The sequence below is a fragment of the Cellulomonas edaphi genome, assembly GCF_030362815.1.
GTDB lineage: Bacteria > Actinomycetota > Actinomycetes > Actinomycetales > Cellulomonadaceae > Cellulomonas > Cellulomonas edaphi.
In genome coordinates, this window is the sequence record NZ_JAUCGR010000002.1 from 681554 (window position 1) to 739224 (window position 57671).

The window sequence follows — 57671 nt, forward strand, 5'->3', positions numbered from 1 at the left end:
GCGGTTCCGCGGTACGTGCGCAGGAACGCCTCGTGCGCGCCGCACGAGCGCAGCAGGGTGGTCCAGCCCGGGCCGGCCGAGCCCGCAAGCGCGCGGGTGGCGAGCAGCCGGGCGGTCATGTCCGCACGCTCGATCGAGCGGCCGAGCATCATGAACGAGTAGGTGTCGTCGCGCGACGTCGCCGAGTCCATGATCCCCGCCACGATGGCCGCACGCTCCCGCACCCACGTGAAGTAGTCGTGCGGTCGGGCGGGTCGCATGTGCGAGGGCAGCTGGTTCCAGGTCGTGTTCAGGCACTCCCACAGCTCGGTCGAGATGATCTCGCGGGCGCGGCGCGCGTTCTCGCGGGCGGAGACGAGCGAGCCCGCGATCGACGAGGGCGCGAACCGGTCGTACGCGAGCATGTCGAGCACGTGCTCGCGGCCCACGGGGAGCCGCTCGGGCGGCGCGGCTCGGTCCATGACCGACAGCAGCGAGCGGCAGGCGAGGTCCTCCTCCGCCCACGGGTCCTCCAGCAGGATCTGCACGTGCACGTCGAGCAGGCGCGCGGTGTCGTCGGCCCGCTCGACGTAGCGGCCGATCCAGAACAGGGACTCGGCGATGCGGCTGAGCACTAGGCCTCCCTCTGCTGCTGCTGCTGCTGCATGACCTGGGCGCGCAGGTCGTTCGGGTTGCCCTCGATGGGCACCGCGCTGTCCACCGGCACGGACTGCGGGCGGTCCACCGAGCGCGCTGCTCCGCGCCACGCGGGGTCGCCGCCGAGCACCCACGTGTCCTTGGAGCCACCACCCTGGGAGGAGTTCACGACGAGCTGGCCCTCGGGGAGCGCGACGCGCGTCAACCCGCCCGGGAGCACCCACACGTCGTCGCCGTCGTTGACGGCGAACGGCCGCCGGTCGGTGTGTCGCGGCCGCAGGCGGTCGTCGATCAGCGTGGGGATGGTCGAGAGCTGGATGACGGGCTGCGCGATCCAGCCGCGCGGGTCGTCCTGCAGCCTGCGGCGCAGCGCGTCCAGCTCCGGCTTCGTCGCGCGGGGGCCGACGACGAGGCCCTTGCCGCCCGAGCCGTCGACGGGCTTGACCACGAGCTCGTGGAGCCGGTCGAGCACCTCCTCGAGCGCGCCCTCGTCCTCCAGGCGCCACGTGTCGACGTTCGCGAGGATCGGCTCCTCGCCGAGGTAGTACCGGATCATGTCCGGCACGTAGGTGTAGACGAGCTTGTCGTCGGCGACGCCGTTGCCCACCGCGTTGGCGATGGTCACCGAGCCGTTGCGTGCGCACGTCATCAGGCCGGGGCTGCCCAGGAGCGAGTCCGACCGGAACGCCACCGGGTCCAGGTACTCGTCGTCGACGCGCCGGTAGATGACGTCGACCCGGCGCCGGCCCTGCGTGGTGCGCATCCAGACGCGGCCGCCCGCGCAGAACAGGTCGCGGCCTTCGACGAGCTCCACGCCCATGGTGCGCGCGAGCAGGGAGTGCTCGAAGTAGGCGGAGTTGAACACCCCGGGCGTCAGCACCACGACCGTCGGGTCGTCCACCCCGGCCGGGGCGGCGGCGGTCAGCGCCGCGAGCAGCCGCCGGGGGTAGTCCGAGACGGGCCGGATGCGCAGCGCGGCGAACAGCTCGGGGAAGGTCTGGGTCATGGCGCGGCGGTTGGACAGCACGTAGGAGACGCCGCTCGGCACGCGCACGTTGTCCTCGAGCACGCGCCAGCCACCCAGCGAGTCGCGCACCAGGTCGATTCCCGACACGTGCACGCGCACGCCGTTGGGGGGCTGGATGCCCCGCGCGGCCCGGTGGAAGTGCGTCGACGAGACGATCACCGACCGCGGGATCACGCCGTCCGCGACCGCCCGCTGCTGGCCGTAGACGTCGGCCAGGAACGCCTCCAGCGCCTTCACGCGCTGGGCCACGCCGGGCGCGACGCGGTCCCAGTCGTCGCTGCCGATTACGCGCGGCACCACGTCGAGCGGGAACGGGCGCTCCTCGCCCGCGAAGTCGAACGTGACGCCCTGCGTCAGGTACGAGCGGGCCAGGGTGTCCGCGCGAGCCTGCAGCTCACCGGCGGTGAGATCGGCCAGCGCGGCGTGCACCCTGCGGTAGGCCGAGCGCGGGCCCGTGCGCGGATCGAGCATCTCGTCCCATGCCTGCCCGGCCGGATAGTCGTCGAACAGGTCTGCCATGCACCGGACCCTAATCCCGCCGTGTTGCGGGCACGTGTCGAGCGCTCGCGCCCTGGCGGTGCCGGCACGCGGGAGCCGTCGGCGGCCCTCCGGGGTACCGTCGCTGCGTGGCGACGACCGGACCGCGCGGGTTCCTGCACCGACTGCTCGCGCGGCTCTCCCGGCGTCCGCCGGCACCGCGCGGCCTCGCGGACTACCACGGCACGGTCCGCATCGAGTACGACCCGCATCCCGACGGCCTCGCCGACCCGGGCGAGATCGTGTGGACCTGGGTGCCGTACGAAGAGGATCCGGCCCAGGGCAAGGACCGGCCCGTGCTCGTCGTCGGGCGCGACGGCGCGGCGCTGCTGGCCCTGATGCTCACGAGCAAGGACCACTCGCGCGATCACGCGCGCGAGCAGCGCCGCGGCCGGTACTGGCTCGACATCGGGACGGGACCGTGGGACGCCAAGCGTCGACCGTCGGAGGTGCGTCTGGACCGCGTGCTGCGCATCGACCCGCGGGCCGTGCGGCGCGAGGGCTGCCGTGTGGAGCGCCCGCTGTTCGACAGCGTGGCGAAGGCGATGGCTGTGATCCCCACCTCGGTGAGCTCCGGACACCGTAGGTCCTGGTAATATCGACCCTCGCGTGTCCGCCCAGGTCGGCGGGCACTCGCCCAGCTCCTCTCCGAGGGTGTCCCCACGCCCCAGTCCCGGAGCTGAGCGCGCCCTCTACGACCTGTCAGATCGCTTCGGCGAACGCACAAGAGAGTCCACACGTGGCAAACATCAAGTCCCAGATCAAGCGCATCACCACCAACGAGAAGGCGCGCCTGCGCAACAAGGCCGTCAAGTCGGAGCTCAAGACGCACATCCGTCGCGTCCGTGAGGCCGTCGCCGGTGGCGACAAGGACGGCGCCCAGGCCGCGCTCGTCCTCGCGTCGAAGAAGCTCGACAAGGCTGCCTCGAAGGGCGTCATCCACGCCAACCAGGCCGCCAACAAGAAGTCCGCGCTCGCCAAGTCGGTCGCCGCTCTCTGAGCCGACCGCCTTCGGGCAGCCACGCAAGGCGCCATCCCTTCGGGGGTGGCGCCTTCGTCGTTCCCGGGCGGCGCGGGTGAAGTTCCCCGGTCGAGAGAGCGTTCTCCCACGCCACGAGGCCGCGCGCCCGAAATGGTCGATTGTCCTGATGGTTGTCCGGGCCTCTTATGTGGTCTCATGGGTCCCATGACGCCGGACGATGGTGACGAGCGCTACGCGCGCCTCGCGGCCGCGGTCGAGGACGCGATCCCCGCGGCACTCCGTCGCGAGTGGGAGCAGCGGTCGCTCGCTGCTCCTGTGCTCGTCGCCCGCCAGGGGATCTTCTCCCCCACCGGCTCGCCGGTCGCCTACCAGCTCTCCTACCGGTCCGCCGTCGAGCAGACGGCGTCGGCCACCACGTGGTCCGAGAGCCAGCACGACCACGCCACCGCGCACGTCCTCGACGCCACGTTCGGACGTGCCGACCTCGAGAGCGTCGCGCACGGACGGCTCCTGTTCGTGCGGTGCACGCGGCCGTACCTGGTCGGTCGCCGCGCCGTCCCCGCTCGGCCGGACCGGCTCGTGATCGAGGTCCCGCACTGGGTCGACGTCGACCGTGACGTCGTGGCGGGCGTGCGACGGCTGCGCGACGCGGGCTTCCGCATCGCCGTCCCCTCGTTCGTCAGCACCGTGCACCAGCGGATGCTGCTGCCGCACGCCGACTTCGTGAAGATCGACGTCCGCGACCTCGACGTCGAGGGGCACCCGGTGGTCAGCCTCGCCCGTTCCTACGGTGCGACGCTCGTGGCCGAGTACGTCGAGACCCCGGAGCTTCACCAGCACGCGCAGGAGCTCGGATTCCGCCTGTTCCAGGGAAACCTGCTCGAGCGCGCGGGCATCCTTGACCGCGCCGGCGCCCGACCAGTGACGGGCTGACGCGAAGACCGCGTCGCGATCCGTCGTCCCGTGAGCATCCCCGCCACGCCACCACGACTGTCGCCGTCACCCCGGGTGGCGCGACAGCCCATCTGGACGCGCGACGGCGACCTCTACGCGCACGAACTCCTCTACCGCGCCCCCGACGGCCGTGCGATGGGCGTCGACCTCTGGCACGTGGACGCGCAAGACCTCGCCACCGCGGCCGTCCTCGACGCGCTGCGTGAGGGTGCGGCCTACCTGCGCGAGGGCCGCGCGTTCGTCAACGTGACGCGCTCGTTCCTGGTCGACGACCTGCAGCTTCCGGAGCCCCACGAGAACCTGGTGCTCGAGGTCGTCGAGACGGTCCCCGCCGATCCGGAGGTGATGGAGGGCCTCATCCGGCTGCGCGAGCTGGGCCACGCGATCGCGCTCGACGACTTCGCCGCCGACGCCAACCAGGTCGCGATGCTGCCGTACGCCGACTACGTCAAGGTGGACTGCCGGGAGATGGTGCGCCGCGGCTCCGCGCTGGTGGACCTGGCCCGGCGCGACGGCGCGACCCTGGTGGCCGAGCGCGTGAGCGACGTCGCGCTGCTCGACCGATGTCTCCAGCTCGGGTTCGACCTGCTCCAGGGCGACACGTTGGGAGCAGCGACGCTCAAGCACCCCTGACGCCATCGCGACGCCTGCCGCGAGTGCCGCACGCGTCAGGAGCCGCAGGCCTGCGCCACCCGGAGCACCGCTCGCTCCACGGCGAACCGCGCGTCCCGGCTCTCGCCCTTGACCTCGGCGTCCGCCTGAGCCACCGCGCTGATCGCGGTCGCCAGTCCTTCCGGGGTCCAGCGGCGCAGCTCTCGGGTCGCCTTGTCGACCTGCCAGGGCGCGAGCCCGAGATCGCGCAGCGCACCCTGCCCGCGGCTGCGGACCGCGCCCACCTTGGCGAGCGTGCGCAGCTTCATGGCGAGCGCGGCCACCATCGGCACCGGGTCCACGCCGGTGGCCAGCGCGTGCCGCAGCAGGGCGACCGCCTCGCCCGCCTGGCCCGCCACCGCGGCGTCGGCCACCCGGAAGCCGGTGGCCTCGATGCGGCCGCCGTAGTAGCGCGCGACCACGTCCGCACCGATGAGGCCGGTGGTGTCGGCGACCAGCTGTGAGCACGCCGCGGCGAGCTCCCGCAGGTCGCTGCCCACGGCGTCGACGAGGGCCCGCACCGCCTCTCCGTCGGCGCGCCGGCCCGCACGACGCAGCTCCGCGCCGACGAAGGCGGTCTTGTCCGCGTCCGAGGTGATCGGGTCGCACGCGACCACGGGCACCTTTGCCGCCTTGAGCGCGTCGAGGAGCTTCTTGCCGCGTTGCCCCGAGCCGTAGCGCAGCACCATGACGACGCCTGCGGCAGGCGCGGCCAGGTAGGTCGCCGCCTCGGCGAGCAGCTCCTCGGTGCCGCGCTCGAGCCCGTCGACCACCACCACCTTGTCCTCGGCGAACAGCGAGGGACTCGTCAGCACCCCGAGGGCGCCGGCGGTGTACTGGTCCGCGTCGAAGCGCGTGACCTCGACGTCCGGATCCGCCGCCTTGGCCAGCGCGACCAGCCGATCGACCGCCCGATCGGCGAGCAGGCCCTCCGCGCCCTTGACAAGGACGACCGGCGCGAGGGCGGCCTCCTCCCAGGACACCCCCTCGGTCGCGGTGCCGCGGCCCGAACGGGCGGACGGGCGTCGGGTTGCGGGAGGCACGCGCACAGCCTGCCAGACGGCGGCGACACTGCTCACCACCGACCTCCCGCTGCTTGCCCGGCGTCACGCCCCGCCGGCTCCACCGGAGCCGAGGTCTGGGGCGGCTCCGCGCGCGGCATGAGCAGGCGGAGCACGCAGAGTCCCGCGACACCGAGCACCACGACGCCGGTCGCGCCGGGCAACCACGCGACGGTCGCGCCCGGTGCCCCGGCGGCGACGCGTGCGACCTTCCCGATCCACCAGCACGCGGCGCCCGCCGCCCAGCCGAGCGGCTGCGCGGGCGAGGGCCACCAGGTTTCGAGCACGCCGGCGGCCAGGCCCAGGAGCGTCGCCGGAGCGACGGCCGGCGCAGCGACCACGTTGGCCACGACGGCGTACGTGCTGAACGAGGGGGTCAGTGCGGCGATCACCGGTCCGCACGCCAGCTGGGCCGCCACGGGCACGGCGAGGGCAGCGGCCGGGACGCGTCCCAGCCGAGGTGCCCAGCGCTCCGTCAGCGGGCCACCCACCAGCACGATGGCCCCGGTCGCGACGACGGACAGCACGAAGCCGACCTCGCCCGCGAGCCACGGGTCCGCGACGAGCAGCACCACCACCGCCGCGGCCAGGGCGGCGGGGGCGCGGGCCGGCCGGCCCAGCAGCATGCCCCACACCCCCACCAGCCCCATCGCGGCGGCGCGCACCACGCTCGCGGAGGGGTGCACGAGCACCACCATGCCCACCATGGCGCCGACCACGAGCGTCGGTCGCCAGCGGCGCGGCACGCGCAACCAGCCGGCGAGGGTCACGGCGAGCATCGCGACCAGGGAGAAGTGCGCACCGGAGACCGCGGTGAGGTGCGTCAGACCCGCGGCGCGCATCGCCGCGCGCAGGTCGTCGGGCACCGCCGTGGTGTCGCCCACCGTGACTCCCGGCAGCAGCGCCCGAGCGTCGCCGGTGGACGCCGCGGCGAGCCGGTGCTCCGAGGCGCGCACGCCGAGGGCCGCGCGTTGCCACGGCGGCGGTCGGCCGACCACCACGGGGTCGTCCGCACTCAGCAGCACCGCGACGGCCCGAGCACCCGGGCGCTCGGCGCGCAGCACGCCCGCGACGCGGACCCGCGCGTCGAAGGGCGGAAGGCGTGCCGCCGGTCCGATCACGCGCACGGGCGCCCGTGCGCGCTGCCGTGCGTGGGCCGTGCCGACCTCCTGGACGGTGAGCAGCCAGGCGGCCTGCTCCGGCGCGCCCGGCCACGACGGCGGCAGCAGGACGGGATCGCCGGCCACCCGACCGACCAGCGTCACCGGCTCCCCGACGAGTCGGCGCCACGGTCCCGAGTCACGCGAGGCGAGCTGCGCCGCACCGGCGGCGAGGACGAGGGCCGCCACGACGAGGGCGAACGCGCCGCTGCGCAGGAGGGGCGCGGCACGCCGTTCGGGCGGTGCTCCCCGCCTGGCAACGGGGTCGGCGCCTAGGCGCCGGCGCGGCACGCCCGCTGCCGCCGCGGCGCCGCACGCGGCCGCGAGGGCCGCACCTCCCGCGGCCGCAGCACCGGCGGCCGGCAGCCGCACCACCAGGAGTGCCGCCAGCCACGCCGCCGCCAGCGCGGGCGCGAGGCGCAGGTCGATCACGGTGCGCGAGTCGGCCGCGTCGACATTCGCGGCCGATGCCCGCGCCTCGACGGTCGCGGCGGACACCGGCGCGGCGCGACCCGGCACCTGGTGAGCGGCGCCGCTCACACGCGCACCAGGTCGCGGAGCCGCTCGAGCACGGCAGGCCCGATGCCCGGCACGTCCTCGAGCTCGTCCACGGACGTGAACGGGTGTTCCGCGCGATAGTCGACGATCCGCTGCGCGAGCACCGGACCGATACCGGGCAGCGCGTCGAGCGCGGCGGCGTCCGCGGTGTTGACGTCCACCGGCTGCGCGGCGCCGGAGGACGGCGATGCGGGGTCCGCGGGCGGCCCGGCGCCCGGCGCGGGCGCGGGCGCGACCGGTACCTGGCCCTCGCGAGGGACGACGATCTGCTCGCCGTCCACCAGCACGCGCGCGAGGTTGAGACCGTCGAGATCGGCTCGGGACGTCGCCCCTCCGGCCGCGTCGACGGCATCGCCGACCCGCGACCCGGTCGGGAGCCGCACGATGCCGTGGTGACGCACGGCTCCCACCACGTGCACGACGACCACCACCGCCGTCGCGGGTGCAGCGGACGCGGCCGGCGTGGTCGCCGCGGCGGTCGGAGGACGGCTGCAGGGAGTCAGGCACCCGGTGGTCCCCTCGGGCGACGGGATCGGCAGCACGACCGCCGGCCCGGCAGACACCGAGGCCGCGCGGATGGCCACCGCGCCCCCGACGATCGCCAGCGCGAGGACGGCCACACCCGCCGCGCGCCCCGTCACGGCCCAGCGGAGGCGGTGCCGGGCCGGCGGCGCGTGGTCCAGCGGATGACCGTGCTGCGCCGCGTACTCGCCACGGACCCGGCGCAGGGCGGCGCTCGTGGCGGGCTCGGCCGCGACCGGCCTGGCATCGGGTCCGAAGGCTCCGTCCTCCCCCCACGCACCCTCCGGCCCGGGCACCGCGGGCACCCACGCCGGTGCCGGCGGCACCGGCCCCACCCCGCCGGCGCGTCGGGCATGCCGGGGTGGAACGCCTGGCCCGACATCCGCCCAGCCGTCGCCAGGTGCCGGCTCGACCTCGGGCGGACGCCCATCCGCCAGCGCCGCGAGCCGCCGCTGCGCTGGGCTCGGGTGGGGCGAACGGCGGGGCACGCCTCGACCGTAGGATCACCCGCCGGACGAGCCTGGCGCGACGGTGCGCCCTGGGGACCACGCCGACCCACGAGCGCCGTGTGGTCGCGTCGCGCGAGCGCGTGGACCGTCAGGCGTCCGTGACCACCACGGCGAGCAGCCCGGGACCGGCGTGCGCGGCGAGCACGGCGCTCGACTCGCACACCACGGCCTCGACGAGACGTTCTCCCGCCCAGGCGGTGAGCTGCTCGGCGATCGCCGCGGCCACGTCGGGCTGACCCAGATGGTGCACGGCGATGCGCGCCGCCCCGCGCGCCCCGATGTCCTCGAGCGCGACGGCCTGTAACCGGTCGCGAGCGGCGCGGCGCGTGCGCACCTTCTCCGCGACCACCACCTGCCCCTCGCCGAGGGTCAGCAGCGGGCGCAGACCCAGCACGGTGCCGATGGCGGCAGCGGGCGCGCTCAGCCGCCCGCCGCGGCGCAGGTGCTCGAGGGAGTCGACCAGGAACCACACGCCCGCGCCACCCGCGAGACCGGCGGCATGGCGGCCGACCGCCTCGCCGGGCGGCAGCGCGGCCGGCTCCGGTCGGCGGCGGTACCACCGCGGGGCGGGCGTCGGGGCCGACGGGGCGGGGCGCAGGAGCGAGGCGGGCGCGGGTGCGAGGCCCGCGGCGAGCCGCGCCGCGTCCAGCACCGCGAAGCCGAGCGCCATCCCGACGGCGCGCGAGTCGACCACGTGCACCGGCAGCGGGGCCGACTCCGCGGCCAGCCGAGCCGCCTGCACGGTGCCCGACAGCTCGCCGGAGAGGTGGATCGAGACCACGTCGCGGGCACCGCTGTCCGCGGCACGCCGGTAGGCGGCGGCGAAGGCTGCGGGCGAGGGCTGCGACGTGCTCACGCGTGCACCACGCTCCAGGGCCGCCAGCAGGTCGGACGACGAGAGGTCGACGCCCTCGGCGAGCCGCTCGCCGTCGATCACGACGTCGAGCGGAACCACGCCGATCCCCCACCGCTCCGCCGCCCCGTCGGGGAGCGACGCGGTGGAGTCGGTCACGATCGCGCTGGCGCCCGACCCGACCGGCCGGGACGCGCCGCGGACGCGGCTCAGGCCGGCACCACGTTGACGAGCTTGGGTGCGCGCACGATGACCGTCCGCACGCCGCGGCCGTCGAGCGCGCGCTGCACGCCCGCGTCGGCGAGAGCGAGCTCGCGCAGAGCGTCCTCCCCGATGCCGGCGGGCACCTCGGCCCGGCCGCGGACCTTGCCCTGCACCTGCAGGATGCAGGTCACCGTGTCCTCGACCAGGTAGGCGGGGTCGGCCACGGGGAAGGACTCGTGCGCGAGGGAGACGTCGTGGCCCAGGCGGGACCACAGCTCCTCGGCGACGTGCGGCGCGACCGGCGCGGTCATGAGCACGAGCGCCTCGGCGGCGGCGCGCGGCGTCACCGGCAGCGTGGTGAGGTGGTTGTTCAGCACGATGAGCTTGGCGATCGCGGTGTTGACGCGCATGTGCTCCATGTCGACGCGCACGCCGTCGACGGTGCGGTGCAGCAGGCGCACCGTGGCCTCGTCGGGCTCGTCGTCCGTGACCACCAGCGCGCCGGTGCCCTCGTCGACGACGTTGCGCCACAGCCGCTGCAGGAAGCGCTGGGAGCCGACCACGGCGCGCGTCTCCCACGGCCGCGACAGGTCCAGCGGGCCCATCGACATCTCGTACACGCGCAGGGTGTCCGCGCCATACTCCGCGTACATCTCGTCGGGCGTCACCATGTTCTTCAGCGACTTGCCCATCTTCCCGTACTCGCGGTTGACGGCCTCGCCGTTCCAGCTGAAGCCGGTCGAGGAAGACGCGTCCTCCACCACCTCGGCGGCGGGCACGTGCACGCCGCGCGAGTCGGTGTAGGCGTACGCCTGGATGTAGCCCTGGTTGAACAGCTTGTGGAACGGCTCGGCGGAGCTGACGTGGCCCAGGTCGAACAGCACCTTGTGCCAGAACCGGGCGTACAGCAGGTGCAGGACCGCGTGCTCGACGCCGCCGACGTACAGGTCCACGCCGCCGACCGACCCGGGCTCCTGCGCACCGTGCCCGGGGCCCATCCAGTAGCGCTCGAGCTCGGGAGCCACCAGCGCGTCGTCGGCGTTCGGGTCGAGGTAGCGCAGGTAGTACCAGCACGAGCCCGCCCAGTTGGGCATGGTGTTGGTGTCGCGGCGGTACTGCTTCGGGCCGTCGCCCAGGTCGAGCGTGACGGTGACCCAGTCCTCGTTGCGCCCCAGGGGCGGCTCGGGCGAGGAGTGCGCGTCCTGCGGGTCGAAGGTGCGCGGCGAGTAGTCCGGCACGTCGGGCAGGTTCACGGGCAGCGCGTCGTCCGGCAGCGCGACGGGCTGGTCATGCTCGTCGTACACGATGGGAAACGGCTCGCCCCAGTAGCGCTGCCGGCTGAAGAGCCAGTCGCGCAGGCGGTAGGTGATCGTCTCCTCGCCGACGCCACGCTCGCCGAGCCACGCGATGACTGCGGCCTTGGCGTCGGGCACCGACAGCCCGTCGAGGCTGATCGAGTCGTTCGACGAGTTGATGACCTCGCCGGGACCGGTGCGCGCGCCCTCGGGCGTGCCCTCCGGCGCGGCGGTCGTGTAGACGACGGGGAGCTCGTAGGCCTGCGCGAACGCGAAGTCGCGCTCGTCGCCGCCGGGGACGGCCATGATGGCGCCCGTGCCGTAGCCCATGAGCACGTAGTCGGCCGTGAACACGGGCAGCAGCTCGCCGTTGACGGGGTTGGCGGCGAGGTGGCCGGTGAACACGCCGGTCTTGCGGCCCGCGTCGGCCTGCCGCTCGACGGCGGTCTTGGCTGCGGCCTCGGCGCGGTACGCAGCGACGGCGTCCGCGGGCGTGGCGTGGCCGCCCGTCCAGGCCCCGTGCGTGCCGTCGGGCCAGGCGGCCGGGACCTCGTCGAGCAGCGGGTGCTCGGGGGCGACCACCATGAACGTCGCGCCGAACAGCGTGTCCGGTCGCGTGGTGAAGACCTCGACGGTGTCCCCGCCCACGACGGCGAAGCGCACCCGTGCGCCCGACGACCGCCCGATCCAGTGCCGCTGCATGGACTTGACCTTCTCGGGCCAGTCGATGTGCTCGAGGTCGTCTGTCAGGCGGTCGGCGTACGCCGTGATGCGCATGTTCCACTGCCGCAGGCTGCGCTGGAACACGGGGAAGTTGCCGCGCTCCGAGCGTCCCTCCGAGGTGACCTCCTCGTTGGCCAGCACGGTGCCCAGGCCCGGGCACCAGTTGACCGGGGTCTCGGAGACGTACGCGAGGCGCTGCGAGTCGACGACGCGGCGGCGCTCGACGGGCGACAGGTCGGCCCAGGCCGTGTCGGCCGGCACGCCGTCGACGGCCGGGAGCGGACGCCCCGCGGCGTACGCCGCCTCGAGCGTCGCGATGGGCCGGGCGGCGCCGCGGCCACCGTCGGCTCGCTCCGCGTCCTCGTCGTACCAGGAGCCGAACACCTGCAGGAAGATCCACTGCGTCCAGCGCACGTAGGCGGGGTCGATGGTCGCGAACGAACGGCGCGAGTCGTGCCCCAGGCCCAGGCGGCGCAGCTGGCGCTTCATGATCGCCATGTTCGCCTCGGTGGTGGTGCGCGGGTGCTGGCCCGTCTGCACCGCGAACTGCTCGGCCGGCAGGCCGAACGCGTCGAAGCCAAGCGCGTGCAGGACGTTGTCGCCCTGCATCCGGCGGAAGCGGGCCACGACGTCGGTGGCGATGTAGCCGAGCGGGTGCCCGATGTGCAGCCCCGCGCCCGACGGGTACGGGAACATGTCCATGACGAAGAAGGGGTTCGCGCCCGGCGCGGCGTGCTCGCCCGCACCGTCCGTGAGGTCACCGACCGGGTTGGCCGCGAAGAAGGTGCCGCGCTCCTCCCACGCGTCCTGCCACCGCAGCTCGATGTCCTGCGCGAGGGCGGCCGTGTACCGGAACGGGACGTCGTCGTGCGCAGCGGGGGCGGGGGCGGAGGTGTCCTGCGAAGTCACCCGGCGAGTTTACCGGCACGCCCGGACTCCGGTGACGGCCCTCAGACCCCCGCGCCGACCTGCTCGCGGGGGTGCGCGACCTGCGGCAGGGCCGGCGCAGGGCCCCGGCCCACGGCGAGGAACACGAGCAGGCCGAGGGCCGTGAGCGCGGCGCCCACCCATGCCGGCGCGAGGTAGCCCATCCCGGCCTCGATCACCAGACCGCCCAGGAACGCCCCGGACGCGTTGCCGAGGTTGAGCGCTGAGTGGCACAGGGCCGCGCCGAGCGAGGGGGCAGCGGGCGAGACGTCCATGAGCCGGGTCTGCAGGGACAGGCCGAGGATCTGCGAGGTCACGCCCAGCAGCACGAGCGCCGCGATGGCGGGCACCGGGTACGGGCCCACGAGTGCGATGGCCACGAGCACGACGATGGTGGACACCATCCCGATCACGACGGTGCGCATGACCGACCTGTCGGCGAGCCGCCCGCCGATCACGGTGCCGACGGTCATGCCGATCCCGTACAGGGCGAGGACGACGGGCACCACCGCCACGGACACGCCCGTGACGTCCGTGAGCAGCGGCTTGACGTAGGAGTAGACCGCGAACATCCCGCCGAAGCCGATCGCGCCCGCCGCGAACGCGATCCACAGCCCGCGGTTCCGCAGCGCGGCGAGCTCCGTGCGCACCGTCGCGCCCTGCAGCGGGGCCAGCGGCGGCGTCCAGGCGCGGAGGGCGAGCAGGGTGGCCAGCCCGATGACGCCGACGCCGACGAACGCCCAGCGCCAGCCGACGGCGTGCCCGACGATCGCGGTGAGCGGCACACCCACGGCGCACGCGATGGTGAGGCCGGCCATCATTGACGACACGGCTCGCCCTCGACGGGCCTGGCCGACCACGGCGGTGCCCATCACGGCGCCGACCCCGAAGAACGCGCCGTGCGGCAGGCCGGCCAGGAAGCGCGCGGCCACGAGGGTGGGCGCGCTGGGCGCGAACGCCGACAGCACGTTCGCGAGCGTGAACGCGAGCATGAGCCACAGCAGCAGCCGGCGGCGGTCCATCCGGGCGCCCAGGGCGGCGAGCGTGGGTGCTCCCACCACCACGCCGAGCGCGTAGGCGGTGATCGCGTGGCCGGCCACGGGGATCGACACCTGCAGGTCGTCCGCGATCTCGGGCAGCAGCCCCATCGAGGCGAACTCGGTGGTGCCGATGCCGAAGCCGCCGAGGGCGAGCGCGAACAGCGCGGCGCGCGCCTTGCCTGTGGGCAGCGGGAGCATGCGGTCCTCCTGTGTCGTGGGTCGACCTCGTATCGATTCGACCCCGTGGCGGAGAACGCCGTCGTCAGCTCCGGTGGGTGGTGGCCAGCCTAGTTCACGCAGCGCGCGGGCTCACGGCTGGGCATCGGCGACGAGCCAGATGGCGCGTGCGGCGACCTCGCCGAGCTCGACGGCCCGCGCGTCCGGACCCACGCGGACCGAGACGACCCCGATCGCCTCGCGCCGCGCCACGACCTCGACGGCGGCGTCCAGCACCAGGTCGACCGACTCGACGTAGCGGAGCAGCTCCGGGTCGGCGTCGGAGATGCGCGCGACGTGCCAGCGCCCCGGCTCGACGTCCCACAGCAGCGAGGCGGGCGGCGCGTCGAACGAGCCGTCCGGGCCGGGGATCGGGTCACCGTGCGGGTCGCGCGACGGATGCCCCAGGTGCGCGGCGAGCCGCTCCACGAACACGTCGGACACCGCGTGCTCCAGAACCTCTGCCTCGTCGTGCACCTCGTCCCAGCCGTAGCCGAGCACCTCGACGAGGAACGTCTCCACGAGCCGGTGCCGACGCACCATCGCGAGGGCGAGCCCGCGCCCGGCGGCGGTCAGGCCCACGGCACCGTAGGGCTCGTGGGTCACCAGGCCGGAGTCGGCGAGGCGGCGGACGGTCTCGGAGACCGTCGACGCGCCCACGCCGAGCCGCGCCGCCAGCATCTTGGTGGTGACCGGGCGGTCCTCCCACTCGGTCGCCGACCAGATCACCTTGAGGTAGTCCTGGCTCACCGACGACAGCTGGGCGGGCTCGGGTGTGCTCACGGCACCCAGGGTAGGTGGTGGGGTGCTCGTGGCGTGATCAGTGGCCGTCGACGCTCCAGTGCCACGCCTCGCCCGGCAGGTTCTTCAGGCCGTAGTCCGACGCGTGCGCCACCATCCAGGCGTACCCCGCCGAGCTGTAGTCGAGCGAACGTCCCCCGACGGTGAAGTCGATGGCGAGCCCGCGCTCGTGCCGCGAGGTGCCGGGCACGGCGGTGCTGGGGCTGCAGCGACCCGCCGCGTCGCAGTTCTGCGCGCGCAGCGCACGCTGCTGGGCGTTGCTGCGCCACCCCCACCCGCCCAAGTCGATCCCGTCCGCATGTGCCGCGCCGACGAGCGCGTCGATCGCCGCCGCCATGCACGGGTGCACGCGGATGCCGGTGGACGTGAGCACCGTGGCCGCGAGCGGGACGGGCGCGCTCACGTCCGCGCAGTCGGTCGCCGTCGTGCCCGGGCCGAGCGCGCCCTCCGGCACGTCGGCCCGCCACAGCTCCTGGCCGGTGGGCGCACGCAGCACGGCTCCCCCGGCGTCGAGCGCCAGCTGCGCGTGCCTGGTGCCCGACGTCTCGCTCGTCCAGTAGACGGCGTCGTCGGCGCCCTTGAGCACCAGGTCGCCGGTCTTGCGGAGCGTGAGTCGCAGGTCGTCGTCGGGAACCGCGGGAAGGACGGCCCACACCGCGCTCCCGTCCAGCTCCAGGCGCACGCCGTCGGCGTCGACCCGGAGCGTGAGCCGCCCGTCGGGCGAGTCCAGGCGGCCGCCGACCTTCAGCGAACTCCCCGCCTCGAGCGCCGACGGTCCCAGTGCGGTGCCCGTGTTCCAGAGCGCGTCACCGGCGCGGTCGACCAGCACGAGGTCGCCGTCGTCCTGGAGCACGAGGGTGGCGCCGCGGCCCGCCGTCCAGGTGCGCCACGTGGCGACGCCGTCACCCGTGCGGACCGCCAGCTCGCCGTCGTCGCTGAGCGCGAGCGTCGAGCCCGGCACGTCGGTCCCCGTGGACCAGCGGGTGCGTGCGTCCGGTCCGAGCAGCCGGAGGTCGCCGTCCTCGCCCATGACCAGCGTGTGCCGGCCGTCCGCCGAGGACAGCACGGCGCCGGACGCCAGCGTCGAGCCCGCGTCGAGCAGCGACGGGGGCGTGCGGGTGCCGCTCGACCAGACCACGGCGCCGCGCTCGTCACGGACCTGCAGGTCGCCGTCGTCCCGCACCACCAGGTGCGCGCCCACGGTCCCCTTCGTCTCGGTGTGCCAGCGCCGCTTGCCGCTCGGGTCCACGAGGCTGACGTCGCCGTCGTCCTGCACCACGAGCCGGGAGCCCGGGACACCCGGACCGCTGGTCCACCGCAGCTCGCCGTCCGCACCGAAGAGCGACAGCACGCCGCCCCGCTCGACGACGGCCACCTGGCCGCCGTCGTCGGAGACGAGCGACTGCGTGGCGGTCAGCGTCTCGCCCGGCCCCAGGGTGTCGTGGCCGGCCGCCGCCGCCGCGGGCAGGGCCGCGAGCCCCGCCCACGCCAGGGCGAGGCCGACCGGCAGCGTGACCGCCCGCAGCGCGCGCCGCCGCAGCCCGCCTCGCCGGAGCTCTCCCACGGCCACCACGCCCTTCTCCCCCTGATCGACGCGCCACGCCGCGCGTCTCACGCACCCCGGAGCCATGTCCGGAATGTGCGCTTCCTCACCGTAAGCCCCGAGCGCGCCGTGCACACGGGTGAACCCGGTCACGGCTGAGAAGGCACGCTCCCCGGCGACGGTGCGGACGTCGGCGTGGCGGGCGTCCCGCCGGGCGCCATCGACGAGGGCACGACCGGCACCGGGGTCGGCCACGTCGCGGGCCACCGCACGTGCGCCTTGGCGTCCGGGGTCACCTGGACCACCTGGTAGTCGACGATGCGGCGTGCGTCCGGGTCCCAGCGCAGCACCGTCATCTCCGCCGTGCCGTGCAGCGGCCCGACGGTCGCCTGGTTGAGCGTCGCGCCGGCCGAGCTGGAGCTGATGTAGCGGATGCCAGATCCCACCTGCGTCGGGTCGGTCCGTCGGTGCAGGTGACCGGAGACCTGGGCGGGTGCGCATCCCGCCTCGAGGGTCGCGTCCCCCACCCACGGGGTGTGCACCAGCAGCAGGTCCACGCCCTTGTCGTCGTCGCACGCCGTGGCGGCCAGGTCGGCCCCCTCCTCGTCGGCGGTGCGCACCCCCGCGGACGTGCCCTGGCCGAGCCGGGTCTGGTTGGGGTCGTCGTCGCCGAGGATCCGGATGCCGTCGACGTCGACGACCTCGCCGTCCAGCACCTTCGCACCGGCGCGGGCGTACATCTGGGCCGTCTCGGCCGAGTCGTGGTTGCCCGGAGAGGTGACCAGCTCGACGCCGTCCGGGACCGCGTGCGCGAACGTGGAGACGCAGAACTGCTCCACGGACGTGCCGTTGATCGTGGTGTCGCCCGCGTCCAGCACCAGCGACGCGTCCGACCGCTCCACCAGGGTGGTGATCAGGGGCGCCATGCCCACGTTGCAGTGCAGGTCGGAGACCACGACGACCGTCACCAGCTCCGGGTCTGCCGTGCGCACCGACGAGTCCCCGGGGACGCTGCCGAAGAGCCGGTCGCGCTCGACCACGGCGGCCGACGTCAGCTCCCACTGCGCGGCCAGCGACGCGTTCGCGCGCGCGTAGAACGCCTTGCTGCGCTCGTAGGCGTCGAGCGCGTTGCGCCCGTAGGTGTCGATCACGCCGCCCAGTCGGCCGGTGACGCGGGCACCCTCCAGGGCCGTCCCGTCGAAGACCGACTCGGCGACGGCGGGCTCGGCGTCCTTGCGTGCCGCCTCGAGGCCGGAGGACGCGGCCAGCACGACGACGACCGCGATGGCCCCGCCCATCAGCAGGTGCCGCTCGTGCGGGCGGACCCTGTCGGCGAGCTCCCGTCGCCGCGCAGCACCGAGCAGCGTCGACCCGGCACCCCACGCGACGATGACCACGAGCAGCGCGACGAGCGTGCGCACGAGCGCGTCGAGCGCGAGCCCGCGGGCGACGTCGCGCACCACGGCACGCGGCGCCGAGAAGAACTGCACGTAGCTGCTGAGGTCGCCGGACAGCGCCTGCAGCGTGGTCGCCTCGTCCAGGCCGACGAACGACGCCGGGATCTCCTGGACCGTGATGTGCACCCCGAGGTCGAGCGGCAGGGTGGAGTCGATCTGCAGCGTGCCAAGCGGCCCGAGATCGACCGTCACCGTGCCGTCGACCGTCACGTCGTACCGCGCCTCGTGCGGCCCGAGGCTGCCCGGGTACGAGGCCGTCGTGACGCCGAAGACGAGCGCGGCCACGACCGCGACCACGCCCAGCAGGAGGCGCGGCCACCAGCGGCGACGCCGCAGCGTCGGCTCGGGTGCGATCGCGTCACTCATACGTCGTCACCCTAAGCGGGCCCTCTCCCTAGACTCACCCGGTGCGTCAGCGTCGCTACCGCCTCTCCTCCACGTGGCTGCTCGCCGCGCCCGTCGGGACGTGCTGGGACGTGCTCGCCGACCCCACCATGAGCTGGCCGCGCTGGTGGCCCGGCGTCCGCGCGCGCGACGTCGTGGCGACCACCGGGCTCGTCGGCAGCAGGGCGCACGTCGAGTTCGCGAGCCGCGCGCGCTACCGGCTGCGGCTCGAGCTCGAGGTCGCGCAGGCGGACGCCCCCCACCGCGTCGTGCTCGCGACGACCGGTGACCTGGTGGGCACCGCGGACGTCGTGCTCGGTGAGGAGCCCGGACGGCTCACCCGGGTGGTCGTCGACTGGGACGTCTCCACCACCGTGCCGTGGATGAACCTGGCGGGCCCCGTCCTCGCCCGGCCGTTCGCCGCCTCGCACGCCGCCGTCATGCGCGACGGCGAGCGCGGCCTCACCGCCTACCTCGGTGCGCACACGCGCTGAGGTTGCTCAGCCCTGCGCGTCGCGCCAGGCCACCCACCTCGTCACGAGGTCGAGGTCGTAGTCGGGGCCGGAGACACCGATCGTGAACAGCGTCGCGCCCGCGGCGACCAACGGGTCGACGACCTCCTCCGGGGGTCGCGAGACCCCGACGGACCGCTCGACCAGCGACGCCGTGTCGCGACCGACCGCCTGACCGTGCTCGTCGAGGATCGCGCTCTTGCGGGTGAGCGACTCGACGTCGCCGAACGAGTGCCACGCGTCGGCGTGCTCGGCGACCACGCGGAGCGTCTTGCGCTCCCCGCCACCGCCGATGAGCACGGGGATGTCCCGCGTCGGGGCAGGGTTGGACGCTGCCCACCGCGTCTTGATGCGCGGCAGGGCCTGCGCGAGGTCGGCGATCCGCGACCCGGCCGTGCCGAACTCGTAGCCGAACTGGTCGTAGTCCTTCTCGAACCAGCCCGCGCCGATGCCCAGGATCAGGCGGCCGCCGCTGATGTGGTCGACCGTGCGGGCCATGTCCGCCAGCAGCTCGGGGTTGCGGTAGGAGTTGCAGGTGACCAGGGCGCCGATCTCGACGCGTTCCGTCTGCTCGGCCCACGCGCCCAGCATGGTCCAGCACTCGAAGTGCTTGCCGTCCGGGTCGCCGCTGAGCGGGAAGAAGTGGTCCCAGTTGAAGATCACGTCGACACCGGCGTCCTCGGCGCGGCGGACCGCGTCCCGGATCTGGCCGTAGTCGGCGTGCTGGGGCTGGAGCTGGACACCGATGCGCACGGGGAAGGTCACGCTCCCGAGCGTAGGCGGGCTGGCCCGCCCGCGCGCTCGGGCCGGCTCGGCGTCTCAGATGTCGACGTCTCAGATGTCGACGTCCGCCGGCACGGGACCGGCGGGCGGCTCACTGGTAGGTGACCAGGTCCGGCTTCGGTCGAATGGCGTAGGTCTTCCTCGGCGACAGCATGGGGTGGTCCTCGTCGACGAAGTTCTTCCATCCCCAGCGCACCTCGGGAGCACCCGCGCGGAGCGCCTTCCACGTGCCGCGCTTGGCCGGCTGCGTGCCCTGGCCGTCCACGTGGATGAGCAGCGCGAGCTCGTCGTGCGACGTGTCGAGCGCGTCCCGGTCGCTGATCATCCGGAGCGAGAACTGGTGCAGCACGAGCATCTTCTGCGGCAGGTGGCGGTGGGCCGTGAACTCGGCGAGCCAGTCGGCGACCGCGTTGACCTCGCCGACCTTGACCGAGCCGATCTGCTCGAGGTGCACCTGGTGCTTGGTGAGCCGCCACTCGGGGTCGAGCGCGAGCCCCACGTGGGGCAGCGCGAGCAGCGACGAGTAGCGCTTGGCCTGGGTGAGGAAGTCGGAACGGCCGGGCTGCAGGTCGAGCACCACGGCCACGCCCCTCTTCTGCGCCGCCCGGACGATCGGCCGGAGCTCGGCCACGGACCGCTCGCGCGAGTAGTCCCCGTCGGAGCCGGGTCCCGCCGAGGCGATGGTCGCGATGACCTCGACCATCGGGACCACGGTCGCCTTGGTCAGCGGCGCGTACCGGGCCGCGGTCTTCTTCGCCCGCGTCAGCGTCTTCGGCACCGACTGCTCCCCGAGCAGGCCCAGGGCCGCGCTCCCCGGCGTCCCGTACAGCGCGACGTACCGCTTGGTCCTCACGCCCGGACCGGTGGGGAACATGAGCTGGCCGCCGCCGGGGATCTGGACGCCCGTGCGGGCGGTCGCAATGCGCGCCGCCAGCGTGGCCGGCGAGCCGAAACCGGTGCCGAGCGCGAGCACGCGCTGCGGGTCGGCCGCCGCGACGGCCCGGACGGTCGCGGCCGTCGCGCGCGGGTCGCCGCCCGGCACCGCGACCACGGGGACCCCCGCCGCGCGCGCGGTCGCCAGGGCGGCCACGGGGGTGTGCCCCGTGCCGACGAGGGCGACCACGCCGGCCGGCGCCGTGGGGCGGCTCGGCGGCGCGGGCGTCGGCGGCGCGTCCACGCCCGCGCTCCCCTGGGACGACCGAGTGGCCGACGCGAGCGGGGTCGCGGTCGACGACGACGACGGAGTGGCCGACGAGAGCGGGGTCGTGGTCGATGAGGAGGACGGAGCGGCCGTCGGCGGGGTGGCGTGCGCCTTCTCTGCCGGCGCCTCCCCGCGGCCGTCGACGAGTGCCACCGGCGCGTCGCCCGCGAGCGCGGCCACGGCCCGGCTCCGCGCGGCGTTCCCCTTCTTCACGGCCACCGCCGGCCGGAACGGCACGCCGGTCGCGGCGGCCAGCGCGCGCGCTCCCGCACCCGCGACGACGGGCAGCACCACGACCCCGGGCAGGTGCGGCGCCCGGCCGACGGTGACCACGCGCTTGGTGCCCAGCCGGCGTGCCTCGTCGGCGACCGTGGCGGCATCCACTCCTCCGCCGGTCAGCAGCATCGGTGCGCCGAGGGCGACGGCCGCCGACGCGGCGGTGAGCTGGCCGCGCGGGTCGTCGAGGGCGGCGAGCACCACCGTGGGTGCGGCGGCGAACAGCGCGCGAGAGGTCTCGAGCGCGGCCCGGGCGTCGGGGGTCGCGACGATCGTCGCCTCGGTGCGGGGCACCTGCACGGCCGAGCCGGGTGCGGCCTCGGGCGTGCCCGGCGCGTCGGGCGACGGGGAGGGCGATGCCGAAGGCGACAGGGAGGCGCGGGGCGACGCGGTCACCGACGCGTCCGCGCCCGGACGTGCCGCGGGCGGCGTGGTGCCGGCGGTGCACCCGGCGAGCAGGCCGAGCGCGACCAGGCCGGCCACGGCCGCCGCACGGCGGGCGCGACCGGGACGCGTGAACAGCACGGCGGGACTCCCTCGGTCGATCCAGCCCGCCACTGTAGGTGCTTCGCGCAGACACGCCGACGACGGGACACGCCGACCCACGCGCCCGGGGCGCAGCGGGGCGAGCCGTCAGCCCTCGCGCGGCTGCTCCAGCTCGTTGACCCCGAGGCCGCGCAGGAACCGCGGCCCGCGGGCGGCGAGCTCCGCCTCGAACTGCGCCGCCCAGGGCCCGTACGGGCTCCGCGACAGGGCGTCGTTGGAGAACCGCTGGTCGTCGGTCACCTCGGTGACGCAGAACGCCGGGATCTGCAGGTCGGTCACCGGGCCGCCGCGCTCCACCTCGGCGACGACCAGCGGGGCGTTGTCGCCGCCGAACGTGTCGATGACCCACCCGTCCGCGCCCAGCCACGACGAGTGCCGCGTCTTGACGATGCGCGAGCCGCCGCGCCGGATCATCTCCAGGCCCACCGCGACGTCGATCTCCCGCTCCGCCTCGTAGCGGGTGCCCTGGTTCATGGGCCCCTTGAGCGTGATCGCGCAGAAGTCGACCTGCTCCGCGCACGCGTCCAGCACCGTGAGCGGATCGAGCGACGTGTCCAGCACCGGCACGCCTCCCGAGGTCTGCGCCCGCAGCCGGATCGCGAAGCCCTCGTCGGCCAGGTAGTAGCTCTGCACGATCAGCGTGGGTGCACCGTCCACCAGCTCCAGGGGCAGGTCGCGCACCCAGAAGCGCCGCTCGAACTCGAAGTCTCCGTACCCCGTGTCGCTCACACCGTGAGCGTAGGCGTCAGTCGGTGCTCACGGCCTCGAGCACGGCGAGCCGCGCCGCGCGCACCGCGGGTCCGACGGCGGCGAGCACGCCGACGACGATCGCGAGCCCGAGCATCGCCAGCAGCGACGACCACGGCACGGCGAGCGTCCGCAGGCCCACGTCCGCGAACACCGTGGGCAGGGTGGCCGCCAGCGCGACCCCCACGGCCAGCCCCACCACGGTGCCGAACAGCGCGGTGAGCACCGACTCCGCGGTGATCGTCGCCGCGAGCTGGAACCGCCCGAGACCGACGGCGCGCAGCAGGCCGATCTCCCGGGTCCGCTCGATCACGGAGAGCGCGAGCGTGTTGACGATCCCGAGCACGGCGATCACCACGGACAGCCCGAGCAACGCGTAGAGGATCACCAGGACGCGGTCCACCTGGTCGGACAGCTCGGAGACGAACTCGTCGGGATCCATGACCGTGACCACCACGTACGGCCGCACGGTCGCGGTGAGCTGCTCGCGCACCGTGGCGAGCGACGCCCCCGGCACCACGGTCACGAACACCGTGAGCACCTGCTGCTGCGCCGCCGGCACCAGCGAGTCGAGCAGCGACTCAGGCACCACGAGGGGCACGCCGAACGCGGGCGAGTCGATGACCGCGCCGATCACCGCCGTGCGCGACCCCCGCTCACCGGCGAGCGTCACACGGTCGCCCACCGACCAGCCGTGGTCCTCGGCGGAGGTCCGCTGCACCGCCACCTGACCTGACGCCAACGCCGGACCCAGCTCGCCGGCGACCGACTCGACGTCGATGCTGCGCCCCGCCGCGCCCGGGTCGATGCCGGAGACGGCGGTCGACGACCCGTCCACCAGCAGCGCCGCGTTCGCGAAGGCGTCCGCGGCCCGCACGTCCGGCAGCGCCCGCACGTCGTCGAGCGCCTGCGTCGGCACGTTCGAGGACGGCGGGGCCCTCAGCACGAAGTCGGCCGTCGCCTCCTGCGACACGATCGCGCGCGTCGAGGCCTGCGCCGTGGAGGCGATGACCGCGGAGGCGCCCACCAGCGCCATGCCGATCAGCAGCGCCCCCGCGGTGTTCGCGGTCCGGCGCGGGTTGCGCGTGACGTTGCCCCTGGCCAGGCGACCGACGGGGCGCAGCGGCAGCAGGACCGCGCCCAGCACCCGCAGCACGGAGCGGGCCAGCACGGGCGAGACCGCCAGCACGCCCAGTACCACGCCCGCGGCTCCGTAGCCGAGCAGCGCACCCGCGTGGTCCGACCCCGGCCGCGCCATGGCCAGCCCCACGCACCCGACCCCGAGCACCAGCAGCACCACGCCGACCGCGGCACGGCGCCGCAGCGAGCGCTCGGGCACGGTCACCTCGTCGCGCAGCGCCTCGACCGGCGGGACCAGGGCCGCCCGCCGTGCGGGGACCGCCGCTGCCGCGACGCTCACCAGCGTGCCGATCAGCACCGACACCAGCACGGTGAACCCGTCGAGCGGGATGCGCCCGGTGAGCTCCATGCCGAGACCGGCGAGCACCCGACGCAGCACCACGACGAGCCCGAGACCGGCCAGCACGCCGCAGGCGGCACCGACCAGCCCGACGACGACCGCCTGCAGCACGATCGACGCGAACACCTGGAGCGGGGAGGCGCCCACCGCCCGCAGCAGCGCGAGCTCACGCGTGCGCTGCCGCACCCACATCGAGAACGTGTTGGCGATGATGAACGCGCCCACGAACAGCGAGATCCCCGCGAACACCAGCAGGAACGTGGTGATGAACCCGAGCACGCGGTCGATCGAGGCCGTCGTCTCCGCGCGCACCTGCTCGCCCGTGACGGCTTCCGCGTCGCTGCCCACCACCGGGGCGAGCCTGTCCACGAGCTCGTCCTCCGAGACGCCGTCGCCCGCGTACACGCCGATCGACGGCACCTCGCCGTCGGGTGCGAACAGCTGCGTCGCGGTGCTCGTGTCGACGAAGACCACGGTCGCGCCCGCCAGGGCCGAGCCGAGCCCCACCTCGCCCACCACGCGGACGTCGCGCACCTCGCCCGCGAGCACCACCTGCGCCGGGCCACCCAGCGCGAGGCCCGAGGAGGCCAGCGTCGCGGACTCGAGCGCGACCTCGTCGGGGCCGCGCGGCGCGTGGCCGGCCACGAGGGCGAGCGCGGGGTCGCGGGGGTCGTAGGCGAGCGCGAAGCTGGGCGCCTGCGTGCTCTGCACGGCCGTGCCGTCCGCGCCCACGAGGACCGCCGGGCCCTGCAGGTCGGGGAGCACCAGCTCGACCCCGTCGACGCGCTCCAGCGCCGGGACCAGGTCGAGCGGCACGAGGGTGCGGCTCGCCGAGCCGAGGCTGCCGGTCACCGATGCCGCCTCGTGCGCTCCCCGGACGTAGGCGTCGCCGAGGGTCGTGGTCGCCACGATGTCCGTGAACGTGGAACCCAGCATGGTCCGCAGCGCGAACGTCCCGGCGACGAACGCGACGCCCAGCGTCACGGCCAGCACCGAGAGCAGGAACCGGACGAGGTGCGCGCGGATGCCCCGCAGCGCGACGCGGATCATCCGTCGCGCTCGCGCGGGCCACCCGTGAGCGCACCGAGCCTGTCCAGCACGGCCGCGCGCGTGGGCGCACGCAGCTCGTCGACCACCCGTCCGTCGGCCAGGAAGAGCACCCGGTGCGCGTAGCCCGCGGAGGTCGCGTCGTGCGTCACCATCACCACCGACTGGCCCAGCTCGTCGACGCTGCGGCGCAGGAATCCCAGCACCTCGGCCGCCGACGTCGAGTCCAGGTTGCCCGTCGGCTCGTCGGCGAAGACCACCGCTGGTCGCGCCACCAGCGCCCGTGCGCAGGCGACGCGCTGCTGCTGGCCCCCGGACAGCTCGGCGGGGCGGTGCCCCAGCCGGTCGGTCAGTCCCAAGGTCCGCACGACGAGGTCGAGGTGGTCGGTGTCGACCGGGCGCCGGGCGATGTCGAGGGGCAGCGTGATGTTCTCCAGCGCGGTCAGCGTCGGCACCAGGTTGTACGCCTGGAAGACGAAGCCCACCCGTGTCCGCCGCAAGGTCGTCAGGCGGCGCTCGGACATCTCGCTCACGGGCTCGCCGTCCACCACCACCGATCCCGACGTCGGCCGGTCGAGCCCGGCGAGGCAGTGCATCAGGGTCGACTTGCCGGAGCCGGACGCGCCCATGATCGCGGTCAGCTCGCCGCGCACCAGGTCGACGTCCACGCCGTCCAGGGCACGCACGGCCGTCGGGCCCTGGCCGTAGACCTTGACGAGGTCGCGCGCGGAGGCGACGACGGACGGCGGCATGGTGGACCTCGTGACCTCGGGTGCGGGGAGTCGATCGTCTCGCCTCGCGCGCCACGGCGCGACGGCTCGCGTGTCTTTCGTCACCCGGCACCGGCCCGGGCGGCGGAGTGTGAGATGGTGGGGCCTCCGGGAGCGCCGCACGTCTGCGCGCGCCCCGCGTCGTGGAGATCGCCCGAGCCCGCACGTCTGACTGATGACGGACTGACTCGGTTGCTTACGCGGCGATCCCGACCCCAGCCCCGAGAGGCCTACTGCTGTGACGACTTTCGCCGACCTCGGCGTGCCCGCTGCCCTTGTCCGCACCCTGACGGACCAGGGCATCACCGCGCCCTTCCCCATCCAGACCGCCACCCTGCCCGACTCGCTCGCCGGCACCGACGTGCTCGGCCGCGGCCGCACGGGCTCCGGCAAGACCCTCGCCTTCGCGCTCCCGCTCGTGGTGCGCACCGCCGCCGCCAAGGCTCGCACGGTGGCACGGCGCCCGCGTGCGCTGGTCCTCGCCCCCACCCGTGAGCTCGCCACGCAGATCGACGCGACCGTGGCCCCGCTGGCCGCGGCGCTCGGCCTGTCGACCACGACGATCTTCGGCGGCGTCGCCCAGTCGCGCCAGGTCACCGCGCTCGACCGCGGCGTGGACATCGTCATCGCCTGCCCCGGTCGGCTCGAGGACCTGCTGAAGCAGCGCCTCGTGTCGCTCGACGACGTGCAGATCACCGTGCTCGACGAGGCCGACCACATGGCCGACCTCGGCTTCCTGCCGGTGGTCAAGCGCCTGCTCGACCGCACCCCCACGGGCGGCCAGCGCCTGCTGTTCTCCGCGACGCTGGACAACGGCGTCGACGTGATCGTCAAGCGCTACCTGCGCACGCCGGTCGAGCACGCCGTGGACAGCGCGGCCTCGCCCGTCTCGACCATGACCCACCACGTGCTCGAGGTCCGCGACGCCGAGACCAAGAAGGCCGTCGTCGCCCAGCTCGCCTCGGGCACGGGCCGCCGCGTGCTGTTCATGCGCACCAAGCACCACGCCAAGAAGCTCGCCAAGCAGCTCACGGCCGACGGCATCCCCGCGGTCGACCTGCACGGCAACCTGGGCCAGGGCGCGCGCGAGCGCAACCTCGAGGCGTTCTCCTCGGGCGCGGTCAAGGTGCTCGTCGCGACGGACATCGCCGCGCGCGGCATCCACATCGACGACGTCGAGCTGGTCATCCACGTGGACCCGCCCGCCGAGCACAAGGCCTACCTGCACCGCTCGGGCCGCACCGCGCGGGCCGGTTCCGGGGGCGACGTGGTCACCCTCGTCCTGCCCGAGCAGCGGGGTGACGTCCGAGCCCTGACGCGGGCCGCGAAGATCACCGCGCAGCCCCAGCAGGTCCTCCCGGGCGACGCGGTGCTCACGCGCCTCGTCGGCGAGGTGGCGCCGCACGTGCGCCCCGCGCCCGTGCAGGCGCAGCCGGCGGCGCGCCCGAAGTCCGGCGCGTCCGCGGGCCAGCGTTCGGGTCGCGGCCGCGGCCAGGGCTCCGCCCCCGCCGGCCAGCGCCGCACGGGGACCACCACGTACACGACGTCGACCGGCCAGGCGCCCGGCGCCCCCACGCCCGGCTCCTCCTCGTCCGCGGGTCAGGCCCGCGCGGCGGGTGACGGCGCCGCGCGCCGCCGCCGTCGCGGCGGCCGCGGCCGTGGTGCTGCGGCTCCCCGCTCCGCGGGGGCCTGAGCCTCCGCCTACCCACGCACTCGGGCGCCCGCTTCACGCGGTCAGGAACGTGGCGACCCACACGAGCGGCGCGTTCCAGCGGATGCACACGTCGTTGGTGACCTCGGACGTGGGCTCGTCCAGGTAGCAGAGCTGCGGCGGTAGCCCTCGCAGTCTGTCGTCGTACGGGAAGTCCGGGACGGGGACCGAGTTGGCGCCCCCCGCCAGGGCTCCGGGCGGCGGTGGAGGCATGGCCGGGTCGAGGTCGTGGCCGAACTGGCGCGTGCGCTGGTGCCGGCTGTCGTCGGTGCCGTAGCCCGTGACGTAGCTCTGCCCCAACGCGTTGCGGCCCAGCAGGTAGTCCGCGCCGATCGCGACCGCGTCCGCGTAGCTGCGCTCCCCGGTGACGAGGTGCGCCATCCCGAGCACCACGAGGTTGTTGAGGACGCGGCCGTTCGACCCCCATGCCCAGCCCGAGGCGGGCGCGTACGGCTGGCCCCACGGCTGGTCCGCCTGGAGCGCGAGCAGCCGGTCCGCGCCCGCCCGGAGCCGGTCGACGATCTGGTCGTGGCCGGTGAGTGCCGAGCCGTGCAGCGCGAGGTCGAGCTGGGCGGGGGCCGCCACGGCATCGAAGTCGAACCCGGCAGGGTCGAACGGGTCGCGGCCGTGCTCGTGCGCACGCGGCAGCTCGGACTCGTACGCGCTGTCGCCCGTGGCGAGCCAGAGCTCGGACGCGGCCCAGGCGCGGTCGTCGGCGATCACGTCGTCGTGGTACGGCCCGCCGCCGTGCCGCGCGTGGTCGTCCGGTGCGAGGAGCGCCGGCGCCGACCGTGCGGCGTCGAAGGCCGACCGCGCCGCGCGCTCGAGCCGCGCGGCGTAGGCGGGGTCGAGACGTCGCAGGTGCCGCGCGCCGGCTGCTGCCGCTGCTGCCAGGTGCAGCGTTGCGGTCGTCGACGGCCGGTGCAGCACGCGTTCGGTGGCGTCGAGGTGGGGCCAGCAGGGCAGCGGCGGCCAGGTGGAGCCGTGCACCCGGTGGAACGCCATGCCGGCGAGCGGCCGCCCCGGCGGGACCTGCATGCGCAGCAGCCAGTCCAGCTGCCATCGGCACTCGTCCACGACCGCCGGGTCGTCCGGAGTGAGGTCGAGGGTGCCGAGCAGCTGCCACACGGCGATCGCGCCGCTCGTCACGTACTTGCCGTAGTCGCCCGCGTCGTACCAGCCGCCCGACACGTCGTACGCGGCGTCGTCGTGCCAGCCGGGGTACAGACGCTCCGCGTCGGGGCCGGTCCACGCGGGCACCGACGTGTCGGGGTGACCCGCGGGCCGCTCGTAGCCCGGCGCCGCGATCTCGGTCCCGGAGCGCATGAGCGAGAAGAAGCGCAGCGCGTCGGTCCGCAACCCGGCGTACAACCGGTCCTCCACGCTGAAGGGGTGACTGCGAGACGAGCCCGCGGCGACCGAGTAGGTGCCGGCCGGGAGGTCGCCGAGGTCGAGCACGTGCACCGGCAGGCCCGAGGTCGGCTCGGGCCGGACCGGCCACGGCTCGGACACCCCCCGGTGCACCACGCGCTCGTCGGCGCGCACCACGACGAAGGGCAGCGGATCGACGTGCTCGGCGACCAGCGTCGCCCGCATCGGCCGGCCGGGCAGGTAGCCCAGCTGGTTGACCCGCACGCGCGGCCGGCGGGCAAGCACCTCGTCCGACGACCACCGTGGCCAGCTCACGCGCGGAAGCCTATGCCGACGAGGCGCGGCAGCGTCTAGCGCGCCGGCGCCGTCCCGGGTCATGATGTCTCGACGCCGAGCCCGGGAGACACCATGCCCCACCTGCAGGAAGACTGATGGCGATCGTCTCGCGCGGCTTCCGCGGCAGGCGCGTCGCCGATCCCCGACTCCCGCCGGGCCAGTACCTCGAGCGCGGGTTCCCCGTGCTGTCGGCGGGGCCCACGCCACGGGCCGACCTCGCCTCCTGGACGTTCTCCATCACCGCGCAGGGCACCACGCGCGCGTCCTGGACCTGGGCGGAGCTGCAGGCGCTGCCGGCCGAGGACATCGTCAAGGACATCCACTGCGTGACCAAGTGGACCAAGCTCGACAGCGTGTGGCGCGGCGTCAGCCTCGACACCCTGCTCGACGCCGTCGAGATCGCCCCCGAGGAGCAGTTCGCCCTCGCGCACTGCGACGGCGGGTACACCACCAACGTCCCGCTCGCGGACCTGCGGGGCGGGCAGGCGTGGATCGCCTACGGGTACGACGGAGCGCCCCTGCGCCCCGAGCACGGCGGTCCGGCACGGCTGCTGATCCCGCACCTGTACTTCTGGAAGTCCGCCAAGTGGGTGCGCCGCATCGACCTGGGCACCACGGACACGCAGGGCTTCTGGGAGCAGCTCGGGTATCACGCCTACGGCGACCCGTGGAAGGAACAGCGGTACTGGGGTGACTGAGGCTCCCGACGAGGTCGCCGACCTGGTCCCCGACGAGGTCCCGCACGCCCTCCCCTGGCGCGTCGCCACGCTCGTGCACCGGCGCCAGGAGACCCCCACCGCGGCGACGCTCGAGCTCGACGTCCCCGGCTGGCGGGGCGCGCTCGCCGGCCAGCACGTCGACGTCCGACTGACCGCCGAGGACGGGTACTCGGCGCAGCGCTCCTACTCGCTCGCGTCGCCCGCGTCGATGGGCCTGCCGGTGGCGGGTGCGGGCACCCCGCGCATCGCGCTCACGGTGCAGGTGGTCGACGACGGCGAGGTCTCGCCGTACCTGACCGACGACCTCGGGATCGGCGACCAGATCGAGCTGCGCGGGCCCATCGGGAGCTGGTTCGTGTGGCACGCGACAGACCCTCGGCCCGTGCAGCTGGTCGCGGGCGGCTCGGGCCTGGTGCCGCTCATGTCCATCGCGCGCACGCACGCCGCCTGCGGCTCGTCGGCGCCGCTGCGGCTGCTCGTCTCCGTGCGCTCGCCCCAGGACGCCCTCTACAGCGAGGAGCTGGACCTGCTGGCGCCGGGCGTGCAGGTCACGCGCGTGTGGACCCGCTCGGGGCCGCCCGCCTGGTCGGGACCGGTGGGCCGCATCGACGCCGACCTGCTCCGGGCCACGTGCCTGCCGCCCGACCAGAGCCCACGCGTGTACGTGTGCGGCCCCACCGCGTTCGTCGAGGCCGTCGCCGACGCGCTCGTCGACCTCGGGCACGACCCCGAGCTCATCCGCACCGAGCGCTTCGGCCCCACCGGGACCTGACGCCGTCGCCGGCCGCGCGGGCATGCCGGCGAGGCCGAAGGAGCTCCTTCAACCTCGCCGGTCGGTCTGCGCGGTCAGCCGGTGTTCTGGACGCCGGCGGCGACGCCGTTCACGCTCAGCAGCAGCAGCCGGCGCAGGTCGTCCGCCTGCTCGGGTGCGTCGCCCGTGCGCAGGCCGCGCAGCGCGCGCAGCTGGAGCAGCGAGAGCGCGTCGACGTAGGGGCTGCGCAGCTGGACCGCGCGGCCCAGGATCCGCTTGCGCGACAGCACGGCGTCGGAGTCGGTGATGGCCAGCACCCAGCGCCGCGTCAGGGCCATCTCCTCGAGCACCTGGCTCGCCAGGTCGTCCCGGTCACCGAGTGCCAGGTAGCGAGCCGCGATGCGCTCGTCGGTCTTGGCGAGCGACATCTCGACGTTGTCGATCATGGTCGCGAACAAGGGCCACTGGGCGTACGCCTCGCGCAGCTCGGCCAGGTCGTTGACCGACTCGAGCGCGGTGCCCAGGCCGTACCAGCCGGCCAGGTTGATGCGGGCCTGCGACCACGAGAACACCCACGGGATGGCGCGCAGGTCGTCGAGCGACGAGACGGACAGCCCGCGGCGCGCCGGTCGTGAGCCGATCGGCAGGAGGCCGATCTCCTCGAGCGGCGTGACCTCCGCGAACCACTGCGGGAAGCCCTCGGCCCGGACCAGGCCGTGGAAGCGGGCCCGCGAGGCCTCGTCCAGGCGGGCTGCCAGCGCCGCGAACCGCTCGGTCGCGGCGGCGTTGCGCTCCTCGACCGACGGCGTGCCGGCCAGCAGCGTCGCGGCCACCACCTGCTCGATGTGCCGCGCGGCGATCACCGGGTCGCCGTAGCGGGCGAAGATGACCTCGCCCTGCTCGGTGAGCTTGAACCGGCCGTCCACCGAGCCCGGGGGCTGCGCGAGCACCGCACGGTTCGCGGGGCCGCCCCCGCGCCCGAGCGCGCCGCCGCGGCCGTGGAAGAGCGTGAGCGCGATGTCGTGCCGGTGCGCCCACTCCGTGATGCGCGCCTGCGCCGCGTCGAGCGCGAGCGTCGCCGAGACCGGCCCGACGTCCTTGGAGGAGTCGGAGTAGCCGAGCATGACCTCGATGCGACGACCGTTGGCGGCGAGGCGCTGCTGGACTGCCTCGAGCTCGAGCGACTTCTCCAGGATGTCGACGCTCGCGTCGAGGTCCGCGAAGGTCTCGAACAGCGGGATCGCGTCGATCACGGGGCGCTCGTCGGAGCCCGCGAAGGCGTAGTCGGCGAGCTGGTACACCGCGGCCAGGTGCTCGGCCGACTGCGTGAACGAGACGATGTAGCGGCGGGCGGCGCGCGGCCCGAAACGGCGCTGCACGTGACCCAGGGCCCGGAACGTGTCGAGCACCTCGACGGTCATCGGCTCGAGGACACCGTCCACGCCGTTCTTCTCCAGGTCGGCGAGAGCCGCCTCGTGCACCTGCGAGTGCTGCCGCACCTCGAGCTCGGCGAGGTGGAAGCCGAACGAGGCCACCTGCCACAGCAGGCGCTGCACGTCGCCGTACGCGGAGCGCTTGGCTCCGGCGGCGTCGAGCGAGCGCTGCACCACCTGGAGGTCGGCCTCGAGGGCGTCGGGGCCGGGGTACGCGAGGTCCGCGTCCCGCCGGCGCGTGGCGGCGATGCGCTCGGCGACCACGAGGATCACGCGGCGGTGCGGCTCGTTCGGCGCGTCCGCGGCGACCCGCGCCGTGATCTCGTCGGAGAGCGCCCGCTGGCGCTGCCACAGGCTGCTGAGCTCGGCCGAGGCCGGCGTGCCGTCGCCGTCGAGCGTGAGCCCCTCGGCGGCACGCCGCGCCGACGCCTCGAGCGCGACGAGCACCTGCTCGGAGAGCAGCAGCGCCGCGGCGCGCGTCACCTCTGCGGTGACGTTCGGGTTGCCGTCGCGGTCCCCGCCGATCCACGTGCCGAGGCGCGCGAAGGGGCGCACCAGCGGAGCCTGGGTGCCCGCGGCGTCGCCCAGCAACCAGTCGTCGAGCCGGCGGTAGACCGCGGGCAGGACATCGGCGAGGGTCGACTCGAACACCGCGAGCACCGTGCGGACCTCGTCGAGCACCGTCGGCTTGGCCTGGCGCAGCGGCGCGGTGCGCCACAGCGTCTCGATCTCGGACAGCAGGCGACGCTCGTTCTCGACCAGCGACATGCCGCCGATGTTGCGCGCGTCGCGCTCACCGAGGAGCTCCGCGATCCGGCGGATGGAGCGGGACACCGCCCGACGGCGCGCCTCCGTGGGGTGCGCCGTCAGGACGGGACGGAACTCGAGCTCCTGGAGCCGGCGCCGCGCCTCGTCGTCGCCCAGCTCGTGCCGGACCTTGACCACCGCGGCAGGCAGCGAGTCGTCGGGAGCGAGGGTGTGCGGCTCGAGGTTCGCCTCGCGGTCCCGCAGGACGCGGATGCGGTGGTACTCCTCGGCGGTGTTCGCCAGGTGGAAGTAGCACGTGAACGCGCGCGCCACCTGCTCCGCCCGCTCGAGCGAGAAGCTCGCCACGAGCGCCTCCGCCTGCGAGAGCGCGTCGCTGGTCGGGTCGGTGTGCGCGTGGATCGCGAGCTCGCGCAGGCGCTCGACGTCGGCGAGGAGGTCCTCCCCGCCCGCCTCGGCCAGCACACGGCCCAGGAACTCGCCCAGCACGCGCACGTCGTTGCGCAGGGGCTCCGGCAGGTCGTGGCTGGCGCGGACCCGAGGGAAGTCGCGCGGAGGAAGAGGTGCTGTCACGGGCTCAAACTAGGCCACGGGCGCCCGGATGCGTCCAGTGGTCCAGGCGTTGGGCGCTGTGACGCGCGTCTCGTCCCTCAGCCCCGTGCGAGCTCCTCGATCAGCGTCGGCCGGCTGGGACGCCAGCCGAGGGCGCGCGCCTTGGCGCCGCTCGCCTGCTGGTCGAGCAGGAGCGCGTCGGCGAACGGCGCGCCGAGGCGTGCCCGCGTCGCCTCGACCGGCTCGGGCGCCACACGCCCTGCCGCCGCCTCGGCCACCTCGCGCGCCGTCGGGTTGTGCCCGCCCGCACCGATGAACCGCTCACCACGCGGCGCCGCCTCGAGGATCAGGGCGTACAGCTCGGCGAGGTCGTCGCGGTGCACGGTGCTCCAGTGCTGCGCCCCTTCGCCCACCAGCAGCAGCGCGCCGTCGTCGTCGCGCGGGCCACCCGCGACCACCCCCACGGGGATCCCGCCGCCGTGGCCGTAGACGATGGCCGGGGCGACGACGGACACGCGCAGGTCCGACGCGAGCAGACGCGCCTCGCGCGCCAGGCGCCACTGCACGATGGCCGGCGGGTCGAGTGGTGCGTCCTCCGTGACGTCCGCGGACGACCCCCACACCCACACGCCGCTCGTGTGCAGGTAGGGCTTCTCGGTCCCGCCGAACGCCTCCAGCACCGCGTCGATCACGCCGTCGTCCAGCTGCGCCGAGGTGCCGTCGTCTGCCGCGGCGGTGTGGATCGCGCCGTCGACCGAGCGCAACCGCTCGACGAGCCAGGCCGTGTCGCCGAGGTCCCCCACCACCGCCGTCGCGCCCGCCGACCGGACCTTGTCGGCAGCGGCGTCGCTGCGGACGAGCGCGAGCACGTCGTGCCCGCGCTCGAGCAACGCGCTCAGCACCGCCGACCCCACGTAGCCGGTCGCCCCCGTGAGCAGCACCTTCATGGTCGTTCCCCTCGTCGCACGTCACTGGTCGAGCGCAACAACCCACGAGGCGCCCAGGCTGTTCCCAGGGTCCGGAGCTAGCCTGGAGATCCCCACCAGAACCCGGAGCCCGTCATCACCCCTCGGCCCATCGTGCTCGTGCACGGCACACGCACCTCGTCGGCGATCTGGACCCACCAGGTCGACGCCCTCGAGCGCTCCGGGCACCCCACGCTCGCGCTCGACCTGCCGGGTCACGGCACCCGGTCGGACGAGCGGTTCAGCCTCGACGGGGCCCTCGCCGCGATCGACGACGCCGTCGACAGCTTCGCCGTGCCGCCGCTCCTGGTCGGGCTGTCGCTGGGCGGGTACACGAGCCTGGCGTACGCCGGGCGGCACCCCGCCAAGGTCGCGGGCGTCGTGCTCGCGGGCTGCTCCACGGAGATCAAGGGCAAGCCGCTGCACACCTACCGCCGGCTCTCCGGGTTCGTGGCCGGGATCGCGCGCGCGGGCGGCGGCACCTGGCACGTGGTGACGGACATGCTCGCGGCACTCGCCGGCTACTCCCCGCTCGCCGACCTGCGCCGCACCCGTCTCCCGGTGTGGCTCGTGAACGGAAGCCGCGACCCGCTGCGGATCGACGAGCGCCGCTACCTGGCGGCCCGCCCGGGCGCGCGGCTCACGGTGGTGCCCGGGGCCGGGCACGACGTGAACTCCCACGCGCCCGTCGCGTTCAACCGCGTCCTGCTCGACGCGCTGCACGAGCTGCGAGCGGCCTGAACGCCTCGCTCACGCACCCCGCAGCGGCTTGGGCTGGGGCGCCTTCATCACCTCGGCGGCCGGCGGGCAGCGGATGCCGCGCACCACGGTGACCTCGGCGCCCTGGATCGTGTAGACGAAGCACCGGGTCGCCGCGCCGTCCACCTGCCGGTCGGGCCCCCAGAGACGGTCCGAGCTGATCGCGACGTCGACGTCGATGCGCATCGTCACGCGCGCACCGCCCGAGCTCGCCGTGGTGCCGCTCCACCCGACCGGCGCGGTCGTGATGGTGCCCGACGTCCGGGCGGGCAGGGCCAGCACCACGACGCCCTTGCTGTCCGCCCCTCGCTCCGCCAGCAGCGCGGCCACCAGCTGCTTGCCGGAGTACTTCTTGTCGCTGGGAGGGGTCAGCCAGCGACCCACGTCAAGCGACCGGGCCTGGGCGTAGCGACCGGCCGCCGAGTCGCCCTTGCCCACCGACGGCTGCCCGAGCACGCGCGTCGCTGCCGCGCCGCTGGTGAGGACCACCGCGAGCGCACCGACGAGGACGCCTGCGGTCAGCTTTGTCCCCATTTGCCGGATCGTAGACCCGGCCCGAGCCGGGGCGCAGCGGAGTCGCGGATGAACTCGTGTGAGCCACGACGCTGCGCGAACCCGCGCGCGGCGGGCACGTCGTCGGCCAGGATCGAGGCATGGCGAACGAGGGACGACCCGTGCTGGTCACGGGCGGGACCGGCACGCTGGGCCGGGCGCTGGTGACCACCCTGCTCGAGGACGGACGCGCGGTCCGGGTGCTGAGCCGACAGCCGCGACCCGCGTCCGCGGCGCCCGCGGTGGAGTGGGCGGTCGGCGACCTGCTCACGGGCGAGGGCCTGGCCGCCGCGACCGACGGCGTCGGCGCGGTGGTCCACTGCGCGAGCAACCCGCGCCGCCCCGCCGAGGACGTCGAGGCCGCCGTGCAGCTGACGCTCGCGGCCCGTGCCGCGCAGGTGCCGCACCTGGTCTACATCTCCATCGTCGGCATCGAGACGGTGCCCACGCAGTACTACGCCGCCAAGCTCCGGGTCGAGGAGCTGGTCGAGGACAGCGGGATCCCGTGGACCGTCCTGCGCGCCACCCAGTTCCACGACTTCGTCGCGTTCCTGCTCGACGCGCTGTCCCGCACGCCCGTGGCCTTCGTCCCGCGCGGCGTGAGCGACCAGCCGGTCGACGTCCACGAGGTCGCCCAGCGCCTGGCCGCACTGAGCACCGGAGCGCCCGCGGGCCGCGTCGAGGACATGGGCGGACCGCAGGTGCTGACCGCCATGGAGCTCATGCGCACCTACCTCGCGGGCACGGGTCGCCGTCGCTGGGTCTGGACCGTGCCGCTGCCCGGCCGCATCCGCGCGTTCCGGGCCGGAGGCCACCTGACCCCCGAGCACGCGACGGGCCGGCTCACGTTCGCGGAGTGGCTCCAGGGTCGCCGCTAGCGCGCGTCGACCGCCGCCAGGAACGCGAGCACGCGCTCCATGAGCAGGCTCGCGGCCTCCTCGTCGTACTCCTCGAGGCTGCTGTCCGCGAACAGGTGGGCGTCCCCCTCGTAGAGGAACAGCTCCGCGCCGGCCACCTTCTCGAGCTCCCGCGCGGCGTCCAGGTCACCCTCCTCGACGAACAGCTCGTCGTCCGCCATGGCGTGCACCTGCACGGGGACTCCCGCGGGCCACTCGTCGGCGAACTCGGTGGGCGGCACGCAGGAGTGGAAGAACAGGGCGCCGAGCGCGCCCGGCTTGGTCTGCGCGACCGCCTGCGCCGGGAGGACGCCGAGCGAGAAGCCGGCGTAGACGACCTCGCCCGGCAGGTCCTCGATGGCGTCCTGGCCGCGCTTGAGCACCGTGCCGAAGCCCACCGTGTCGGCGTACTCCAGCCCGTCCTCGAGGGTGTCGAACGTCCGACCCTCGTACATGTCGGGGACCGTCACGACGTGACCCGCGGCGCGCAGGGCGTCGGCGAACTCCCGCACGCCCTCGGTCAGGCCCTGGGCGTGGTGGAACAGGATGATCTCGGCCATCGATGGCTCCTCGTGCAGTCTCGGTCCTCGGTGCAGCCTAGCCACCGCGGGTCCCGGCCGGCAGCCGACGCATGTCCGCCTTGCCCCGTTCGCTCCCCGCTCATCCGGTTGTCACCTGCGCCCTGTCGACTACCTCGGGCGACGAGCGTCGCCGGCAGACCGGGAAGAGGACAACGATGAGAACACGCGCATTCCGTTCGTTCGCCGCGGCCGCAGTCGCGGGCGGCCTCGTCATGGGTGCGGCCGCCAGCTGGGCCGTCACCACCGACCTGACCGGGCACGGCGACGCCCGCCGGCTCGCCGGCGACCAGACCTCCGCGATCCGCGCCCAGATCAAGGGCGGCCACGCCAAGAACGTCATCCTGCTCATCGGCGACGGGATGGGTGACTCCGAGATCACGGTCGCCCGCAACTACGCCAAGGGCGCGGCCGGCCGCTTCGCCGGCATCGACGCCCTGCCCCTGACCGGGCAGTACACCACCTACGCCCTCGACAAGAAGGACGGCCTGCCGGACTACGTGACCGATTCGGCGGCCTCCGGTTCGGGCTGGGCGACGGGCACCAAGACGTACAACGGCGCGATCTCCGTCGACGTGAACGGGACGCCGCAGCGGTCCCTGCTCGAGATCGCCCGCGCCAACGGGCTGCGCACCGGCGACGTGAGCACCGCCGAGCTGCAGGACGCCACGCCCGCCGTGCAGGTGGCGCACGTGACGGACCGCGGCTGCTACGCGCCGTCGTCGACGCTCGCCAAGTGCCCCGCCAACGCGCTGCAGAACGGTGGCCTCGGCTCCATCACGGAGCAGCTGCTCGAAGCCCGGGCCGACGTCACCCTCGGCGGCGGCGGCACCTCGTTCAGCGAGTCGGCGGCCGCCGGCCAGTGGTCGGGCAAGACGCTCCTGCAGCAGGCAGCGGCGCGCGGCTACCAGGTGGTCACGGACGCCGCCGGCCTGGCGGGCGTCCAGCGCGCCGACCAGAAGAGCCCGGTGCTCGGGCTCTTCGCGCCCGGCAACCTGCCCGTGCGCTGGGTGGGCCCGGCCGCGACGCACACCGGCGGGACCGAGGCGCCCGTGACGTGCACGCCCAACCCGAAGTACCTGGCGACGACGCCCACGCTCAAGGCCATGACGGCAAAGGCGATCGCCCTCCTGGACCGCCCGTCGGGCAAGGGCTTCTTCCTGCAGGTGGAGGGCGCCAGCATCGACAAGCAGGACCACGCCGCCGACCCGTGCGGCCAGATCGGCGAGACCGTCGACCTCGACGAGGCCGTCCAGGTGGCGCTGGACTTCGCCAAGCGGGACGGCCACACGCTCGTCGTCCTGACCGCCGACCACGGCCACTCGAGCCAGATCGTCTACCCGAACACGCTCACGCCCGGCCTGACGCGCACGCTCCTCACGGCCGACAACAAGCCGATGACGGTCGCCTACGGCACGGCCGACACCGGCGGCTCCCAGGACCACACCGGCACGCAGGTGCGGATCGCGGCCTACGGCCCGCGGGCCGCGAACGTCGTCGGGCTCACCGACCAGACCGACCTGTTCTTCACCATCCGTGACGCGCTCCGGCTGGACGCGGACAAGCCGTCCCCCGGCGCCCCGGTCATCCAGAACGTGACCGTCATGGAGGGCGCGACCCTCAAGGGGAAGCAGACCGTGCGCGTCACGCTCGACACCGAGCCGCGGTACACCTACATCGAGCTCAACCGCGCCGGGCAGTGGCTGACGGACAACACCAAGGCTCCCGGCAGCTCCACCGCGGGCAAGAAGCCCACGCTCGTGCTCGACACGCGCGACTACCCGAACGGGACCTACCAGCTGAAGATCGATGCGGTCGGCATCGACGGGCGCACCACCGAGAAGGTCGTCGGGTTCACCATCGCGAACCGTTGACGAGCACCTGAGCGACGGACCGGGCCCTTGGCGGCCCGGTCCGTCGCTCGGTCAGCTACCGAGCGCCCGCAGCTCGTGGACCTGGGCCGGCTCGTCGTTCTCGCCACCAGTCCCCCGCCGCGCGTCGAGCGTGCCCGCGGGATCCTCGAGCGCGTCGGCGAACGCCACCTCTGCCGCGCCGACCAGCTGCGCGTCAGAGGCGAGCTCGGACCGCACCAGCAGCGCCTGCTCCCGGTTGGGGCCGAGCGTGCGGGCGTAGCCCTGCACGAGCGTCGCCTCCATGGTGGGGTAGAGCGCACCGATGGTTCCCCCGAGCACGACGATGCGCGGGTTGAAGATGTTCACCAGGCTGGCCAGGCCCAGGCCGACCCACTCCCCGGTCTTGCGCACCCCGGCGATCGCGCGCCTGTTGCCCACCGCGACGTCGTTGATGACGTCCTCGATGTCGGACTCGCGCGGGTCGCGGCCCACCGAGCGGATGACCGCGGCGTCACCCACCTCCGCCTCCCAGCAGCCCTTGGCACCGCAGGAGCAGAGCCGGCCGCCCGGCTTGACGAGCAGGTGGCCCACCTCGCCCGCGTAGCCGCCCGAGCCCTTGAGCAGCTCGCCGTCCACCACGACGCCGCCCGCGACGCCGGCCTCGCCGCGCACGTACAGCACGTCGCGCTCGCCGCGCGCCGCACCGCGCAGGTACTCGGCCACGACGCCCAGGTCGCCGTCGTTGCCGACCGTGATCGGCACGTCGTCACCGATCGCGTCGCGCAGCAGGTCGGCCAGGTGCACCTCGTACCAGCCGAGCGGGGGCGAGCGGCGCACCAGCCCGTCCGGCTGGCGCACGCTGCCCGGCACGGAGACGGCGATGCCCAGGCACACCGAGGCGGGGTGCGCGCGGGCCTGCATCTCGGCGACGAGCGTGGCGATGAGCTCGACCACGGCCGGCACGTCGTGCGGCGGCGCCGAGTGCAGCCGGCGCCGCATCTGGAGCATGTAACCGCCGAGCCCGACGCGCGCGGCGCCCACCGTCGACGTGGTGACGTCGAACGCGAGGACGTGCGCGCTGGTGCTGACCGGCTCGACCACGTTCGACGGGCGACCCTTGCCGCGCACCTCTCCCGGCCGCTCGCGCACCAGCCCGAGCTTGACGAGCTCGGAGGTGAGCGACCCGACGGTCGAGCGGTTGAACCCGGTGCTGGCCACGAGGTCCGAGCGGGTGGCCGGGCCGTGGAAGTGCAGCAGGCGCAGCACCGCGGAGAGGTTCGCGCGCCGGACGTCGTCCTGCGCGGAGGCGTCCGCGCGCCGGACGGGTGGACCGGACCCGAGTCGCACGCAGACCTCCCTGGCTCGACCGACGACCTAGCCTCGCCCGACGACCTAGCCTCGCCCGGCCGATCGCGCCCGACGACGGGAGATCGCGTCGACCGACGCGGCGGCTGCCAGCACGCCACCCGTCACGACGTACTTGACGCCGGAAGAGTAACCCAGCAGCGCCATCCCGTTGTCGATGACGGCGATGACCGCCGCGCCGATGAGCGCGTCGATGATCCGGCCCTTGCCGCCGAACAGCGAGGTGCCGCCGATGACCGCCGCACCGACCGCGTACAGCAGCACGTTCGAGCCACCGGCGTTCGGGTCGACCGAGGTCGCGCGGGACGCCGCGAAGATGCCCGCCACCGCCGCCATGGTCGAGCAGATCATGAAGCAGGCCATGCGCACGGTCGCGACCCGGATGCCCGCGCGCCGGGTCGCCTCCGCGTTCCCGCCGACCGCGTACACGTGGCGGCCGAACGCCGTCCGCGTGAGCACGAAGCCCAGCACGAGCGCGAGCGTCACGATGACCGGCACCACGATCGGCACGCCGATGATCGACGTGCGCAGCGGGTTCAGGCTGCGCTCCTGGTTGAGGATGGCGACCATGCCCAGCACCAGGAGCCCGATCGCCGCGATCTTGATGGCGATCACGCCCGCGGGCGCGGCGAGCAGCCCGCGCCTGCGGCGCAGCTGCCACGTCCGCAGGGTCGCGACGCCGTAGCCGACGACGGACAGGATCCCGATGGCCCAGCCGAGCGCGGGAGGGACGTTCTTGTTCTGGATCGCGAGGATCACCGGGTCACTGATGGAGATGTTGCCGCCGGTGCCGATGATGAGCAGGACCACGCCCTGCAGCGCGAGGAACGCGGCCAGCGTCGCGATGAACGACGGCACCCCGAGACGCGCGACGAGCGTGCCCAGCACCAGTCCGATCGCCAGACCGGTCACCAGCGCAGCGGCCACGGCGGCGTACCAGGACCAGCCGTGCTGGGTGAGCACGGTGGCCAGCACCGCCCCGCAGGTACCCGACGTGAAGCCGGCCGACAGGTCGATCTCGCCGAGCAGCAGGACGAAGACCAGGCCCATGGCGATCGTGGCGACCACGGCGCCCTGCTGGAACAGGTTCGCGATGTTCAGCGTCGAGGGGAACGTCTCGGGCTTGAGGATCACGAAGATCGAGAGCAGCACGAGGAGCGCCAGGATGGCGGGCAGCGACCCCATGTCGCCTCCGCGGACCTTGCTGACGTAGTTGGTGACGGCCTCGCCGAACGTGGGCTGCTCGACCGAGCCGGCCAGGAGCGAGGGCGGCGCGTCGTGGCGCGAGGCGGTGTGCGTGCTCATGCGGTGGTGCTCCCGTTCGCGTTCGTGGTGGACAGCGTCGCCGCGGCGGCCGCCCCGGCGGGCAGGGAGCCGCTGGTGATCAGCTCGATGACCTCGCTGCGGCTGGTCTCCCTGGTGCGCACCTGCGCCGCCGTCTGCCCGAGGTACAGCACGTTGATCGCGTCGGCGACCTCGAACACGTCGTTCATGTTGTGCGAGACGAGCACCACCGCGAGACCCGCGTCGGCGAGCCGTCGCACCAGCTGCAGCACCTGCTCGGTCTGGGCGACGCCGAGGGCCGCCGTCGGCTCGTCCAGGATCACGAGCTTGGAGTTCCACAGGACCGCGCGCGCGATGGCGACGGTCTGGCGCTGCCCGCCGGACAGGCTGGCGACGTGCTGCCGGATGGATCGCACGGTCCGGACGGACAAGGAGGCGAGCACCTCGGCCGCACGCGTCTCCATCGCCGACTCGTCGAGGCGGAAGCCCTTCTTCAGCTCCCGGCCGAGGAACATGTTGTGGACGATGTCCAGGTTGTCGCACAGCGCGAGGTCCTGGTAGACGACCTCGATGCCCAGCGCGCTCGAGTCGGCGGGCGACGAGATGTGCGTCTGCTCCCCCTCGAACAGGACCTCACCGGCGTCGAAGGCGTGGATGCCCGCGACGCACTTGATCATCGTCGACTTGCCGGCGCCGTTGTCGCCGACGAGCGCGGTGACCTCGCCCGCGCGCGCCACGAGGTCGACGCCACGCAGCGCGTGCACCGCGCCGAAGTTCTTCCGTCCACCGCGGACCTCGAGCGTCGGTGGAGGGGCCAGGTCAGGGGCGCTGTGCGCTGTTTTCGTCATCGTCCGCCTCGTTGCGTGTTCATCCGGTTCGCCCCGCGCTGCCGCGGGTCTGTGCAGAGTGCTCTCGCCCGCGACCGTCCGGCGAGGGCCGAGCCGCGCGGGCGGACCGGCCCTCGCCGGGGTGCACCGGCGACCGCCGGTGGCCGCAGGGCGCGGCCACCGGCGTCATGGTGATCAGGAGATCCCGGCCTCGGCGCACTTGGCCGCGAAGTCGGCGGTGCAGACCTTCTCCTTGGTGGTGTAGCCGTCGGCGATGACGTCCTTGACGTTGTCGAAGTAGATCGCCTGCGGATCCAGCAGCACCGCCGAGACCTTCTTCTTGGTCGTCGAGTCCTCGACCTCGCCGGTCGCGACGCCGGAGGTGTCGGCGCCCTGCGCCGCCGCGATGGCGAGCGCCGCCGCCGCGTCGGCCTCCTTCTTGACGGCCTTGTACACGGTCATGCACTGGTCACCCGCGAGGATGCTCTGCAGACCCTGGTCGGTCGCGTCCTGACCCGTGACGGGGATGGTGCCGTTCGCCCCGTTCTTCTTCAGGATGGCGATCGCCGCGTTGCCCAGCCCGTCGTTCGCGGCCAGCACGCCGTCGATCTTGCCGCCGGTCTCCGTGTACATCTGCTCGAAGATCGTCCCGGCCTGCTGGTTGTCCCAGTCCGGGACCGCCTGGTCGGCGACGACCTTGTAGTCGCCGCTGTCGGTCTTGGCCTTGAGCGCCTGCACGGCCCCGGCCTTGAACAGGGTGGCGTTGTTGTCCGTCGGCGAGCCGTTGAGGAAGACGATGTTCGCCTTCGTCTTGCCGGCGTCGTCGAGGCACTTCTGCAGGCCCTGGCCCTGGAGCTCGCCCACCTTGGTGTTGTCGAACGACACGTAGTAGTCCGCTCCGCCGCCCAGGGTGAGCCGGTCGTAGTCGATCGTCGCGATGCCCTGCGCCTTCGCCTTGGCCAGGACCGCCTTGCCCGAGCCCGAGTCGAGGTTGACGATCATCAGGACGTTGACCCCGTCGGCGATCATGCCGTCGGCGATCGTCTGGAACTGCGCCTTGTCGTTCTGCGCGTTCTGGATGTCGTAGTCCACCCCGGCGGTCTTGAAGGCCTCCTCGAGGTACTTCCTGTCTGCCGTCTCCCACCGGGCGGAGGACTTCGTGTCGGGCAGGATCACCCCCACCTTGGCCTTCGCCGCCGCCGGCGAGCCGCTGCCCGTCGTGCCATCGCCGCCCGGCGTGTCGCTGCCCGCACAGCCGGCCAGCAGAAGCCCGGAGGCCATCACCGCCGCCGACGCCATAACCATGCTCCGTCGCATCGTTCTCCCTCTCGTGACGACGCCTCGTTGCGCTCGTCTCCCCCCGGCGCTGCAGGCGCTCGGACTATGTTGCGGGCGCCAACATATTGGCCCCGCGCGTGGGTCACAAGGGGAATCGGGGTGTTCGTGGTCAAAACGTGACCAATTCGCCCACATCGGGCGCGATCAGGCCGCTCCGCGCGCGGCCGAGGGCCAGAGGATTGTTCGCCCGCGCAACAATGCGCCGCGGTGACGTGGGGTCCGTCGCACAGCACACAGGCCGGCCCCCTGCGATGAGGGCCGGCCTGTGCGTATGGCGTCGGGGCTAGCGCCGGACGTGCACCGCGATCGTCGAGGACGTCCTGCCGGTCACGGTCGAGGGCGAGCTCGGCAGGAACTTCGCCTTGACCCGGATGGAGGAGGAGTACCGATGGGGCAACGTCACGGCGACCTTGCCCTTCGCGCCGGCGTACAGCGTCACGGTCTTCGCCACCCGGCCCCCCACGTACACCACGACCTTGCCCGTCGGGGCGCGCCCGTTCGAGAGCGTCGCGACGGCGACGTGCACCGTGGGCCGCGTCCGCTTGGTGAACGCCCGCGCCGAGACGGACACCTTGGACGTGGTCGCCTTCACGACCGTGAACACGGCCGCCGACCTCGGTGACGTCACCGTGGTCTTGCCCGTCACGATGGTCGCGGTGAGGCCCTTGTAGCTGCCCACCGCCAGGGTGGCGGACAACCGAGCGGTCGCGGTGTAGGCCGTGCCCACCTTGACGACCGAGGCGGTGCCGAGCACCTTCGAGCCCGCCTTGAAGGTGACCTTCCCGCTCGTCGCGTTCTTCACCGTCGTCGTGATGGTGGCGAGCCGGGCCGTGCTGGAGCCGTAGACCTGCGAGGCCTTGCTCAGCACGGGGGCCGAGAGCGACACCTTGGCCGGGACCGGCGGGACCGGCCGGGCCGTGACCGTCACCGTGACCGCCGCCGACGTGCTGGCGCGGTACCAGCTGTCCCCGGCGTAGACCGCCGTCAACGAGTGGGCCCCCAGAGCCAGACCCGTGACGGTGAAGCTCGCCGACGAGGCTGCTGCGTCCACCGTGGCGCTGCCGAGCGACGTGGCACCGTCGTAGAGCGTGACGGTGCCCGTCGCGCCCGCCGTGACACCCACGGAGACCGGGAGGACGTCGCCCTGGGTCACCGTCGCGGGCACGCCCAGGAAGGCCGTCTCCGAGGCCTTCATGACCTTGACCACCACGACGTCGGCGGTCGCAGGCACGCGCGTCGTGGCACCGACCGCACTGACCCGGTAGGTGCCGTCCGGCGTGGTCCGCGGGATCGTGACCGCGGTGGTCACCGAGCCGTCGCCGCCGGCGGTCGCCTTCCAGGACGCCGTGAGCGCGGGGGCGCCGGTCCAGGAGAAGGTCACGACCTCGGACGGAGCGAAGCCGGAACCGGACAGCACGACCCCGTCCTTGACGCCCGGGTCGACCTGCGCCGGCGCGGTGAGCACCGTGTGGGCCTTGACCGTGACCGTCACGGGAGCAGACGTGCTCGTCGCGTACCAGCTGTCGCCCGCGTAGACGGCCCGGAGAGCGTGAGCGCCGACGCTCAGCGACGAGACGTCGAACGAGGCGGCCGATCCCGCACCCAGCGTGGACGAACCGAGGGACGTCGCCCCGTCGAACAGCTCGACCGACCCCGTCGCTCCGTCGGTCACGGCGACCGTGACGGGAACGACCTGGCCGACGGTGACCGTCGTCGGTGCGTGGAGCGAGGTCTGCGAGGGCCTCATCACCTTCGCCACCACCACGTCGGTGGTGGCAGGGACCTCGGAGATCGCGCCGACGGCACGGAGCTCGTAGGTGCCGTCACCGGTGAGCCGCGGGAACGTCACGGTGGTCGCCACGTGCCCGTCGTCGTCTGCGACGACCGTCCACGGCACGGTCGGAGCCGGGTCGTGCGTCCACGAGAAGGTCACGGTCTCGCCCGGCTCGAAGCCCGAGCCGGACAGAGCCGCGAGCACGCCCGGGTCCACCGACTCCGGAGCGTTCAGCGCCGTGCGGTAGGCCGCGTGCAGGCTCTCGTACGCCGAGGCGAGGTTCGCCAGCCCCGACTGGTACGCCTCGTAGCCGCTGTCGCCGTCGAGCGCCTTCGCCGTCCGGAGCGCCCCCTGCAGCGTCGCCCAGGACGCGGGGCTGTAGTCCGCGTCGCTCAGGGCTTCGACGGTCGTGACGAGCTCGGCGACCTGCTTGACGACCTTCCAGCGGAGCTGGCCGGCCGAGAGGGTCAGGTCACGCGTCGCCTTCGTGACGTCCGCCGCCGTGGCGGAGGGCGCCGTCAGCAGCGCGCGGCCCGCGGCCAGCGCGCGCGTGTAGACCGCGAACTCCGCCGCGACGTAGCGGTCACCGTAGTCCTCGAGGTTCGAGCTGGCGGCGATGGCGGCACGCAGTGCGGCCTTGTCCGCGCCGTAGCCCAGCGAGAACCAGTCGAGGTTCCCGACGGACGGCTGGTCCGCTGTCGGCGTGCTCAGCAGCGTGACGTAGAGCGTGTGCGTGCCGGTGAGCTCCGACGGCAGCACGACGCTGGTCGTCCGGTACGTGCCCCATGTGGATCCCGTGGGGGCCAGGTCGACGGTGACGAACGGCTCGCCCTCCAAGGAGTCCACGTGCACCGCGAGCCTGCCCTTGCTGACCGCGGTGGAGGGCGCGTCGTAACGCACGTTCAGCGACGTGGCGTACTTCGACCCCAGCTTGACCCCGGGGTACCGGACCCAGCTGCCGTCGACGCCGCCCGCGAGCTGGCCACCGACGCTTCCCGTCTCGGTCCTGAGCGCGCTGCCGGAGTAGTCCACCCCGTCGACGAGACCCGCGGCCGCGTCGTCGAGGTTGCCGTACCCGGAACGGATCGACTCGAACTGCACCGTCTTCTCGGTGGGCACGGCCGTCGTCGAGTCGCCGAACTGGAACCACGCGAAGTTGCCGACGTACGGGGCCGACTGGGTCGTGTTCACCGGGCTCATCCGGAACACGATGTAGACGTCCTGCGTCCCCGTGAACACCGCCGGGTTCACGCTGAGCGTGCGGGACTGGTAGTGGCCCCAGCCCGTCCCGGTGGTCGGCAGCGTGCCCGACGAGGCGACGGTCGGACCCGTCGCGCTGCCCAGCCGGATGTCGAACGACGTGCCCGCCTGCGACTTGTCGGTCGGCTTGTCGTAGCTGTACGTGAACGTGTCCGCCCCGTTGGGCCCGAACTGCACCGCCCCGTACTTGATCCACTCCTCGTTGTGGGTGTTGCCGAAGTTGGTGTAGTTCGGCGCCGCTCCGTCGCGACCGACGTTCGGGCCGACGGTCATCACGTTGACCGGCGTGAGCTTGGTGAAGGCGAACTGCTCGTCACCGCCACCGGTCGCCACGGGCTGGAACTGGACGTAGTCGATGTTCGCGACCCACGCCTTGTCGGCGCTGCCCCGGAACACCAGGTAGACGTCGTTGACGCCCGCCAGCGCCGCGACCTCGCCGGCGGTGAACGTGTGCTTGGCCTGTGCGAACGTCGTCCACGCGCCCGTCGTCGGGAGATCGACGGTGGTGACCAGCGGTCCGGTCGCCGAACCGGTGCGGATCTCGACCTTCGCGCTGCCCGAGGCCGAACCGGGGTTGTGCGCGTAGCTGACCTGGACCGACTGCAGCGCAGCATCGGTGAAGTCGAGACCGCGGTAGGCGATCCACGAGTCCGGGGAGACCCCCGCGAGCACCGTGCCCGTCCCGCCGCTCTCGGTCTTGAGCGAGCCACCCGACCATGCGTCGTAGGCCTCACCCTGCAGCACGCGGTAGCCGCCCTCGCCGATCGTGAGCCCGTCGAGCGCGGACCGGAGGTTGACCAGCGCCTGGGTCAGCACGAACTCCGAGGCGTCCGCGTCGGCCAGGACCGTCCTGGCGCTCGCCACCGCCGTCGACAGCGCGGTGTACGAGGCGGCGGAGTAGCTCCCCGCACCGATGAGACGGGCGTCGTCGTACAGCGCCTTCAGGTCGGCGCGCGTCGTGGAGGCGGGCGTCAGCGTGAACGGCTCGAACGACGAGGTGCCCGGACCGGAGACCTGGGCCGCCGCGACCCCTGAGAGGGCGGCGTCGGACAGCCGCAGGAAGAACCGCGTGACCGAGGTGCTGGTCGGCCGGCCCGTGAAGGCGACCCGGGCCGTGGTGGCGCCCGTGCGCGTGACGACGGCCGTGACGCCGTGGTCCAGGCTGGGGAACGTGATCGATCCGGCCGGGATCGTGCCGGCGAAGGTTGCCCCGCCGGTGAGCGTGAGGTCGACGGTCCGGTCGACCGTGCCGTCGCCCGTGACGGCGAGCGCCGTCGTGCTCGGCGTGATGCCGTACCCCGTGAAGCGGACCTTGAGCGCGAGCTCCCGGTCCTGCGCGCTCGGCACGGTGCCGGTGAAGGCACCCTCGGCGAGCGTCACCACGAGGCCGTCGGTCGAGTCGTCGAGCTGGTGCTGGTCGGCCTTGCCGGTGAGCGTCAGGCTCAGCGTGCTCGCGCCCGTGACGACGGCCTTGACCGCGAGTCCCTCTGGCAGCCCGGAGGCGGTGACCTCGGAGGTCACGTCCGCACCGATCTCGCCGTCGAACGTCGCGCCCGTCACCGACACGGTGATCGCGTTGCCGATCGAGCCGTCGTTCGCGTCGGACTCGACGAACGCCTGCGTCGCCGTGGCTACGGCGCTCGACCGGTCGTAGACCGAGCTCGGGACCTCGTCGCTCATCGAGTACGCCATGGGGCTGTCGACGCCCCAGCTGGAGGGCGTGCTGCCCATGTCGAAGCGCACCGTGCCGCCGGCCATGAGCTCGTCGTACGTGAGCCACGTGCGGTGCAGCGGGCTGCCGTTGAGCGTCGCGCCCTGGATGTAGAGGTTGCTCGCGTCGGTGCCGTCCGCCTCGATGACGAAGTCCGTGCCGCCCGGGTAGTGGAGCGTGACCTTCTCGAAGACCGGCGAGCCGATCTGGAACGAGTCCGCGCCCGAGGTGACGGGGAACAGACCCAGGGCGCCCGAGACGAACACCGAGGACATCGTCGCCGCGTCGTTGTCCATGGTCTGCAGGAAGCCCTTGGTGGCGTTCTGGTACGTCATGAGCTTCTGGGGGGTGGTGTACTCCCCCTTGCCGTTGAGCCCCTGCGGGCCGCTGCTCGAGTCCTTCGCGGCGGCATAGCGCTGGCAGGTCGGCGTCGTGAGGATGCTGCGCGCCCAGTACTGCGTGCGGCTGGGCGCGCCCACGTAGTTGAACAGGTACGGCGACTGCAGGTCGATCTCGTTGGAGTTGAGGTGCAGCATGCGCGTGCAGTCCTCGGGCGCCTGCTCGCCGTAGAGGTAGCTCAGCGCCGTCCGGGCGCCGGCCTTGCCGCCCATGAGCTCGATCATGCCGCCCATGTCCTGGGCGTCGTACCAGTTGTACTGCCAGAGCGTGCCCTGGTAGAGGCCCGCTCCGGGCGCCTCGAACACCTCGGGGTCGACGTTCGCCGTCCAGCCGCTCGCGGTCCTCGGCATGAGCAGACCGACGTTCTCCACGCCGGTACCGGAGGCAAGTGCCTGCGGGTTGGTGGTCAGGGCCGCCTTGTTGAACAGGTTGACGTAGTTCGTCGAGCGCTTGAGGAACTTCGCCGCGTCGGCGCTCTTGCCGAGCTTCGTGGCGATGACCGACATGGCCCAGTCGTCGTACGCGGTGCCGACCGTGTCGGCGACCGAGCCCGAGATGAACCCGAGCGCCTCGTTGGTGGAGCTGTAGCCGCCGTTCGAGGTCTTGACGAGCGACGGATACGCCGCCTCCAGGCCCTCGAGCTCGGCCCCCTTGTTCAGCGCGTCCGCGATGACGACCGCGGACCGCTCCCACCGCACGGTCGGGACGGACTGCATGAGGCTGCCCACGGAGCTCGCGCCGCTGTTCGTCATGCGGGCATACAGGTCGACGAGCGACTGCGCGATGTCCCGGTACACGTCCGGGTAGATCGCGGCGATCGAGGAGTACTTGTGGAAGTCGTCCCACAGCGACCACGAGTCGTAGTGCGTGTAGCCGTCGGCCTCGTAGATCTTGCCGTCGACACCGCGGTAGGTCCCATCGGTCGACGTGGCGTTGAGCGGCGAGCCGTTCATGCGGAAGAGGTGCGTGTAGAACTGCGTCTTCAGGTCGCCGGTGGGGTCGTCGTCGGCACCCTCGGAGATCTCGACCGCGCCGAGCGCCGCGTTCCACTCCGCCGTCGCGGCGGCGCGGACGTCGCCGAAGCTCTTCGCACCGATCTCGGCGCCCTGGTCACGGGCCGCCTGCGCCGAGCTGATGGGCGAGAGCGTCACCTTCAGGCCGACGTGGTCGCCCGCGGCGACGTCGAACGACAGGATGGCGCCGATGTCGGTGCCGTCCTGCGCCTTCGTGGCCGAGCTCAGACCCGCCGCGCCCCAGGTGCTGACCGCCGAGGTCGGCACCGTGGTCTCGGCGTAGTAGTAGAGCGTCGAGGCCGAGTTGTAGAAGTAGCTCTTCAGCGAGCCGGACAGGGTCGTCCTGCCGTCGGCGGTCCTGCCGACCGCGAGCGTCGCGCCCTGGCGCGTGCCGAAGTTGTTGGCCAGGTCGACGACCAGCGAGCCCGTGCCCGCGCTGCCGAACGTGTAGTCCTCGACGCCGGTCCGCGTGTCGGCCGTGACCCGGGCGTCGATCGTCTTGCCCGCCTCGGTGAGGCCCACCCGGTAGTAGCCGGGCGCCGCCGACTCGTTGCTGTGCGAGTACGCCTTGTCGTAGCTGCTCGTGCTCGGTCGTGCCGTGTAGGTCTGGTAGGTCGGCGAGACCAGGAAGTCGCCGCCGGCGCCGGCCGCGCCGACGCCGTCGAGCGTGACGGACGTGAAGCCGCGCAGGGACGAGGACGCGTAGTCGTAGCCGACGTGGTTGCGGGGGTTGGTCAGCGGGGTGATCTTCGCGAGCCCGTGTGGCGTGAAGGCACCCGGACCGTCCTGGCCGAAGTCGCCCTCGGTGCCGATGAACGGGTTGACGAACTGGGTGTAGTCGGCGGCCGGCGCAGGCTCGGCCGCGGAAGCCGGAGCGGCGAGAGGGACCGCGAGCGCCGACGCGACGAGCGCGAAGGTGGTCGTCAGGGAGACCCGGCGGGCGCGGGGGGCTCGTGCCCTGGACGGGGAGCGATCAGGGGCCGGATCACGGTGCGACATCGTTGTCATGGCGAGGAAGGTACGCACCGGAACGGGGCCGGTCAACGTCGGCATCCCGTATGGACGGAATGTGCCGGTTCGATGTCTTCCGCCCTGCGGCGCTCGTCCGCGGGGACGAGACCGCGCCCCGCCGGTGGAGGTCTCCACCGGCAGGGCACGGATCACTCGGGTCGTCCGTCAGCGCGGCGGCCGTCAGTTGGGACGGCGGCCGTCGGTCCCGACTGGCAGCCGTCGGTCCGCAGTGGCAACCGTCGGTCAGGACGGCGGCCGTCCGTCAGGACGGCAGCCCGGAGATCGGGTCGTCAGCTCCCGGCGGGAGCGGACGCCGTGATCTGGCTGGCTCCCGAGGCACGCTGGACCTCGATGCGCCGGGGCTTCGCCTCTTCAGCGACGGGGATCGTGAGCGTGAGCACGCCGTCCTCGTACGTCGCCGAGATGGCGTCGAGCGCGAGACCGCGCCCCACGGTGAGCTGCCGGGCGTACGTGCCGACGGGTCGCTCCTTCGCCAGCCACTGCACGTCCTGATCCGTGTGGGCCGTGCGCTGCGCGCGGATGGTGAGCGTCCGGTCCTCCACGTTGACGTCGATGGTCCCGGGGTCGGCACCGGGAAGGTCGACGTGCAGCACGTAGTGGTCGCCCGAGCGGTACAGGTCCATCGGCACCGTGGCCGACGCCCGCTCGGCCGAGATCACCTGGCCCACCAGACGCTCGAACTCCCGGAACGGGTCGCTTCGCGTAGCCATGACCGTCACCTCCTCCACGTCGGGGCGCAGGACCGTCCGGCACCCCCGATCCTGCTCGGTCCTCGCGTCGGACCGAGCCGGCTACACCACAACAATTAGCACTCTCGCGCCGAGAGTGCCAGTCTTTCGAAACCAATTCGTCTCCCCCCGTGGGAGCGGGGCAGGCTCTCCGCCCTGCGGATCCCGGCGCACGCTGCGATGCTCGTCTCGGTGATGCAGCTCGCCGACCGGCCGTCCGTCACGCGGGTTGTCAGGAGGACCTCATGACGTCGCATCCCATGAACAGCACGCCGCGCGGCCTCGCGAGCGCACTCGAGACCGCCACGGCGCTCGACGCCTCCGTCGGGCTGCTGGAGCGCGTGAGCCGCCCCCTCGTGCAGCGCCCGCGGCTCGCGGCGGCGCTGCGCGGTTCCGCTCTCGGCCATCCCGCTCACCCGCTCCTGACCGACGTCCCGCTCGGCCTGTGGATCAGCAGCACCGTGCTCGACCTCCTGGGCCCCGCGGGGTCCCGGCCCGCCGCCACCCGGCTGCTCGGCCTCGGCGTGCTCGCCTCCGTTCCCACCGCGCTGACGGGTCTCGCGGACTGGGCCGCCTCCGGCTCGCGCGTCCGACGCGTCGGCGCGGCGCATGCCGCACTCAACTCGGCCGCTCTCGGCCTCTACGGCGCGTCGTGGCTGCTGCGTCGCCGGCGCCGGCACGCGGCGGGGGTGGCACTGTCCCTCGTGGCTGGCGGCGTGGTGGGGGCGAGCGGCTACCTCGGTGGGCACATGGCGTACGTCCAGCGCGCTCCGCAAGGCTGACCGTGGCCGCGCCGACCGTCGACGCGGTGGTCGTCGGCTGGATACTGCCCGCCCCGTGCAGCGCTGGCAGCACCGACCGCGGCCTGCACGGCACAAGCGCGCGTCGCGCGCGACCCGCGCTCGCGGCGGAAAACCCGCGGTCGGCGGACGTGCTCGGTCGTCGGCCCGCGAAGGAGCCCGAGCAGCGTCGGAGCAGCGAACCGGCACGCCGACGAGCGCAGACCGGCCCTGAGCGCAACGCGCTCACCGAGCGCTGGAGCGCGGCGCGAGCGCGCGTCGCACGGCGCGAGCGCGCGGCGCGCGCGGCTAGCAGTCGGGGCGCGCGACCCGCGGTCGGCGAGTGCGCGGTCGCGCGATGCCGCTCGACGCCCCGACGATGACCACCACCCGGGGCCGGCGCGCTCCGCTCATGCGGCGGGTACCGAGCCGGCCCGACCGCGCGCGAGGTTCTCCAGTCGCTGCAGACTCTCGACGTTGCGCGGCGTGAGCAGCGCCGCGAGCACCGGCTTCGGCACCAGGGTTCCCGGACCCCGCACGGCGTCCTCGACCATCCGGACCAAGCACCCGCCGCCGCGCTCCTCGACCTCGAGGGAGATGGCGGCCTCCCCCATCGGCCACCCCCTCGCCTGCAGGACGATCCCGTGCGCGGGATCCCACGCACGCACGATGGTCACGTCGTCGATGGTCGCGGGCCACACCCCGAACGAATGGGCGATCTTGCTCCCGGGCGCGGGCCAGGCGACGTCGACGCTGCGGATCCGGGAGGTCCCCACCACCCACGTCGCGTAGCTCCAGCCGTCCGCGAGCACACCGAGGACCGCCTGAGCCGGGCAGGCCATGGTCCGGACGACGGTGGTCATCGCGCCGCTCCGGTGCCGGCCGCCGGGTCGAGCACCACCTTGATGCAGCCGTCCTCCTTGGCCTGGAACATCGCGTACGCGCGGGGCGCCTCCTCCAGCGGGAGTCGGTGCGTGGCGAGGTCGAGGACCCCGAGCGGGTCGTCGTCGGCCGACACCAGCGGAAGCAGGTCGTCGACCCAGCGTCGGACGTTCGCCTGCCCCATGCGCAGAGCGACCTGCTTGTCGAAGAGCTCCATCATCGGCATCGGGTCCACGGCGCCGCCGTACACGCCGGAGATCGACACCGTCCCGCCTCGACGCACCAGCGCGATCGCCGTCTCCAGGGCCGCCAGCCGGTCGACCCCCGCCTTCTCGGTGGCCCGGCGCGCCAGGGCGTCCGGCAGGAGGCCGGCCGCCTTCTGCGCTCGCGCGGCCATGGGCGACCCGTGGGCCTCCATCCCGACCGCGTCGATGGTGGCGTCGGCACCGCGACCGTCGGTCAGGTCGAGGACAGCGTCGACGACGTCGTCCACGGCGCTGATGTCGATGACGTCGATCCCGTGCCGCTGCGCCATCGCCAACCGCTCGGGGACCAGGTCGAGGCCGATGACCCGCGCGGCTCCCCGGTGCGCCGCGATGCGCGCGCTCATCTGACCGATAGGCCCCAGGCCCACGACGACGACGCTCCCGCCGCGAGGCACCTGCGCGTACTCGACTGCCTGCCACGCGGTCGGCAGCACGTCCGACAGGTAGAGGTACCGCTCGTCGGGCGACCCGTCGTCGGGCACCACGACCGGCCCGAACTGCGCCTGCGGCACTCGCAGGTACTCGGCCTGCCCGCCGGGCACCTGGCCGTAGAGCTTGGTGTAGCCGAACAGCGCGGCCCCCTTGGAGTGCTCCCGGACCTGGGTCGTCTCGCACTGGGACATCAGCCCGCGGGTGCACATCCAGCACGTTCCGCAGGCGATCCCGAAGGGGACCACGACGCGGTCGCCCGGCCGCAGCCTGGTCGCGGCGGGGCCGACAGCCTCGACGATGCCCATGGTCTCGTGCCCCAGCACGTCGCCCTTGTCGAGGTACATCCCCAGGATGCCGTACAGGTGCAGGTCGGAGCCGCAGATGGCGGTCGAGGTGACGCGCACGATCGCGTCGGTCGGCTCCTGGATGGTCGGGTCGGGGACCGTCTCCACCCGGAGGTCCTCGCGTCCCTGCCAGGTCAGTGCGCGCACCAGTCGTCCCTCCGCTCGAGCGTCGGGCGGCCGGTCTGCACCCATGACGATCGTGCGCCAACCTCGGATCGCGCGCGACCGGGGCGAGCGCCTCCACCGCTGGTGGATGACCCCCGCCGGGGCTAGCGTGTGCGGCCACGGTCCAGGATCGGCCCTCGCGCACGTGTCACGAGGTGCCCATGCGGACGCACGACGACCACGAGCCGCCGCTCGAGTACGTCCTCCCCCTGCGCTGGAGCGACGACGCCGAGGCCGACGAGCTCACGCACTACCTCGCTCAGCTGGCCGAGCAGGTCCCGGTCACGGTGGTGGACGGCTCGCCGCCCGACCTCTTCACTGCGCACGCGGCACGCTGGCGCAGCATGGTCCGCCACGTGCCGCCGGACTCCTGGCCGGGCGGCAACGGCAAGGTCGCGGGAGTGATGACCGGCGTCCGCCTCGCGCGCTCCGAGGCGGTGGTGATCGCGGACGACGACGTGCGATGGGATGCCGAGCAGCTGAGCAGGGCCGTCGCACTCCTCGCGGACGCCGACGTGGTCCGCCCGCAGAACGTGTTCTCGCCGCTCCCCTGGCACGCCCGCTGGGACAGCGCCCGGACGCTGGTCAATCGCGGGGTGCACTCGGACTTCCCCGGGACCCTCGTCGTGCGCCGGTCCGCGCTGCTCCGGGCCGGCGGCTACCGCGGCGACGTGATCTTCGAGAACCTGGAGCTGGTCCGCACGCTGCGGGTTGCGGGCGGGCGCGAGGTCCGCGCCGATGACCTCGCCGTGGTCCGCCGGCCACCGACCGCAGGCCGGTTCTGGCAGCAGCGCGTCCGGCAGGCGTACGACAGCTTCGCCCAACCAGCTCGCCTGGTCGCCGAGGCGAGCGTCGTGCCGCTCGTCGTCCTGTCGGCCTTCCGCCGCCGCCCCGCGGTGCCCGTCGCCCTCGCGCTGACCGTGACCGCGCTGGCCGCCCGGGGACGGGCGCGGCCCGGGGCGGACGTCATCCCCGTGTGGACCGTCGCGCTCGCGCCGCTGTGGCTGGCCGAGCGGGCGGTCTGCTGCTGGGGTGCGGTCGCGATGCGCGCGACGGGCGGTGTGCGCTATCGCGGGCGACGGATCCGCGGCGCGGCCTCGTCCGAGCGCGCCCTGCGCCGTCGCGCGACGCTGTGAACGTGGGGTGACGAGCCTGACGAGCACGACGAGCGGAAGCGCGGCACGCGCGCCGGGTGGGTCGGGTCGAGCGACGGCCCCGGGACCAGCTGGACGCTGACTGCCCGGAGGTGCACGGTGGTCCACGCCTCCCTTCGGCGAGCGTGACCTGCTCGGCACGGTCGCGCGCGTCCACCGACGTCCCCAACGTCGTCGAGAAGGTCGCGGGCGCCGTCCAGGACAAGCTGAACAGGGAGTGAGTCGGTCGCAGGACCGGGGCGACGGCGGCCCCGGTCCCGCGTCGCCTCGCTCAGCACACCCCGTGGCGCTGGGACCTTCATGGGACGTCCTCGGCCGACGGTCCGGCACCCCACGTTCTCGGCGGCGGGACCGGTTTCCAGGCTGGCACACCCCACCCCGGCCGCAAGTTCGCGCGGGGCGATCTCTGCAACGGTTGCGCGCCTGCCCCCGCGGGCTAGCGTCGAGTCAGGTCGAGCGCGCGGCCGCCCGCGTCGGCCCCCGGGGCCGCCGAAGCCCGGGAGGCTCGATGCGACGACTGCTCCGACCCCTCATGCTCGCCACGACCGCGGTCGTGGGGCTGCTCGCCGTGACCGCTGCGGCACCCGCCCAGCCGAGCGCCGAGGACAGCGCCTGGCTCGTCGAGGCGCACCAGCGCAACCTGGCGGAGATCGCCAGCGGCGCGGCCGCCGTGGAGCTGGCCAGCGCACCGGCCGTGCGCGAGCTGGGCCGCATGGTCGAGGCGGACCACCGCACGCTCGACACCGACCTGCAGTCCGTCGCGACCGAGCTCGCGGTGGTGCTGCCCAGCGAGCCGCGAGAGGACCAGCGCACCTCGCTCGCGGCACTGCGCGCGATCCGCACCGAGGAGTTCGACCGGGCCTGGGTCGCGTCGCAGATCACCGCGCACCGCGCGGCGTTGGAAGCCGCCTCCGCACGGGCCGCGAGCGGAGGGGACCCCGCCGTCGTCGCGCTCGCGGACGCTGCGGCGCCCGTGGTGCAGCACCATCTGCGTGCGCTCGAGGCCGCCGCGGACGCCCCGGACTTCCAGGAGGGTGGCGAGACGCCGGACAACGGCGCATCGACGTGGCCGACCGCAGCGGTGATCGCCGTCGTGATCGTCGTGGTCGGCGTGGTGGCCTACGTCGTGGCGCGCAGGACCGGGCGACTGCGTCCTCGCGGGCGGGACGGGCGAGCCTGATCACCGCGCTTCTCGGCCTGCGAACCGCGGCTGCGCGGGTTAGCGTTCCTCGGTAGCAGATCCCTCGCGCAGATCTGCAGGGTTCGGAAGCAGCCCACTTGATGACACAGCGCGGAGGTCATCATGCATACGCCCACCGAGCCCCAGGTCGGCCGCTTCCGCTACAACCAGCCGGACGGCCGCTGGTGGTGGTCCGACGAGATGTTCCAGATCCACGGCATGGAGCCGGGTGCCGTGCTCCCCACGCTGGACGTCCTCGAACGGCACGTCCACCCCGACGACCGGGACAGGGTACGAACCGCCCTCGATTCGCCCGCCCAGCCAGGCGAGCCCGCCGCTGTCCAGTATCGGCTGCTGCAGCTGACCGGCGACGAGCACGTCGTCACGATGACGGCAGGGCCGTCCCTCGGCGACGAGCAGATCGAGGGCGTCGTGGTCGACGTCACGCGCGCGATGCAGGACGTGATCGCCAGTCGCGTGAACGCCGAGCTGAACCAGGCGCTGTCCTCGCACGCCACCATCGACCAGGCCAAGGGCATCTTCATGCTCGGGTACGGCATCGACGAGGCTGCGGCGTTCGAGCTGCTGCGCTGGAGCTCGCAGCAGCGCAACGTGCGGCTGCTGACGCTCGCCGAGCGCGTGATCTCCGCCGTCGGGGCGTCGGGGGGCCTGGGCCCCGAGATGCGGCAGCGTTTGGACGACTACTTCTTCTCGAGCATCTTCGCCGACCGGCCGCTGTCGGCCGCACCGGGATCGCAGCTCGCGACGCGCTTCTCCACGAGCGGCGACGCACCGACGCTGAGCGTCGCGGGCCCGGTCGACCTGGCCACCGCCGGAGAGTTCGCCGCCGCCCTCACCGAGCTCGCTCGCCGTGCCCCGGACGCCGGGACGGTGGTCGTCGACCTGCGCGGCGCCGACCACGTCGGCTCTGCCGGGGTGTCCGCGCTCAGCGCGGCCCAGCGGCGGTGCCGTGCCAACGGTGTCAGGATGCGGGTAGTGCTAGGAGCGGAGTCCCGTCTCGCCGTCGCCGGACACGGGCTCGACGTTCTGGAGGACGAGCCCAGCGCGGTCAGATCGCGGTGACGACCTAGGAGC

General features: G+C 73.7%; 44 protein-coding genes (1 of these 44 cut by a window edge). 15 read left to right on the forward strand and 29 right to left on the reverse strand.

Annotated features, from left to right (window positions below; all coding sequences use genetic code 11):
* Together QRT05_RS09470 and QRT05_RS09475 are read right to left on the reverse strand one after the other, a co-directional pair.
* Window positions 1-614: the 5' portion of an alpha-E domain-containing protein gene (locus QRT05_RS09470; RefSeq protein WP_289446916.1), read on the reverse strand. It extends 316 nt beyond the left edge of the window; 614 of the gene's 930 nt are visible here — the first part of the coding sequence; it begins with the start codon at window positions 612-614; its stop codon lies off the left edge, out of view.
* On the reverse strand, window positions 614-2182 hold the full coding sequence (locus QRT05_RS09475) for a circularly permuted type 2 ATP-grasp protein (RefSeq protein ID WP_289446918.1): 1569 nt from the start codon (window positions 2180-2182) through the stop codon (window positions 614-616). The genes QRT05_RS09470 and QRT05_RS09475 overlap by 1 nt, the downstream gene beginning before the upstream one ends.
* 107 nt (window positions 2183-2289) lie before the next feature.
* On the opposite strand from QRT05_RS09475, the gene QRT05_RS09480 reads away from it, so the two are divergent.
* The 4 genes from QRT05_RS09480 (at window position 2290) to QRT05_RS09495 (ending at window position 4769) form a co-directional block, all read left to right on the forward strand.
* A complete protein-coding gene (locus QRT05_RS09480) occupies window positions 2290-2796 on the forward strand; it encodes a type II toxin-antitoxin system PemK/MazF family toxin (RefSeq protein WP_289446920.1) in 507 nt (168 codons plus the stop codon).
* A gap of 143 nt (window positions 2797-2939) precedes the next feature.
* Window positions 2940-3200, forward strand: coding sequence for a 30S ribosomal protein S20 (gene rpsT, locus QRT05_RS09485; protein ID WP_289446921.1), 261 nt, complete (start codon window positions 2940-2942; stop codon window positions 3198-3200).
* 186 nt (window positions 3201-3386) lie between these two features.
* Window positions 3387-4115, forward strand: coding sequence for an EAL domain-containing protein (locus QRT05_RS09490; protein ID WP_289446923.1), 729 nt, complete (start codon window positions 3387-3389; stop codon window positions 4113-4115).
* Between the two features lie 75 nt (window positions 4116-4190).
* The gene (locus QRT05_RS09495) at window positions 4191-4769 is read left to right on the forward strand and encodes an EAL domain-containing protein (protein ID WP_289446925.1); all 579 of its coding nucleotides are present in this window, start codon (window positions 4191-4193) and stop codon (window positions 4767-4769) included.
* Window positions 4770-4804: 35 nt separating this feature from the next.
* Here the strand turns inward: QRT05_RS09495 and holA are convergent, their stop codons facing one another.
* From holA to QRT05_RS09540, 9 genes are all read right to left on the reverse strand, one after another.
* Window positions 4805-5830, reverse strand: a complete 1026-nt coding sequence (gene holA / locus QRT05_RS09500; RefSeq protein ID WP_407650326.1) for a DNA polymerase III subunit delta — start codon at window positions 5828-5830, stop codon at window positions 4805-4807.
* A gap of 32 nt (window positions 5831-5862) precedes the next feature.
* Entirely contained in the window at window positions 5863-7548 is a 1686-nt protein-coding gene (locus QRT05_RS09505) for a ComEC/Rec2 family competence protein (RefSeq protein ID WP_289446926.1), read from the reverse strand.
* Window positions 7545-8414, reverse strand: a complete 870-nt coding sequence (locus QRT05_RS09510) for a ComEA family DNA-binding protein (protein ID WP_289446927.1) — start codon at window positions 8412-8414, stop codon at window positions 7545-7547. The genes QRT05_RS09505 and QRT05_RS09510 overlap by 4 nt, the downstream gene beginning before the upstream one ends.
* A 271-nt stretch (window positions 8415-8685) precedes the next feature.
* On the reverse strand, window positions 8686-9609 hold the full coding sequence (locus tag QRT05_RS09515; RefSeq protein ID WP_289446928.1) for a DegV family protein: 924 nt from the start codon (window positions 9607-9609) through the stop codon (window positions 8686-8688).
* Window positions 9610-9659: 50 nt separating this feature from the next.
* Window positions 9660-12581 (reverse strand): leucine--tRNA ligase, encoded by a 2922-nt coding sequence (gene leuS, locus QRT05_RS09520; RefSeq protein WP_289446930.1) that lies wholly within the window; start codon window positions 12579-12581, stop codon window positions 9660-9662.
* 41 nt (window positions 12582-12622) lie between these two features.
* Window positions 12623-13837, reverse strand: coding sequence for an MFS transporter (locus QRT05_RS09525; RefSeq protein ID WP_289446931.1), 1215 nt, complete (start codon window positions 13835-13837; stop codon window positions 12623-12625).
* A gap of 111 nt (window positions 13838-13948) precedes the next feature.
* Window positions 13949-14638, reverse strand: a complete 690-nt coding sequence (locus QRT05_RS09530; RefSeq protein WP_289446932.1) for a metal-dependent transcriptional regulator — start codon at window positions 14636-14638, stop codon at window positions 13949-13951.
* Between the two features lie 37 nt (window positions 14639-14675).
* Window positions 14676-16286 (reverse strand): D-alanyl-D-alanine carboxypeptidase family protein, encoded by a 1611-nt coding sequence (locus tag QRT05_RS09535; protein ID WP_289446933.1) that lies wholly within the window; start codon window positions 16284-16286, stop codon window positions 14676-14678.
* 62 nt (window positions 16287-16348) lie between these two features.
* Window positions 16349-18022 (reverse strand): metallophosphoesterase family protein, encoded by a 1674-nt coding sequence (locus tag QRT05_RS09540; protein ID WP_289446934.1) that lies wholly within the window; start codon window positions 18020-18022, stop codon window positions 16349-16351.
* Between the two features lie 41 nt (window positions 18023-18063).
* Here QRT05_RS09540 and QRT05_RS09545 point away from each other — a divergent pair, with 41 nt between their 5' ends.
* Window positions 18064-18534, forward strand: coding sequence for an SRPBCC family protein (locus QRT05_RS09545; protein ID WP_289446936.1), 471 nt, complete (start codon window positions 18064-18066; stop codon window positions 18532-18534).
* 6 nt (window positions 18535-18540) lie between these two features.
* On the opposite strand, the gene QRT05_RS09550 is transcribed toward QRT05_RS09545, so the two are convergent.
* From QRT05_RS09550 to QRT05_RS09570, 5 genes are all read right to left on the reverse strand, one after another.
* Window positions 18541-19317 carry an LLM class F420-dependent oxidoreductase gene (locus QRT05_RS09550; RefSeq protein WP_289446937.1) on the reverse strand — a complete coding sequence of 259 codons (777 nt, stop codon included), beginning with the start codon at window positions 19315-19317 and terminating at the stop codon, window positions 18541-18543.
* A 109-nt stretch (window positions 19318-19426) separates the two neighbouring features.
* Window positions 19427-21337 carry a hypothetical protein gene (locus tag QRT05_RS09555; RefSeq protein ID WP_289446939.1) on the reverse strand — a complete coding sequence of 637 codons (1911 nt, stop codon included), beginning with the start codon at window positions 21335-21337 and terminating at the stop codon, window positions 19427-19429.
* 108 nt (window positions 21338-21445) lie between these two features.
* Window positions 21446-22087, reverse strand: a complete 642-nt coding sequence (locus QRT05_RS09560; protein WP_289446940.1) for a CYTH domain-containing protein — start codon at window positions 22085-22087, stop codon at window positions 21446-21448.
* A gap of 16 nt (window positions 22088-22103) precedes the next feature.
* Window positions 22104-24635 (reverse strand): ABC transporter permease, encoded by a 2532-nt coding sequence (locus tag QRT05_RS09565; RefSeq protein ID WP_289446941.1) that lies wholly within the window; start codon window positions 24633-24635, stop codon window positions 22104-22106.
* Window positions 24632-25384 carry an ABC transporter ATP-binding protein gene (locus QRT05_RS09570; protein ID WP_289446942.1) on the reverse strand — a complete coding sequence of 251 codons (753 nt, stop codon included), beginning with the start codon at window positions 25382-25384 and terminating at the stop codon, window positions 24632-24634. The genes QRT05_RS09565 and QRT05_RS09570 overlap by 4 nt, the downstream gene beginning before the upstream one ends.
* A 256-nt stretch (window positions 25385-25640) precedes the next feature.
* Here QRT05_RS09570 and QRT05_RS09575 point away from each other — a divergent pair, with 256 nt between their 5' ends.
* Window positions 25641-27095, forward strand: coding sequence for a DEAD/DEAH box helicase (locus tag QRT05_RS09575; protein WP_289446943.1), 1455 nt, complete (start codon window positions 25641-25643; stop codon window positions 27093-27095).
* 33 nt (window positions 27096-27128) lie between these two features.
* Here QRT05_RS09575 and QRT05_RS09580 read toward each other — a convergent pair whose 3' ends face one another.
* The gene (locus tag QRT05_RS09580; protein ID WP_289446944.1) at window positions 27129-28799 is read right to left on the reverse strand and encodes a glycoside hydrolase family 9 protein; all 1671 of its coding nucleotides are present in this window, start codon (window positions 28797-28799) and stop codon (window positions 27129-27131) included.
* A gap of 116 nt (window positions 28800-28915) precedes the next feature.
* On the opposite strand from QRT05_RS09580, the gene QRT05_RS09585 reads away from it, so the two are divergent.
* Window positions 28916-29518: a sulfite oxidase-like oxidoreductase gene (locus tag QRT05_RS09585; protein WP_289446946.1), complete on the forward strand. Its 603-nt coding sequence runs from the start codon at window positions 28916-28918 to the stop codon at window positions 29516-29518.
* The gene (locus QRT05_RS09590) at window positions 29511-30311 is read left to right on the forward strand and encodes a ferredoxin reductase (protein WP_289446947.1); all 801 of its coding nucleotides are present in this window, start codon (window positions 29511-29513) and stop codon (window positions 30309-30311) included. Before QRT05_RS09585 ends, QRT05_RS09590 begins: the two co-directional genes overlap by 8 nt.
* Window positions 30312-30385: 74 nt before the next feature.
* On the opposite strand, the gene QRT05_RS09595 is transcribed toward QRT05_RS09590, so the two are convergent.
* On the reverse strand, window positions 30386-33061 hold the full coding sequence (locus QRT05_RS09595) for a phosphoenolpyruvate carboxylase (RefSeq protein WP_289446948.1): 2676 nt from the start codon (window positions 33059-33061) through the stop codon (window positions 30386-30388).
* Window positions 33062-33138: 77 nt separating this feature from the next.
* Window positions 33139-33987, reverse strand: coding sequence for an NmrA family NAD(P)-binding protein (locus QRT05_RS09600; protein ID WP_289446949.1), 849 nt, complete (start codon window positions 33985-33987; stop codon window positions 33139-33141).
* Window positions 33988-34125: 138 nt separating this feature from the next.
* Here QRT05_RS09600 and QRT05_RS09605 point away from each other — a divergent pair, with 138 nt between their 5' ends.
* Window positions 34126-34746 carry an alpha/beta fold hydrolase gene (locus tag QRT05_RS09605; protein WP_326522643.1) on the forward strand — a complete coding sequence of 207 codons (621 nt, stop codon included), beginning with the start codon at window positions 34126-34128 and terminating at the stop codon, window positions 34744-34746.
* Between the two features lie 9 nt (window positions 34747-34755).
* Here the strand turns inward: QRT05_RS09605 and QRT05_RS09610 are convergent, their stop codons facing one another.
* A complete protein-coding gene (locus QRT05_RS09610; RefSeq protein WP_289446951.1) occupies window positions 34756-35298 on the reverse strand; it encodes a hypothetical protein in 543 nt (180 codons plus the stop codon).
* Window positions 35299-35417: 119 nt separating this feature from the next.
* On the opposite strand from QRT05_RS09610, the gene QRT05_RS09615 reads away from it, so the two are divergent.
* Window positions 35418-36194: an SDR family oxidoreductase gene (locus tag QRT05_RS09615; protein ID WP_289446953.1), complete on the forward strand. Its 777-nt coding sequence runs from the start codon at window positions 35418-35420 to the stop codon at window positions 36192-36194.
* Here the strand turns inward: QRT05_RS09615 and QRT05_RS09620 are convergent.
* A complete protein-coding gene (locus QRT05_RS09620; RefSeq protein WP_289446954.1) occupies window positions 36191-36772 on the reverse strand; it encodes a dienelactone hydrolase family protein in 582 nt (193 codons plus the stop codon). The genes QRT05_RS09615 and QRT05_RS09620 overlap by 4 nt on opposite strands.
* 176 nt (window positions 36773-36948) lie before the next feature.
* On the opposite strand from QRT05_RS09620, the gene phoA reads away from it, so the two are divergent.
* Window positions 36949-38664, forward strand: coding sequence for an alkaline phosphatase (gene phoA, locus QRT05_RS09625; RefSeq protein WP_289446955.1), 1716 nt, complete (start codon window positions 36949-36951; stop codon window positions 38662-38664).
* A 51-nt stretch (window positions 38665-38715) separates the two neighbouring features.
* On the opposite strand, the gene QRT05_RS09630 is transcribed toward phoA, so the two are convergent.
* The 6 genes from QRT05_RS09630 to QRT05_RS09655 all read right to left on the reverse strand — a co-directional run bounded on the left by QRT05_RS09630 (window position 38716) and on the right by QRT05_RS09655 (window position 51356).
* Window positions 38716-39990: an ROK family transcriptional regulator gene (locus QRT05_RS09630; protein WP_289446956.1), complete on the reverse strand. Its 1275-nt coding sequence runs from the start codon at window positions 39988-39990 to the stop codon at window positions 38716-38718.
* 45 nt (window positions 39991-40035) lie between these two features.
* Window positions 40036-41313, reverse strand: coding sequence for a sugar ABC transporter permease (locus QRT05_RS09635; protein ID WP_289446958.1), 1278 nt, complete (start codon window positions 41311-41313; stop codon window positions 40036-40038).
* A complete protein-coding gene (locus QRT05_RS09640; RefSeq protein ID WP_289446959.1) occupies window positions 41310-42140 on the reverse strand; it encodes an ATP-binding cassette domain-containing protein in 831 nt (276 codons plus the stop codon). The genes QRT05_RS09635 and QRT05_RS09640 overlap by 4 nt, the downstream gene beginning before the upstream one ends.
* 174 nt (window positions 42141-42314) lie before the next feature.
* Window positions 42315-43424: a sugar ABC transporter substrate-binding protein gene (locus QRT05_RS09645; RefSeq protein WP_289446961.1), complete on the reverse strand. Its 1110-nt coding sequence runs from the start codon at window positions 43422-43424 to the stop codon at window positions 42315-42317.
* 316 nt (window positions 43425-43740) lie between these two features.
* Window positions 43741-50622 carry a glycoside hydrolase domain-containing protein gene (locus tag QRT05_RS09650; protein WP_289446963.1) on the reverse strand — a complete coding sequence of 2294 codons (6882 nt, stop codon included), beginning with the start codon at window positions 50620-50622 and terminating at the stop codon, window positions 43741-43743.
* 293 nt (window positions 50623-50915) lie between these two features.
* Window positions 50916-51356: an Hsp20/alpha crystallin family protein gene (locus QRT05_RS09655; protein WP_289446965.1), complete on the reverse strand. Its 441-nt coding sequence runs from the start codon at window positions 51354-51356 to the stop codon at window positions 50916-50918.
* A gap of 263 nt (window positions 51357-51619) precedes the next feature.
* Here QRT05_RS09655 and QRT05_RS09660 point away from each other — a divergent pair, with 263 nt between their 5' ends.
* Complete coding sequence (locus QRT05_RS09660; RefSeq protein ID WP_289446966.1) at window positions 51620-52156, forward strand: DUF2231 domain-containing protein; 537 nt, start codon at window positions 51620-51622, stop codon at window positions 52154-52156.
* A gap of 407 nt (window positions 52157-52563) precedes the next feature.
* Here QRT05_RS09660 and QRT05_RS09665 read toward each other — a convergent pair whose 3' ends face one another.
* Together QRT05_RS09665 and QRT05_RS09670 are read right to left on the reverse strand one after the other, a co-directional pair.
* On the reverse strand, window positions 52564-53016 hold the full coding sequence (locus tag QRT05_RS09665; protein WP_289446968.1) for an SRPBCC family protein: 453 nt from the start codon (window positions 53014-53016) through the stop codon (window positions 52564-52566).
* Window positions 53013-54224 carry an alcohol dehydrogenase catalytic domain-containing protein gene (locus tag QRT05_RS09670; RefSeq protein ID WP_289446969.1) on the reverse strand — a complete coding sequence of 404 codons (1212 nt, stop codon included), beginning with the start codon at window positions 54222-54224 and terminating at the stop codon, window positions 53013-53015. Before QRT05_RS09670 ends, QRT05_RS09665 begins: the two co-directional genes overlap by 4 nt.
* Window positions 54225-54403: 179 nt before the next feature.
* On the opposite strand from QRT05_RS09670, the gene QRT05_RS09675 reads away from it, so the two are divergent.
* The 3 genes from QRT05_RS09675 (at window position 54404) to QRT05_RS09685 (ending at window position 57659) form a co-directional block, all read left to right on the forward strand.
* Entirely contained in the window at window positions 54404-55378 is a 975-nt protein-coding gene (locus QRT05_RS09675; RefSeq protein WP_289446970.1) for a glycosyltransferase, read from the forward strand.
* 526 nt (window positions 55379-55904) lie between these two features.
* Window positions 55905-56576 carry a DUF4142 domain-containing protein gene (locus QRT05_RS09680; RefSeq protein WP_289446972.1) on the forward strand — a complete coding sequence of 224 codons (672 nt, stop codon included), beginning with the start codon at window positions 55905-55907 and terminating at the stop codon, window positions 56574-56576.
* A gap of 123 nt (window positions 56577-56699) precedes the next feature.
* Window positions 56700-57659, forward strand: a complete 960-nt coding sequence (locus QRT05_RS09685; protein WP_289446974.1) for an ANTAR domain-containing protein — start codon at window positions 56700-56702, stop codon at window positions 57657-57659.
* The last annotated feature ends 12 nt before the right edge of the window (window positions 57660-57671 follow it).

Coding starts and splice junctions, on each gene's coding strand:
- QRT05_RS09475 (WP_289446918.1), bottom strand. CDS start 2,182: ATGGCAGACCTGTTCGACGACTATCCGGCCGGGCAGGCATGGGACGAG.
- QRT05_RS09490 (WP_289446923.1), top strand. CDS start 3,387: ATGACGCCGGACGATGGTGACGAGCGCTACGCGCGCCTCGCGGCCGCG.
- QRT05_RS09525 (WP_289446931.1), bottom strand. CDS start 13,837: ATGCTCCCGCTGCCCACAGGCAAGGCGCGCGCCGCGCTGTTCGCGCTC.
- QRT05_RS09535 (WP_289446933.1), bottom strand. CDS start 16,286: ATGGCTCCGGGGTGCGTGAGACGCGCGGCGTGGCGCGTCGATCAGGGG.
- QRT05_RS09540 (WP_289446934.1), bottom strand. CDS start 18,022: ATGAGTGACGCGATCGCACCCGAGCCGACGCTGCGGCGTCGCCGCTGG.
- QRT05_RS09565 (WP_289446941.1), bottom strand. CDS start 24,635: ATGATCCGCGTCGCGCTGCGGGGCATCCGCGCGCACCTCGTCCGGTTC.
- QRT05_RS09570 (WP_289446942.1), bottom strand. CDS start 25,384: ATGCCGCCGTCCGTCGTCGCCTCCGCGCGCGACCTCGTCAAGGTCTAC.
- QRT05_RS09585 (WP_289446946.1), top strand. CDS start 28,916: ATGGCGATCGTCTCGCGCGGCTTCCGCGGCAGGCGCGTCGCCGATCCC.
- QRT05_RS09600 (WP_289446949.1), bottom strand. CDS start 33,987: ATGAAGGTGCTGCTCACGGGGGCGACCGGCTACGTGGGGTCGGCGGTG.
- QRT05_RS09610 (WP_289446951.1), bottom strand. CDS start 35,298: ATGGGGACAAAGCTGACCGCAGGCGTCCTCGTCGGTGCGCTCGCGGTG.
- QRT05_RS09615 (WP_289446953.1), top strand. CDS start 35,418: ATGGCGAACGAGGGACGACCCGTGCTGGTCACGGGCGGGACCGGCACG.
- QRT05_RS09620 (WP_289446954.1), bottom strand. CDS start 36,772: ATGGCCGAGATCATCCTGTTCCACCACGCCCAGGGCCTGACCGAGGGC.
- phoA (WP_289446955.1), top strand. CDS start 36,949: ATGAGAACACGCGCATTCCGTTCGTTCGCCGCGGCCGCAGTCGCGGGC.
- QRT05_RS09635 (WP_289446958.1), bottom strand. CDS start 41,313: ATGAGCACGCACACCGCCTCGCGCCACGACGCGCCGCCCTCGCTCCTG.
- QRT05_RS09640 (WP_289446959.1), bottom strand. CDS start 42,140: ATGACGAAAACAGCGCACAGCGCCCCTGACCTGGCCCCTCCACCGACG.
- QRT05_RS09645 (WP_289446961.1), bottom strand. CDS start 43,424: ATGGTTATGGCGTCGGCGGCGGTGATGGCCTCCGGGCTTCTGCTGGCC.
- QRT05_RS09650 (WP_289446963.1), bottom strand. CDS start 50,622: ATGACAACGATGTCGCACCGTGATCCGGCCCCTGATCGCTCCCCGTCC.
- QRT05_RS09655 (WP_289446965.1), bottom strand. CDS start 51,356: ATGGCTACGCGAAGCGACCCGTTCCGGGAGTTCGAGCGTCTGGTGGGC.
- QRT05_RS09660 (WP_289446966.1), top strand. CDS start 51,620: ATGACGTCGCATCCCATGAACAGCACGCCGCGCGGCCTCGCGAGCGCA.
- QRT05_RS09665 (WP_289446968.1), bottom strand. CDS start 53,016: ATGACCACCGTCGTCCGGACCATGGCCTGCCCGGCTCAGGCGGTCCTC.
- QRT05_RS09675 (WP_289446970.1), top strand. CDS start 54,404: ATGCGGACGCACGACGACCACGAGCCGCCGCTCGAGTACGTCCTCCCC.
- QRT05_RS09680 (WP_289446972.1), top strand. CDS start 55,905: ATGCGACGACTGCTCCGACCCCTCATGCTCGCCACGACCGCGGTCGTG.
- QRT05_RS09685 (WP_289446974.1), top strand. CDS start 56,700: ATGCATACGCCCACCGAGCCCCAGGTCGGCCGCTTCCGCTACAACCAG.